General features: G+C 67.4%; 53 protein-coding genes and 1 riboswitch (2 of these 54 cut by a window edge). Of the genes, 13 read left to right on the top strand and 40 right to left on the bottom strand.

Features of this window, described 5'->3' with window-relative positions:
* The 5 genes from ACS5PK_RS13195 to ACS5PK_RS13175 all read right to left on the bottom strand — a co-directional run.
* Positions 1 to 1087 carry the 5' portion of an Ada metal-binding domain-containing protein gene (locus ACS5PK_RS13195; protein ID WP_439440711.1) on the bottom strand. The gene continues 452 nt to the left of window position 1, outside the view, so 1087 of the gene's 1539 nt are visible here — the first part of the coding sequence; it begins with the start codon at positions 1085 to 1087; its stop codon lies off the left edge, out of view.
* Positions 1088 to 1206: 119 nt separating this feature from the next.
* The gene (locus tag ACS5PK_RS13190; protein WP_439440710.1) at positions 1207 to 1983 is read right to left on the bottom strand and encodes a LytR/AlgR family response regulator transcription factor; all 777 of its coding nucleotides are present in this window, start codon (positions 1981 to 1983) and stop codon (positions 1207 to 1209) included.
* Positions 1980 to 3113, bottom strand: a complete 1134-nt coding sequence (locus ACS5PK_RS13185) for a sensor histidine kinase (RefSeq protein WP_439440709.1) — start codon at positions 3111 to 3113, stop codon at positions 1980 to 1982. The genes ACS5PK_RS13190 and ACS5PK_RS13185 overlap by 4 nt, the downstream gene beginning before the upstream one ends.
* A 108-nt stretch (positions 3114 to 3221) precedes the next feature.
* Positions 3222 to 4022 carry a LytR/AlgR family response regulator transcription factor gene (locus tag ACS5PK_RS13180; RefSeq protein WP_439440708.1) on the bottom strand — a complete coding sequence of 267 codons (801 nt, stop codon included), beginning with the start codon at positions 4020 to 4022 and terminating at the stop codon, positions 3222 to 3224.
* Positions 4015 to 5175: a sensor histidine kinase gene (locus ACS5PK_RS13175; RefSeq protein ID WP_439440707.1), complete on the bottom strand. Its 1161-nt coding sequence runs from the start codon at positions 5173 to 5175 to the stop codon at positions 4015 to 4017. The genes ACS5PK_RS13180 and ACS5PK_RS13175 overlap by 8 nt, the downstream gene beginning before the upstream one ends.
* Positions 5176 to 5394: 219 nt before the next feature.
* Between ACS5PK_RS13175 and ACS5PK_RS13170 the strand changes: the two genes are divergently transcribed.
* Positions 5395 to 6783: a phosphomannomutase/phosphoglucomutase gene (locus tag ACS5PK_RS13170; protein ID WP_439440706.1), complete on the top strand. Its 1389-nt coding sequence runs from the start codon at positions 5395 to 5397 to the stop codon at positions 6781 to 6783.
* Between the two features lie 4 nt (positions 6784 to 6787).
* Positions 6788 to 8128 carry a 3-deoxy-D-manno-octulosonic acid transferase gene (locus tag ACS5PK_RS13165; RefSeq protein WP_439440705.1) on the top strand — a complete coding sequence of 447 codons (1341 nt, stop codon included), beginning with the start codon at positions 6788 to 6790 and terminating at the stop codon, positions 8126 to 8128.
* Between the two features lie 84 nt (positions 8129 to 8212).
* Here ACS5PK_RS13165 and ACS5PK_RS13160 read toward each other — a convergent pair whose 3' ends face one another.
* The 12 genes from ACS5PK_RS13160 to ACS5PK_RS13105 all read right to left on the bottom strand — a co-directional run bounded on the left by ACS5PK_RS13160 (position 8213) and on the right by ACS5PK_RS13105 (position 20773).
* Positions 8213 to 9439 carry a GAF domain-containing protein gene (locus ACS5PK_RS13160; RefSeq protein WP_439440704.1) on the bottom strand — a complete coding sequence of 409 codons (1227 nt, stop codon included), beginning with the start codon at positions 9437 to 9439 and terminating at the stop codon, positions 8213 to 8215.
* 180 nt (positions 9440 to 9619) lie between these two features.
* Complete coding sequence (locus tag ACS5PK_RS13155) at positions 9620 to 11431, bottom strand: secretin N-terminal domain-containing protein (RefSeq protein ID WP_439440703.1); 1812 nt, start codon at positions 11429 to 11431, stop codon at positions 9620 to 9622.
* Positions 11428 to 11868: a hypothetical protein gene (locus ACS5PK_RS13150; RefSeq protein WP_439440702.1), complete on the bottom strand. Its 441-nt coding sequence runs from the start codon at positions 11866 to 11868 to the stop codon at positions 11428 to 11430. Before ACS5PK_RS13150 ends, ACS5PK_RS13155 begins: the two co-directional genes overlap by 4 nt.
* Positions 11865 to 12533 carry a type II secretion system protein GspM gene (gspM, locus tag ACS5PK_RS13145; RefSeq protein ID WP_439440701.1) on the bottom strand — a complete coding sequence of 223 codons (669 nt, stop codon included), beginning with the start codon at positions 12531 to 12533 and terminating at the stop codon, positions 11865 to 11867. The genes ACS5PK_RS13150 and gspM overlap by 4 nt, the downstream gene beginning before the upstream one ends.
* A complete protein-coding gene (locus ACS5PK_RS13140; RefSeq protein ID WP_439440700.1) occupies positions 12530 to 13234 on the bottom strand; it encodes a PilN domain-containing protein in 705 nt (234 codons plus the stop codon). The genes gspM and ACS5PK_RS13140 overlap by 4 nt, the downstream gene beginning before the upstream one ends.
* 6 nt (positions 13235 to 13240) lie before the next feature.
* Positions 13241 to 14272 (bottom strand): hypothetical protein, encoded by a 1032-nt coding sequence (locus ACS5PK_RS13135; protein WP_439440699.1) that lies wholly within the window; start codon positions 14270 to 14272, stop codon positions 13241 to 13243.
* A 39-nt stretch (positions 14273 to 14311) separates the two neighbouring features.
* Complete coding sequence (locus ACS5PK_RS13130) at positions 14312 to 18007, bottom strand: DUF6701 domain-containing protein (RefSeq protein ID WP_439440698.1); 3696 nt, start codon at positions 18005 to 18007, stop codon at positions 14312 to 14314.
* Positions 18004 to 18474 carry an agglutinin biogenesis protein MshP gene (locus tag ACS5PK_RS13125; protein ID WP_439440697.1) on the bottom strand — a complete coding sequence of 157 codons (471 nt, stop codon included), beginning with the start codon at positions 18472 to 18474 and terminating at the stop codon, positions 18004 to 18006. The genes ACS5PK_RS13130 and ACS5PK_RS13125 overlap by 4 nt, the downstream gene beginning before the upstream one ends.
* Positions 18471 to 19313 (bottom strand): type II secretion system protein, encoded by an 843-nt coding sequence (locus tag ACS5PK_RS13120; RefSeq protein WP_439440696.1) that lies wholly within the window; start codon positions 19311 to 19313, stop codon positions 18471 to 18473. The genes ACS5PK_RS13125 and ACS5PK_RS13120 overlap by 4 nt, the downstream gene beginning before the upstream one ends.
* Positions 19303 to 19890, bottom strand: a complete 588-nt coding sequence (locus tag ACS5PK_RS13115) for a type IV pilus modification PilV family protein (protein ID WP_439440695.1) — start codon at positions 19888 to 19890, stop codon at positions 19303 to 19305. Before ACS5PK_RS13115 ends, ACS5PK_RS13120 begins: the two co-directional genes overlap by 11 nt.
* 38 nt (positions 19891 to 19928) lie before the next feature.
* Complete coding sequence (locus tag ACS5PK_RS13110) at positions 19929 to 20390, bottom strand: pilus assembly FimT family protein (RefSeq protein WP_439440694.1); 462 nt, start codon at positions 20388 to 20390, stop codon at positions 19929 to 19931.
* A complete protein-coding gene (locus ACS5PK_RS13105) occupies positions 20390 to 20773 on the bottom strand; it encodes a type II secretion system protein (protein ID WP_439440693.1) in 384 nt (127 codons plus the stop codon). The genes ACS5PK_RS13110 and ACS5PK_RS13105 overlap by 1 nt, the downstream gene beginning before the upstream one ends.
* Positions 20774 to 21243: 470 nt before the next feature.
* On the opposite strand from ACS5PK_RS13105, the gene ACS5PK_RS13100 reads away from it, so the two are divergent.
* Complete coding sequence (locus tag ACS5PK_RS13100; protein ID WP_439440692.1) at positions 21244 to 21774, top strand: hypothetical protein; 531 nt, start codon at positions 21244 to 21246, stop codon at positions 21772 to 21774.
* Positions 21775 to 21901: 127 nt separating this feature from the next.
* Here the strand turns inward: ACS5PK_RS13100 and ACS5PK_RS13095 are convergent, their stop codons facing one another.
* The 5 genes from ACS5PK_RS13095 to ACS5PK_RS13075 form a co-directional block, all read right to left on the bottom strand.
* On the bottom strand, positions 21902 to 23137 hold the full coding sequence (locus tag ACS5PK_RS13095; RefSeq protein WP_439440691.1) for a type II secretion system F family protein: 1236 nt from the start codon (positions 23135 to 23137) through the stop codon (positions 21902 to 21904).
* A 2-nt stretch (positions 23138 to 23139) separates the two neighbouring features.
* Positions 23140 to 24894, bottom strand: a complete 1755-nt coding sequence (locus tag ACS5PK_RS13090; protein ID WP_439440690.1) for a GspE/PulE family protein — start codon at positions 24892 to 24894, stop codon at positions 23140 to 23142.
* The gene (locus tag ACS5PK_RS13085) at positions 24891 to 27410 is read right to left on the bottom strand and encodes an ATPase, T2SS/T4P/T4SS family (protein ID WP_439440689.1); all 2520 of its coding nucleotides are present in this window, start codon (positions 27408 to 27410) and stop codon (positions 24891 to 24893) included. The genes ACS5PK_RS13090 and ACS5PK_RS13085 overlap by 4 nt, the downstream gene beginning before the upstream one ends.
* Positions 27411 to 27677: 267 nt before the next feature.
* The gene (locus ACS5PK_RS13080) at positions 27678 to 27905 is read right to left on the bottom strand and encodes a zf-HC2 domain-containing protein (protein ID WP_439440688.1); all 228 of its coding nucleotides are present in this window, start codon (positions 27903 to 27905) and stop codon (positions 27678 to 27680) included.
* A complete protein-coding gene (locus ACS5PK_RS13075) occupies positions 27902 to 28471 on the bottom strand; it encodes a sigma-70 family RNA polymerase sigma factor (protein ID WP_439440687.1) in 570 nt (189 codons plus the stop codon). Before ACS5PK_RS13075 ends, ACS5PK_RS13080 begins: the two co-directional genes overlap by 4 nt.
* A gap of 178 nt (positions 28472 to 28649) precedes the next feature.
* Between ACS5PK_RS13075 and ACS5PK_RS13070 the strand changes: the two genes are divergently transcribed.
* From ACS5PK_RS13070 to ACS5PK_RS13055, 4 genes are read left to right on the top strand one after another with little or no spacing between them, the layout of a single operon-like run.
* A complete protein-coding gene (locus ACS5PK_RS13070; RefSeq protein WP_439440686.1) occupies positions 28650 to 28928 on the top strand; it encodes a BufA1 family periplasmic bufferin-type metallophore in 279 nt (92 codons plus the stop codon).
* Positions 28929 to 28931: 3 nt separating this feature from the next.
* Positions 28932 to 29855 carry a DUF692 domain-containing protein gene (locus ACS5PK_RS13065; RefSeq protein ID WP_439440685.1) on the top strand — a complete coding sequence of 308 codons (924 nt, stop codon included), beginning with the start codon at positions 28932 to 28934 and terminating at the stop codon, positions 29853 to 29855.
* Positions 29839 to 30678 carry an HvfC/BufC family peptide modification chaperone gene (locus ACS5PK_RS13060; protein WP_439440684.1) on the top strand — a complete coding sequence of 280 codons (840 nt, stop codon included), beginning with the start codon at positions 29839 to 29841 and terminating at the stop codon, positions 30676 to 30678. The genes ACS5PK_RS13065 and ACS5PK_RS13060 overlap by 17 nt, the downstream gene beginning before the upstream one ends.
* Positions 30635 to 31126, top strand: a complete 492-nt coding sequence (locus tag ACS5PK_RS13055; protein ID WP_439440683.1) for a DoxX family protein — start codon at positions 30635 to 30637, stop codon at positions 31124 to 31126. Before ACS5PK_RS13060 ends, ACS5PK_RS13055 begins: the two co-directional genes overlap by 44 nt.
* Positions 31127 to 31163: 37 nt before the next feature.
* Here the strand turns inward: ACS5PK_RS13055 and tolA are convergent, their stop codons facing one another.
* The 17 genes from tolA to ACS5PK_RS12970 form a co-directional block, all read right to left on the bottom strand.
* Positions 31164 to 32042: a cell envelope integrity protein TolA gene (gene tolA / locus ACS5PK_RS13050; RefSeq protein ID WP_439440682.1), complete on the bottom strand. Its 879-nt coding sequence runs from the start codon at positions 32040 to 32042 to the stop codon at positions 31164 to 31166.
* Between the two features lie 73 nt (positions 32043 to 32115).
* A complete protein-coding gene (gene tolR, locus ACS5PK_RS13045) occupies positions 32116 to 32559 on the bottom strand; it encodes a protein TolR (protein WP_439440681.1) in 444 nt (147 codons plus the stop codon).
* 6 nt (positions 32560 to 32565) lie between these two features.
* Positions 32566 to 33261, bottom strand: coding sequence for a protein TolQ (gene tolQ / locus ACS5PK_RS13040; RefSeq protein ID WP_439440680.1), 696 nt, complete (start codon positions 33259 to 33261; stop codon positions 32566 to 32568).
* Positions 33262 to 33323: 62 nt separating this feature from the next.
* Entirely contained in the window at positions 33324 to 33770 is a 447-nt protein-coding gene (gene ybgC, locus ACS5PK_RS13035; protein WP_439440679.1) for a tol-pal system-associated acyl-CoA thioesterase, read from the bottom strand.
* On the bottom strand, positions 33767 to 34963 hold the full coding sequence (locus ACS5PK_RS13030) for a pyridoxal phosphate-dependent aminotransferase (protein WP_439440678.1): 1197 nt from the start codon (positions 34961 to 34963) through the stop codon (positions 33767 to 33769). Before ACS5PK_RS13030 ends, ybgC begins: the two co-directional genes overlap by 4 nt.
* Before the next feature lie 34 nt (positions 34964 to 34997).
* Positions 34998 to 35519, bottom strand: a complete 522-nt coding sequence (gene nusB, locus ACS5PK_RS13025; RefSeq protein ID WP_439440677.1) for a transcription antitermination factor NusB — start codon at positions 35517 to 35519, stop codon at positions 34998 to 35000.
* A 2-nt stretch (positions 35520 to 35521) separates the two neighbouring features.
* On the bottom strand, positions 35522 to 35986 hold the full coding sequence (gene ribH / locus ACS5PK_RS13020) for a 6,7-dimethyl-8-ribityllumazine synthase (RefSeq protein ID WP_439440676.1): 465 nt from the start codon (positions 35984 to 35986) through the stop codon (positions 35522 to 35524).
* A gap of 7 nt (positions 35987 to 35993) precedes the next feature.
* Positions 35994 to 37103, bottom strand: coding sequence for a bifunctional 3,4-dihydroxy-2-butanone-4-phosphate synthase/GTP cyclohydrolase II (ribBA, locus tag ACS5PK_RS13015; protein ID WP_439440675.1), 1110 nt, complete (start codon positions 37101 to 37103; stop codon positions 35994 to 35996).
* A gap of 121 nt (positions 37104 to 37224) precedes the next feature.
* A complete protein-coding gene (gene ribD, locus ACS5PK_RS13010; RefSeq protein WP_439440674.1) occupies positions 37225 to 38313 on the bottom strand; it encodes a bifunctional diaminohydroxyphosphoribosylaminopyrimidine deaminase/5-amino-6-(5-phosphoribosylamino)uracil reductase RibD in 1089 nt (362 codons plus the stop codon).
* Between the two features lie 378 nt (positions 38314 to 38691).
* Positions 38692 to 40188 carry a hypothetical protein gene (locus ACS5PK_RS13005; protein ID WP_439440673.1) on the bottom strand — a complete coding sequence of 499 codons (1497 nt, stop codon included), beginning with the start codon at positions 40186 to 40188 and terminating at the stop codon, positions 38692 to 38694.
* A 137-nt stretch (positions 40189 to 40325) separates the two neighbouring features.
* Positions 40326 to 41669, bottom strand: coding sequence for a hypothetical protein (locus ACS5PK_RS13000; RefSeq protein WP_439440672.1), 1344 nt, complete (start codon positions 41667 to 41669; stop codon positions 40326 to 40328).
* Positions 41663 to 42394: a PilW family protein gene (locus ACS5PK_RS12995; protein WP_439440671.1), complete on the bottom strand. Its 732-nt coding sequence runs from the start codon at positions 42392 to 42394 to the stop codon at positions 41663 to 41665. The genes ACS5PK_RS13000 and ACS5PK_RS12995 overlap by 7 nt, the downstream gene beginning before the upstream one ends.
* Before the next feature lie 11 nt (positions 42395 to 42405).
* A complete protein-coding gene (locus ACS5PK_RS12990) occupies positions 42406 to 43038 on the bottom strand; it encodes a type IV pilin protein (protein WP_439440760.1) in 633 nt (210 codons plus the stop codon).
* A gap of 30 nt (positions 43039 to 43068) precedes the next feature.
* Complete coding sequence (locus tag ACS5PK_RS12985; RefSeq protein WP_439440670.1) at positions 43069 to 43695, bottom strand: GspH/FimT family pseudopilin; 627 nt, start codon at positions 43693 to 43695, stop codon at positions 43069 to 43071.
* A 265-nt stretch (positions 43696 to 43960) separates the two neighbouring features.
* On the bottom strand, positions 43961 to 44404 hold the full coding sequence (gene nrdR, locus ACS5PK_RS12980) for a transcriptional regulator NrdR (protein ID WP_439440669.1): 444 nt from the start codon (positions 44402 to 44404) through the stop codon (positions 43961 to 43963).
* 15 nt (positions 44405 to 44419) lie between these two features.
* On the bottom strand, positions 44420 to 45670 hold the full coding sequence (gene glyA, locus ACS5PK_RS12975) for a serine hydroxymethyltransferase (protein WP_439440668.1): 1251 nt from the start codon (positions 45668 to 45670) through the stop codon (positions 44420 to 44422).
* A 67-nt stretch (positions 45671 to 45737) separates the two neighbouring features.
* A riboswitch (ZMP/ZTP riboswitch) is annotated at positions 45738 to 45865 on the bottom strand.
* Between the two features lie 168 nt (positions 45866 to 46033).
* On the bottom strand, positions 46034 to 46870 hold the full coding sequence (locus tag ACS5PK_RS12970) for a transglycosylase SLT domain-containing protein (RefSeq protein WP_439440667.1): 837 nt from the start codon (positions 46868 to 46870) through the stop codon (positions 46034 to 46036).
* Between the two features lie 253 nt (positions 46871 to 47123).
* Between ACS5PK_RS12970 and ACS5PK_RS12965 the strand changes: the two genes are divergently transcribed.
* Positions 47124 to 48701, top strand: coding sequence for a UbiD family decarboxylase (locus ACS5PK_RS12965; protein WP_439440666.1), 1578 nt, complete (start codon positions 47124 to 47126; stop codon positions 48699 to 48701).
* Between the two features lie 281 nt (positions 48702 to 48982).
* Here ACS5PK_RS12965 and ACS5PK_RS12960 read toward each other — a convergent pair whose 3' ends face one another.
* Positions 48983 to 49768 carry a YdcF family protein gene (locus tag ACS5PK_RS12960; RefSeq protein ID WP_439440665.1) on the bottom strand — a complete coding sequence of 262 codons (786 nt, stop codon included), beginning with the start codon at positions 49766 to 49768 and terminating at the stop codon, positions 48983 to 48985.
* Positions 49769 to 49909: 141 nt separating this feature from the next.
* On the opposite strand from ACS5PK_RS12960, the gene msrA reads away from it, so the two are divergent.
* From msrA to ACS5PK_RS12935, 5 genes are all read left to right on the top strand, one after another.
* Positions 49910 to 50464, top strand: a complete 555-nt coding sequence (msrA, locus tag ACS5PK_RS12955; RefSeq protein ID WP_439440664.1) for a peptide-methionine (S)-S-oxide reductase MsrA — start codon at positions 49910 to 49912, stop codon at positions 50462 to 50464.
* 75 nt (positions 50465 to 50539) lie between these two features.
* Entirely contained in the window at positions 50540 to 51271 is a 732-nt protein-coding gene (locus ACS5PK_RS12950; protein WP_439440663.1) for an ABC transporter ATP-binding protein, read from the top strand.
* Complete coding sequence (locus ACS5PK_RS12945) at positions 51268 to 52560, top strand: ABC transporter permease (protein WP_439440662.1); 1293 nt, start codon at positions 51268 to 51270, stop codon at positions 52558 to 52560. Before ACS5PK_RS12950 ends, ACS5PK_RS12945 begins: the two co-directional genes overlap by 4 nt.
* Before the next feature lie 208 nt (positions 52561 to 52768).
* Entirely contained in the window at positions 52769 to 53119 is a 351-nt protein-coding gene (locus tag ACS5PK_RS12940) for a hypothetical protein (protein ID WP_439440661.1), read from the top strand.
* A 202-nt stretch (positions 53120 to 53321) separates the two neighbouring features.
* Positions 53322 to 54293, top strand: the beginning of a protein-coding gene (locus ACS5PK_RS12935) for a TonB-dependent receptor (RefSeq protein ID WP_439440660.1). 1074 nt of this gene lie beyond the right edge of the window; the window shows 972 of its 2046 coding nt (coding positions 1-972); its start codon is at positions 53322 to 53324; its stop codon lies beyond the right edge, outside the window.

The following is a 54293-nucleotide window of genomic DNA, read 5'->3' as shown; positions in this document are numbered from 1 at the left end:
AGCGTTCGACGAAGCGCGAGGCCAGGGTGCGCGCAGCCGCCACCGTGACCTGCTGGCCCAGCACGGCGCGCGCGGCCAGCTCGTAGCGGTCCAGGCAGCCGGGCAGGCGAAGGCCCGGCTCCAGCGCGGGCAGGCAGGCCAACTGCTTCTGGATGGCCTCGGGTGCGGCATCCAGGTCCAGCCAGCGCCGCACCAGGGGAATCAGGCTGCCAGCAGCCATCCACAGCGTCGAGCAGGGCGAGAGCAGCACGGTGTTGCGCTCAGGCTGGAAACGCACCACCAGGCGGCCCGCGGCCCAGGCGCCCTGGTGCCACAGGCGCAGGCTGCGGCTGATCATGCGCTGTGCTCGGTCCACCTGTTCCACGCCGGGCACGGCGCGGGCTTCCAGAAAGGCCAGCAGGGCATCCACGGCCAGGGGAGGGCGGTAGCCCAGGCGCAGGCCGGGCTCGCCGCAGGCGGTGACGGAAGGAGGCGGTTCGCCCGACTTGCGCAGGCTGCCGGGCTGCAGGCGGTAGTGCTGCAGGAACAGAGCGTTGAAGCGCCGCAGGCTGCCAAAGCCCGCGGCCTCGGCTACCTGGGCCATGGCCATGGGGCTGTCCATCAGCAGTTGCTTGGCCAGCAGCAGTCGCCGCGTGTGCAGGAAGGCCAGGGGCGAAACCCCGTGTTCGGCCTCGAAGATGCGCTGCAGGTGGCGGCTGCTGATGCCCAGTCGATCAGCCAGCGCGCTGACGTTCTGGCGCGGATCGGCCTCGATCAGCTGCGCCGCCTGGCGGGCCAGGGTGCGGCTGGCGTCGGTCACGCTCCAGCGCAGGTCCTGGGCGGGGGCGGTCTCGGGGCGGCAACGCAGGCAGGGACGGTAGCCGGCGGCCTCGGCCTGCGCGGCATTGGCGAAGAAGCTGCAATTCTCGCGCCGCGGCGTCTTCACCCGGCATACCGGCCGGCAGTAGATGCCGGTGGAGCTCACGCCGACGAACCAGAGGCCATCGAAGCGAGCATCGCGCGCCAGCAGGGCGGGATAGCAGTGCTCGGCGCTGAGGTCGGCGCTGAGGTGGGCACTGGGGTGGGCGCTGGTGAGGGGGCGGGACATGGACCCATCTTAGGTGGGCGACTGCCAGCGGGCTGGACGAAATCGGACCCCTGAATCCGATCCCCGAGCCTGGCCGCCGTTCCCCATCCCCCGTATCCGACCGCCGCGCGATCTCCGGCTCACATGGCCTTGAAGAGATGGACGTAGGCGCGGCTCACCGGCAGTTCCTGGCTCAGGCCCCGGAAGCGCAGGAAGAGGCGGCTCAGCTCGTCGCGCCGGGTGCCGGCCAGGTGGGCCAGGTTGACCAGTGTGGCGCGGTGCACGCGGCAGAACTCCTGCGGGTCCAGCTGCTGGGCCAGCTCGGCGATGGGGGTGCGGATCAGGTACTCGCCCTGGGCGGTTTGCACGCAGGTGTACTTGTCGTCCGCATGGAAGTAGATGACCTCGTCGATGGGGATCTGGTGCATCAGCTCGCCCTGGCTGGCGCGCACATAGCGAAGGCTCGGCGCGGCGGCGGCTACCGGACCCTGCAGCTGCTGGAGGGCCTGGGCCAGGGCGCCGCCATCGCCCTGCACAGGGCTGGACGGCGTCGACGCGAGTAGGCTGGCCTGGAGGCGCTGCACGGTCTTGCGCAGGCGCTCGGTCTTGACCGGCTTGAGCACATAGTCCAGCGCGGCCTGCTCGAAGGCCTGGCAGGCAAACTCGTCGAAGGCCGTCACGAAGACCACGCGCGTGGGGCCCTCGATGCCTTCGGCCACCTCCAGCCCGGTGAGGCCCGGCATCTGGATGTCGAGGAAGGCCAGCTCGGGCTCCATGGCCGCGATTTGTGCCGCGGCTTCGCGGCCGCTGCGGGCCAGGGCCACGATTTCCAGCTCGGGCCACAGTTGCGCGAGTTCGGATCTCAGGTGCTCGGCCAGGTGGATTTCGTCGTCGGCGATCAGGGCGCGTAGGCTCATGGCTTGGGTTCGAGGAGGTCCAGGGGCAGACGCAGCAGGGCCTGGCAGCCCTGCTCGTCCAGGGTCAGCTGCAAGTCGGCGCGCTCACCGTAGCGGGCGGCGATGCGTTCACGGATGTTCTTCAGGGCCAGGCCGTGGCCCGGCCGGGCGCGGCGCGGGCGGGCCTGAGCGCCCAGGCCGTCGTCGCGCACCGCCAGCAGGAGATAGCGGTCCTGCACGAAGGCCTGCACGCGGACCTCGCCGCCTTCGTCCTTGCCCTCCAGGCCATGGACCACGGCATTCTCGACCAGGGGCTGCAGCAGCAGCGGGGGCAGGCGCAGCGCCTCGGCCTGGGGCGTGGCCTCGATGTGGAAGCGCAGGCGCTCGCCCATGCGGATCTGCATCAGGCCCAGGTAGCTGCGGGCCAGCTGCAGCTCGGCGGCCAAGGGGCAGCTGTCTTCGCGCAGGGCGCTCAGGCTGGCGCGCAGGTAGTCGGTGAAGTGCTCCAGCATGTCCAGCGCGCGGTCCGGGGCCGGCTTGATCAGGCTCTGCACGGCGGCGAGGCTGTTGAAGAGAAAATGCGGCTCGATCTGGGCCTGCAGGCGCAGCAGCTGGGCCTCGGTGGCCAGCAGCTGCAGGGCCTGGCGGCGGCGGTGCTGATGGTCCAGGTACCAGCCCAGCAGCGCGAACACGAGGGACAGCAGAAGGAAGCGGCTCAGGCCCTGAGGGCTGTCAAAGGGCGTCTCCACATGCGCCTGCATCCACCAGCCCAGCAACTGGCCGAAGAGCAGCAGGCCTGAGGCGATGCAGAGGATGGGCACCAGGCTGAAGAAAAGTCCGGCCCGCCAGCCGCCGGCATTGAGGCGCTCCAGCACGGACAGGGGCAGCAGCAGCTCGCTGAGGCGGTAGGCGCCGTGGATCAGGAAGGCGATGAGGAAACCGCAGGCATAGGTGGCGAGCGCGCTGGTGAGGTCCAGCGGCCGTGCGCCAAACACCAGGGTGAAGGCCATGATGACCGTGGGAAAGGCCAGGGCGAAGCCGCTGGTGATCAGCAGGCGTGCCAGCAGGGATTCGCTGCGCAGCTTGCTCAGACGGAAGTAGCGTCTGAAGGCCAGCTGGAGATCGTCGGCAAAGCGGTGCGGGGTGCTCATGACGGGGCGGGACGAGGGACACGGACGCAGCGTAGGCGGCGAGTGTCCCTCAAGAGGCGGCCCTGCGACGAATGGCGAGCCCGGGCGCCGGACGGCAAGCGGCCGGGCTCACATGGCCTTGAAGAGGTGGACGTAGGCCCGGCTCACCGGCAGCTCCTTCTCCAGGCCGCGCAGGCGCAGGAAGAGCTTGCCATTGGCGTCCCGCCGGGTGCACTGCAGCTGGTCCACATTGACCAGGGTGGCGCGGTGGACCTGCCAGAAGCGCAGCGGGTCCAGCTGGTGCAGCAGCTCGCTGATGGGCATGCGGATCAGGAACTCGGTGGCGGCGGTGCGCACGACGGTGTATTTGTCGTCCGCCTGGCAGTAGAGGACGTCCTCCACGGGAATCTGATGGGTCAGCTGCCCCTGGTTGGCGCGCAGGTGTCGCAGCCAAGGGGGGCCGCTGCGCCCGGGCGCGGCACCGGGCAGCAACTGCTGCAGGAGCCGGTGCAGTTGCTCGTCAGACCCCGCAGGCGGCTCGGGGGCCGCCAGGGCAAGGGCGCGCTGCAGGCGTTCCACCGTCTTGTGCAGGCGTTCAGCGCGCACGGGCTTGAGCACGTAGTCCACCGCCTCCTGCTCGAAGGCCTCCAGCGCATGCTGGTCATAGGCGGTGACGAAGACGACGCGCGTCGGCCCTTCGATGCCCTGGGCCACCTCCAGGCCGCTGAGGCCGGGCATCTGGATGTCCAGGAAGGCGATGTCGGGCTGGAACCTGGCGATCTGCTCAGCAGCCTCTGGTCCATTGGAGGCCACGGCCACGATGCGCAGCGCTGGCCAGAGTTCGCGCAGGCGGTCCTTCAGCACGCGGTTGAGGTGGGGTTCGTCGTCGGCCAGCAGCGCTGTGGGCGAGGGGGCGGTGGGCTCAGTCATGGTCTTGCGAAGGGAAGGGGTGCTGGCGAGGCAGCTTCAGTCGGGCGAGGGTACCGCCGCTGCCGGGGAGTTCGGTCAGCTCCAGCGAGGCGTCGGGGCCGTAGACCGCCAGCAGGCGCTCGCGGATGTTCTGTAGGGCCATGCCATGCCCGCGGCGGGGGCGCTCCCGGCTGCGGGCCAGGCCGACGCCGCTGTCCTGGATGTCGATCTGCAGGCCGCTGTCCAGCGGGCGGGCGCTCAGCTGCAGCAGGCCGCCCTCCAGCCGTGGTTCAAGCCCGTGGTGGATGGCGTTCTCGATCAAGGGCTGCAGCAGCAGGGGCGGCAGGCGCGCGGTCAGCAGCGTGTCGGGCACGTCCAGCCGGGTCTGCAGGCGATCGCCCATGCGGCAATGCATCACGGCCAGGTAGCTTTGCACCAGGGCCAGCTCTTGCGCCAGGCTCACGTCCTGAGCGCGCATCTGCAGCAGGCTGGCCCGGAGGTAGTCGGTGAAGGCGTCCAGCATGTGCTTGGCCTGGACTGGGTCGTAGTCGATCAGGCCCTGCACATTGGCCAGGGTGTTGAACAGGAAATGCGGCTCGATCTGCGCCTGCAGCAGGCGCAGCTGGGCCTCGCTGAGCTGGCTGCGGGCCTTCTGGGCGCGCAGTTGCGTGCGTGCACGCCACAGGCTCAGGCAGGCGAAGCCGGCGCCGCAGAACAGAAAGGTGATCAGGGCGCCCTTGTGCGGCAGCTTGAGCAACTGCAGCACGCCCTGCAGGCGCCAGCGCTGCAGAACCTCGACCAGCCACAGGCCCAGGCCACTGCAAAGGGTGGGGATGCCGATGAAGACCAGCAGGCTCTGCAGGTCCTGGCCTTCGTTCAGCCGCGCCAGACGCTCCGCGGGCAGCAGGCGCTCCAGCAGGCGCAGGCTCCAGCAGCTCAGCAGCGCGATGACGGCGCCCAGCTGCATGGACATCGCAAGGCCGCGCGTCCACCACTGGAAATTCAGGAGATTGGCCGAGAGCAGCGCCGCCAGCAGCACGAAGGCGGCGCCCACGGCCATGCCGGTGATCACGCAGGCCAACTGGCCCATCCACCAGGGATGCTCATGCGTCTTCCTGAGGCGCCAGCTGTCGGTGAAGGCGGCGCGCCATTGTTGGCCGGGGGTCGAAGTCATGGACGCAGTGTAGGCAGGGCGGTGGCGGCCTCTGAAGCCCTCTGCGACGGGGCGGCAGGCCGCCGCGCGAATCGACGGACGGCAGCGCCGAACTGCAGCGCCGGACTGACCTGCAGCGGGGTTACATCAAGGTCACGGAACCCGGTTTCGGCCGTGCCTACAATCGCGCTGAAACAAACCTACAAGGACCCTGCGGCCCAGGCTGCCGAGGCAATACGCATGCAAGTTCACGCTTCCATCTTCAAGGCTTATGACATCCGCGGCGTCGTGGGCCAGACCCTGGACGAAACCCTGGCCGAGCACCTGGGCCGGGCCTTTGGCACCGAAGCCCTGAAGCTGGGCGAGAAGGCCGTGGCCGTGGGGCGCGACGGTCGCCTCTCGGGCCCCGGCCTTGTGGCGGCGCTGGTGCGCGGCCTGCAGTCCACCGGCATTGACGTGGTGGACATCGGCGCCGTGACCACGCCCATGCTCTACTACGTGGCCGCCACGCGCGGCAAGCATGGCTGCAACTCCGGCATCCAGGTCACCGGCAGCCACAATCCCAAGGACTACAACGGCTTCAAGATGGTGCTCAAGGGCGCCGCCGTGTACGGTGAGCAGATCCAGGACATCCGCCGCCGCATCGAGGCCGAGGACTACGCCACCGGCCAGGGCCGCGTCGGCACCATGGACATCGGCGCCGAGTACAGCCACCGCATCGTCAGCGACTGCAAGCTGGCCCGGCCGATGAAGGTGGTGGTGGACAGCGGCAACGGCATCCCCGGTGCCAGCGCTCCGGCCATCCTGCGCGCCCTGGGCTGCGAGGTGATCGACATCTACTCCAAGGTCGACGGCGACTTCCCCAACCACCACCCGGATCCCTCGCGCCCCGAGAACCTCGAGGATCTGAAGCGCATCGTCCATGCCTGCGACGCCGAGCTGGGCCTGGCCTTCGACGGCGACGGCGACCGCCTGGGCATCGTCACCAAGGACGGTCAGATGATCATGCCGGACCGCCAGATCATGCTGCTGGCCGCCGACATCCTGAAGCGCAATCCCGGCGCCGAGATCATCTTCGACGTCAAGTGCACGCAACGCCTGGCCCCCTGGATCCGCGAGCACGGCGGCAAGCCGCTGATGTGGATGACCGGCCACTCCCTGGCCAAGGCCAAGCTGAAGGAGACCGGCGCACCCATGGCCGGTGAGCTCTCTGGCCACATCTTCTTCAACGAGCGCTGGTATGGCTTCGACGATGCCATGTACACGGCCGGCCGCATGCTGGAGATCCTGTCACGCAGCGCCGACCCCAGCGCTGTGCTGAACGCATTGCCCACCAGCTATGCCACGCCCGAGCTGAACGTGCCCTGTGCCGAGGGCGAGCACCACAGCGTGGTCGCCACGCTCAAGGAGGTGGCCCAGTTCCCTGATGCCAAGGAGATCGTCACCATCGATGGCCTGCGCATCGAGTACGAGGACGGCTTCGGCCTGATCCGCGCCTCCAACACCACGCCGGTGCTGGTGCTGCGCTTCGAAGGGCACACGCCCGAGGCCCTGGCCCGCATCGAGCATGCGGTGCTGGCGCAGCTCAAGCGCGTCAAGCCCGACGCCACTGTCGCTGCCGGCCATTGAAGGCTTGGGCACGCCGTCCGATCTTTCCCGGCTGCCTGCCGCCTGGGCCGAGCGCCTGGCCCGCTGGGCCTATGCGACGGCGCTGCGTCTGGCCACGCCGCTGTACTTCCTGAAACTCTGGAGGCGGGGCGGGGCCGAGCCCCTGTATCGCGCGCACTGGGTCGAACGCCTGGGCGGCGGTGAGCGATCGGCGCCGGGCGCGTTGTGGCTGCATGCGGTGTCCATGGGCGAGACGCGCGCTGCGGCGCCCCTGATCGCGGCCCTGCGCGCGCAGCATCCGGCCCTGCGCCTGCTGCTGACCCATTCCACCGCCACCGGCCGTGAGACGGGACGCGAACTCTTGCGCGAGGGTGATGTCCAGCGCTGGCTGCCTCTGGACACGCCAGGCGCCGTGCGACGTTTCCTGGACCGCCACCAGCCGGTGGCCGGCGTGCTGATGGAAACCGAGATCTGGCCCTGCCTGATGGCCGAGGCCTCGCGTCGGCATCTGCCTGTGGTACTGGCCAATGCACGGCTCTCAGCCAAGAGCGCCCGGCAGGGGCGGCGCCTGCGGGCCTTGCTGCATCCTGCCGCTGCCCGTCTGGCCCTGGCCCTGGCCCAGACCGCCGATGACGCCCAGCGCCTGCGGGAAGCGGGGGTGGGCGCGGTGCAGGTCTGCGGCAACCTGAAGTACGACCTGCAGCCTGATGCGCAGGTGCTGGCACTCGGCAGGGCCTGGGCTGCTGCTCAGCCCGAGCCCCGCCGGCCGGTTCTGCTGATGGCGGTCAGCCGCGAGGGCGAGGAGGCAGCGCTGCTGCAGGCGTGGCGCCGCTGGCCTGGCTCCGGTGGCGGGCCCCGGCCCTTGTTGCTGATCGTGCCCCGGCATCCGCAGCGCTTTGACGAGGTGGCAGCGCTGGTGCAGGAGGCCGGCTTCAGCCTGGCCCGCCGCAGCAGCTGGACTGGGCAAGACCTGCCCCCGCGAGAAGCCTGGACGGCTGATGTCTGGCTGGGAGACTCCCTGCGCGAAATGCCGCTGTACTACGCCCTGGCTGATCTGGCCCTGCTGGGCGGCAGTTTCGAGCCCTTGGGCGGACAGAACCTGATCGAGGCCGCAGCCTGCGGCTGCCCTCTGCTGATGGGCCCTCACACCTTCAACTTCAGCGAGGCTGCGGCATTGGCCGAGCAGGCGGGCGCGGCCTTGCGCGTGGGCGGCCTGACGCAGGCCTTGTCACAGGCCGCGGTCTTGCTGTCTGATGCCCATGAGCTGGCCAGCCAGGCTGGGCGGGCCCAGGCCTTCGCGGCACAGCATCGTGGTGCCGCCGAACGCATGGCCCAGGCGCTGCAGGCCGTGCTGCCTGCACGCTGAGCGCTCGCTCGACACCGGCGAGCAGCCTCCCACGGGGGCAGGTCTTGCGCGGAAGGCCCGCCTCACGCGGGAAGACGCCGCTGTTCAGCCCTTGGGTACCAGCAGGCCATCCTGCCGGAGCTTGCGGTACAGGGTGCTGCGCCCGATGCCCAGTTGGCGAGCCGCCAGGGACAGATTGCCGCCCGCAGCCCGGATGGCGTCGCGGATGGCCAGGGCTTCGGTCTCGCGCAGCGGGGGGGGCTGCAGGCCCATGGGGCTTGTGCGCGAGGGGGAGGGGGTGAGCAGCGGGCTGCCCATGGCTGGCGCAGGGGTAGCCAGGTAGGTGCCCGGCAGCGGGCTGCCTGCGCCCAGGCCCTCCGGTGCCAGGCCGGCGCCGGGATGAGCCCAGCTCAGCAGGCGCTGGGCAGGCAATCGCAGCTTCAGGAACAGGGTGTGCAGGGCCTGCTCGGTGCGCGTGGGAACCTGCACTGGCAGGGCCTGGTCGTGCTGTGCTGCTGCCATGAGCTGGTCCATGCTCAGGCCGAAGAGGCTCTGGACGGACTCCCGGTGCAGGGTGGCCGTACCACTGCCTAGCAGGTCCAGGCCGCGGCGGTTGATGCCCAGCACGTGACCGTCTTCGGCAAGCGCCAGCACGCCTTCCTGCAGCGTGCCCAGGCATTCGGCCTGGCCATGCATCTGCAGCTGTGGGGACTGACGGAAACGGTCGGCAAACCACTGGGACTCGATCAGTCGCGCCGCCAGGCTGGCCAGGGCGAGGGTATGCGGGTGGTAGGAGCGGCGGTCGCCCGAGACATCCAGCACCCCCAGCAGCGCTCCCTTGTGGTCGAAGATGGGCGCCGCGGAGCAGGTCAGGAAGTGCATGGAGCGGAGGTAATGCTCAGCGCCGTGCACCAGCGTGGGGGCCTCGGTCATCAGGGCGGTGCCGATGGCATTGGTGCCCTTGTCCGCCTCGGCCCAGCGGGCTCCGGGACTGAGGGCCACGCGCTGGGCGCGGGCCAGGAAGCTGGGGTCGCCCAGCGCATGCAGCACGGTGCCGCTGGCATCGCTGAGCACGACCATGCTCTGGGCGTGTGCCAACTGCTCGTAGAGCATCTCCATGACCGGCAAGGCCTGGGTGCACAGGCGCGCATTGCGATGCTGCACCTCCTGCAGCGCCGAATCGCTCAGCCGGTGCAGGTCCGGGGCTTGCGTGGGCTGAAGCCCGAAGGCCTGGCTGCGCTCATGCGAGTGCTGGATGGCCTGCTGATGCAATTGCTGCGCGGCCAGCATGGAGGCGCTGGGTACTCCGGCACCCGCCGGGGTCTGGGACACAAATGCTGTCGACAATGTCGTTCCCCCTGACTTTCATCACGGGCCGACTATCACGGAAGCCCCGGTGGCTGACAAGCGGGAAACTCTGGTAGGCGGGCCTGGCCTTGGCCCACCAAGCAGGGACAGCTCGGACGTACGCCTGTGCGCTGGGCGATCGTGTGGAGACTGGCCCGGCGTCGCTCAGGGCTGGCCGACGCGGATGACCTTGCGACCCTTGGCGTCCGCGTCTTCCAGGCGTTGGGCACTGCGTGAGGTTTCCTGCTCCCAGTCCTGGGCGCTGCGGATGATGGTTGACTTGATCAGCACCACCAGCTCGCGCTTGCGGCCGCTATTGGCGCGGTTGCCCAGCAGGGTGGCGGTGAGCGGCGTCTGATCCGCGCCGGGCAGGCCGGAGCCGCGCCGGCTGGTCTCCTGCTGCATCAGACCGCCGATGGCAACGATGGCGCCATCGGGCACCCGCACCACGGTGTCGGTCTCGTTCACGCTGCTTGAGGCCAGGGGCAGTCGGTAGTTGCCTGCCGCACCGAGGTCCACCTGCTTGGTGCGCTCTGTCACGTTGGTGACGGAGGGGTGCACATGCAAGGTGATCATGTCGCCCTCGTCGATCTGGGGTGTGACGTCCAGTGCGATGCCCGAGAAGAAGGGCGTGAGGATGAGGGTGGGCATGACCACGCCAGTGGTGTTGTTGGTCGTGGTGTTGGTGTTGGTGCTGCCGCTGTTGATGCCGGTGACGAAGTAGTCGTCCGAGCCCACCTTGAGCACCGCCTTCTGGTTGTTCAGGGTCGCTACGCGCGGGCTGGACAGGATCTGGGTGTCCCCATGGCTCTCCAGGAAGCTGATCAGGCCCTGGAAGCTGCCGCGTGTGAGCGCCAGCCCGAAGGCGCCACCGCCTGCCGAGGGCAGGGGGATGAGGTCGGGCCAGGCGGGCGCCTGGTTGCCCGTGGACAGGATGGGGAGGCCCGCATTGTTCGCGACCAGCGGGTTGATGATGGCGCCTGGCGTTGTCGGCGTGGCCGGGTTGACACTGGTCTGGCCTGCCATGGTGCGGGAGCGCAGGATGGACCAGTCCACGCCACTCTGGTAGCCCTCGCGCAGCTCCACCTCGACGATCTTGGCTTCCAGCATCACCTGGCGCTCGACCGCCATGCGCGTGGCCTTGAGAAAGCCCTCCACCGCTCGCAGTTCCTCAGGCATGGCGCGCACGGCAATGGTGCTGGCCTGTGGGCTGGCGATCACGCTGCGGCCTTCGCCACCGCCCACCAGCGCCTGCAGGGACTCCTGCAGCTCGGCCCAGAAGTCTGCTTTGGTGGAGGTGCTGACGCGGCTGCTCTCTGACTGCTGCGCCGTGCCGGAGCCAGCGTTGTCCTGAGTCGTGCCGGTGCTCGTGCCGGTGGTGGTGTTGCCGCTCTGGCTGCTGCTCATGCGCGCGCCCGTGCTGACGCGCAACTCACTGCGGCCCAGACGCTGGCCGGGCAGATAGTTGATGCTGAAGATCCGGGTCTGCATGGCGGCGGGGTAGACCGTGACCCGGCGGCCGTCGATACGGAAGTCGTAGCCGTACACATCGCGCAGCGACTCCAGGGCCTCCCGCAGGGTGATGCCCTTGAGCGTCAGCGACAGCTGTCCGCTGACGCCGGGGTGGACGATCATGCTGTAACGGGTATCGGCCACCAGGGAGAGATAGACATCACGAGCTTGCGCGCCATTGACGATGAGGTCGAAACGCGGCTCAGCCGCTGCGGCCGCCAGCGCAGGCGGGGTAGAGGCTGGCGCGCTGGCGGCGGCGGCCGCGGCTTGCGCCTCGGCCTGAGTGGCGCGTGCACGGGCGGCGTCCAGTTCGGCGCGCAGGGCGGCCACAGGTTGTGCCAGTTGCAGGGGCTTCTCGGCGCAGGCGCTCAGCAGGCCCAGGCCCAGCAGCAGTGTGGTGTTGCCTAGGCGCTGCGGGCCCCGGCGCGAAGCGGGCCGGGGGGCGGACTGGGCGGGGCGTTTCATGGGCGATCCCTTTTCTCTTGAGACTTGTCGGGCGAACCGGATTCGGGGCTGGGCTTCTTGCTCACGCCGCTGACCATGGGCAGGGCATGCAGCCCGTTGCGGCTGCGCAGCCAGACGCCATGCTCAGTGACGCGTTCCACGGTCAGGGCCTCGGCGCCGCTGCCAATGCGGCTGCCTTGCGCGTAGCGGCGGCTGCCAATCAGGGCATAGGCCTTGCCATCGGCGATCAGCACCTGCGCGCTCTGCGGCAGCGCAGCGGCAGGGGAACTGCCCCCCGCTGCGGCGGCCGGGCGCAGGGCAGCGGGCATCTGCATGGGATCGCGCAGTGTTGGCTGGGCACTGGCCATGCCCGCATGAAGCAACAGCAGGCTCAGCAGGGTGCTCAGCTGGCTTGCCTGCTGCGGCCTTGGCTGGCAAGAGGGGATGCTTGGCGTCATGGCTGTGGCCTCAGTACATACATCTGCACACTCATGCGGTGGCCGCGGTCCTGGGCCTCGCCCTGGATCTGCAGCGGGCCCCAGCGCAGTTCAGGCAGGGCCTGTTCCAGCGTGGCCAGATAGCGCATCAGCTCGAGGTAGTCGCCCCGCATCTCCAGGTCCACGGCCTGCCAGCGCAGGCCTTGTGGCGCGACCAGGCGTCCGCTCATCTCGGCGGCGGGGCGTGCGCTGCTGTCCAGTCGCGTGAGCTGCAGGCGCTCATGCTTCTGGAGCAGGCTGCCCAGGAGCTGAGGCAGCTGGGGCAGGGCGCCGCCTCCCTGGCGCAGACGGTCCAACTCCTGGGTCTGGGCCTGCAGGCCCTCCGTCAGCTCGGACAGCTCGCGGCGCTTGCGGGCGAGTTCGGAGTCGCCTTGGCTCAGGGCATTGAGCTGGGTGATCTGTTCGCGCAGGCGTTTCAGGTCCTGCTCCTGGCGTTGCACCTGGCCCTGCTGTTCGCGCTGCTCGCGCATCATGGGGTCCAGCAAGAGGGTGTCGATACCCAGCACCAGGACCATGGCCAGGCAAAGGAAGAGGAAGACCCGCTCGCGCAGGCTCAGCGCATCGATGCGGTCGGCCGTGCGGCTCCAGCGCTTGTGCCAGGTCTGCAGCATGTCTTGTGCGCTCACGGCTGGCCCCCTGCGGCTGCGGCAGTCTGCTGGGCCGGGTTGGTGCCGCGGACCTGGAAGGCCCAGACCGCTTGGGTGAACCCACCAGGCCCCGATGGCAGCTGCAGGCGAGAGGCCAGCGTGCCGGCGTCCGGGGCTGCAGCATTCGATGGGTTCGAAGCAACCATTTCCAGCTTCAGCTCGGCCATGGCGACCTTGTGGAGCAGGGCTTGCGTCTGCAGCTGGGCCAGCCAGTTGCGCAGGGCCGCAGGGTCCAGCGTACCGCCGCTGAGTTCCAACTGGCCGGACTGCCAGCGCAGGCCCTGCAGCCAGACGCTGGCCGGCACGGTGCTGGCGACCAGGGCCAGGAAGTCGCTATGCCGTTCGCCCGCCACCTGATGGCCGCTCTTGAGCGACTGCAGCAGCTCGCCCTGCGCCTGCCGCTGCTGCCTCAGCACGGCGATCTGCGATTCGATGGCCTTCAGGTCGGTGGCTGCCGGCAGATTGGCCAGGCTGCGGCTGAGCGCCTGCTGCTCGGACTGGAGCGCCTGCAGACGCTGCTGGAACTCGGCGCGCCGCTGGTCGGCCCGGCCATGGATCCAGCCGGCCAGCAGCAGGCTGCCCACCAGGATGAGCCCCAGCGACTGCACCACGGCCATCGCCGTGAAATGCCGCCTGGGCTTCAGCAGGATGGGGGTGAGGAGGTTGATCTGTTGTGCCATGGCGGTCTAGGGGCGGGCCGTTTCGTCGCGCAGTGCGGCACCCAGCAGGGGCAGGCAGGCCGCAGGCAGGCCCTGGGCCAGGGCCTCGCCCTTGAACAGCTGCTCCGGCAGCAGCGCCAGGGTGCGCAGGCCCAGCTCCTTCTGCAGCAATCGGGCCACCGCCTCGGCATGGTCGGCACTGAGCACGTAGAGTCGGCTCAGGGGCAGACCGGGCCAGGAACGCTCCCAGACGTCGATGGACCGCTGCAGCTCGATGATGAGGCTGGATTCCTCGGACTCCGTGCCGCCAAAGCTGAGTTCGTCGCCCGGCATGTACTCGAAACCCAGGGGCACCTCTTCGCGCACGGCCTCCCTGGCGGTGCTGGTGGCTCGCTCGAAGAGGCGGTCGTCGGCGTCCAGCCGCCGGGTGTAGAACAGCTCACCGCCTGATGAAATGGTCAGCAGGCATTGGCCGGGCAGGAGCTGTAGGGCGGCGGTGGCTTTGTCGGCCAGGCCGTCCATGGCGGCGTGGGCCGACTGGAGATTGCGCTGCGCGGTTTCCCAGACGTCCACCACCTGCGTCTGGCCGGCGCTGGCCGTGCCGGCCTGGCAGACGCGCTGGATGGCCGCATTGCGCGCGGCGAAGACCAGCATTTCCTTGTGGCTGCGGGTGTCGTCGCCAGCCTGCAGCACGTCAATGGTGAGCTGGTCCAGCTTGCCCTCGACCAACTCCTTGAGCTGCCAGCGGGCGGCCGCCTTCAGCTCGTCGGACGGCACATTGGGGGCGGGAAGCTTGTAGACAGCGTAGTCATCCAGCTCCAGCAGCGCGATCACCTGGCTGCCGCTCAGGCCCAGCCCGACAAGCTTTTGCAGCCATTGCGACTCGTCCTCGTTGTCGCGTCTCAACTCGCCCAGGCCGAGCACCTCGCGGGGCCAGGTCTTGCCTGGCGCAAGCTCGACCCAGTTGAATCGGTCAGCCGAGGCACGCAGGGCCAGCACTCCGCCCTGGCCCAGGGCCTTGCGCCAGGGGCTGCCCAGCTTCTGGAGCAGGGCCTTCATGGGCTGCCTCCGGGCAGGAGGCGCTGTGTGCGGATCAACTCAGTTCTCCCGCTGGTAGATGATGGAGTCGGTGCCCGTGTAGAGCCCGAAGCTCGCCCGGGCGCTGGGGTCCTTGTCCGCCGCCGTGCCGCACCAGGGCCAGCGCAGGTGGCTCAGGTTGGCGCCGCTGCTGGCGGCAGGCGAAGGGGTCCAGGAGAGGCAACTGGCGTCCGTCGCGGAGCTGCCCAGGGCCAAGGCCAGGTCGTAGCTGCCGCTGCGGTTGGTGCCCGGCTTGGCCAGCGTGATCAAGGCCCGGCCCTGGCTGAGGGTGATGGGGCTGTTGAGCACGCTGGCGTCAGTGCTGGTCATGGTCTTGCGATAGTTCCCGAAGCTGATCTGGCTGCTGGTGATCCGGGTGCAGCTGTCCAGGGTATTGAGCTGGTACACGCTGCCGTCCCAGAACTGGGCCTGCAAGGGCAGGCTCAGCGTGCGATGCTGGGAGCCTATTGCATTTTGCAGGCGCAGGCGACCATAGCGCAGGGCGACTGTCGCGACCAAGCCGCGGTCCTTGCCGTTCGCGGGGAAGTCGGTGTCCAGATCGGGCAGATTCACGCCGCTCACCTCGCCGTCAGAGGGCAGGATGCCGAAGCTCGCGGTGAAGGGGCCGTCGGGGCTGCTGGCGCCGCCAGCGCCGGTGGCGCGCGCGGCGTTCAGGACCAGGGTGACGGCCTCGGCCTTGCCGCTGGCCCAGGTCCCGCTGCTGCTGACCGCAGTCAGCCGGTCGCCCGTCCTGAAAAGGGTGCTGCCCGCAATGCCGGCCGGCCCGAGGTTCGCGGGCGCCGCCAGGTTCAGCTTGGCGTAGTCGCCTGTGTAGTTGAGGGTCTTGCCCCCGAGCGCGTTGCGGGCCTCGAGGTCGAACGTCAGCTGAAAGTTCTCGCCGAGGTAGCTGAAGCTGGACGTTGGCGAGCAGGCCGCCGTGCTGCGGTGGTCCACCTTGCCGTTGGAGACGGCAAAGCTGGCAGGGATGAAGCGGCCCACCGTGGTGTTCTGCCCACCTGCGGCATTGAAGAAATAGCCGCCCATGCTCACCGTGCCGAGGTAGTTGCTGAGCACATTGTTCTTCTCGAACTGGAAGCCGCCTACCTCGGTGTACTGAAGGTTGTTGACCGTCTTGGTCCCTCCGGTGACGGCAATCGAGCCGTTGTTGAGACTGCCCAGCGCAGGGCTGCCGCTGGCAGCCTGCAGGGTCACCGTGGCGGCGAAGCCCGGGGCGATGCCTCCGGCCGTGATGGCCGCAAAGCTGGCAGTGGCATCTGGCACGCCATCGTTGAGTGTCGCGCCTGTGGCATCGCCCGGCTCGAGCGTGTCCGCTGTGCTGCTCCAGCGATAGGCCGCTACCGTGGCACTGAAATCGGCACCGGCCGCACCGAAGACGGCTTCGGTGGCGGCGCTGCCGTTGGGGTTGTTCGTGCTGCCCATCTTGATCCCGCTGATCACGATGGCGAAGGGCCGCACCGTCAGCGGGCTGGCGGTTCCGCTGATGGCATTGCTGGCATAGGTACCGGTTTCGTCGGCCACGCTGAGGGCGTACTGGCCGACATCGGTGGTGCCGAGGTTGAAGCTGCTGACGCCAGCGCTGAAGCTCAGCGTGATGTTGCTGCTGCCGGGCTTGGCGGCGGGGATGCTCAGCGCCGGGCTGGCCACGGAAGGTGCCGTCCAGGGGCCGCCGCTGTCCGTGCGCCAGAGCTTGAGGTTTCGGTTGCCGGTGTAGTCGTTGGCAACGCTGCAGGTGCCCGTCGTCGGGTCCTTCTTCCACAGCGTCAGCTTCATGTCATGGCTGCGACCCGCGACGGCCAGCCAGCTTCCGCTGACTTTGTTGAAGAGATCTTCGGACCAGACAAAGGCGTTGTCGCGAAACTGGATGGTGGCTGAGCTGGTATTGGCCAGGTTGCCGGTGTCGGTCACGAGTACGGTCAAGTCCCGGGCTGCGCTGTGGCTCAGCGTGAACTTGGCAACGCCAGCGTCACCGCTGACGAAGGTGTAGCTGGCCTGGCCGTTGTTGGCCCCGGCTGTGAGGTTGCCACCGGGCGTGGGGCTGCTGCCCTTGGCCCAGGTTCCCATGCCGCTGGAGCTGCGCAGGGTGATGGTGCCGGTGTAGCCGGTGATGGTGTTGCCGCTGGCGTCCTTCACCGTGATGGTGAGCTGCTGGGGCGTGCAGGTGGAGGCGGACCCCGTCCCGCTGATCACGAAGCTGGCCGCGGCGGGCACGCAGCTGTTGAGGTTGCGTGCGGTGCCGTCCCAGTTCTTGCCGGCGCGCTGATAGGTATAGAGGGTGCTGATGTCGCTGGCGCTCAGGGCGGTGTTGAACACCATGAACTCATCCAGCGGCGCGCGGAAAGCCTGCTGGGCGAGGCTGTCGCAGGAGCTGCCGATGTAGCGCAGGCCATAGCTGCTGCTGGCGCTGTTGATGCGCTGCCCCAGGGTTTCGCGATAGCTGCCATCCAGGTAGAGCAGGGTGTTGCTGCCGCTGCCCACCAGGGCGATGTGATGCCAGCCGCTGGCGAGGTTGAGTACCTGCGAGCCTATGCTGGGTCCGCTGGCGTTGGTGTAGACCCGCCAGCGGTAGGCGTCGTTGTCGCGGGTGTACAGGAAGTCGCCGATGCAGTTGCCACTGACTGGCTCCAGTGCGGCCAGCGAATGGATGTTGTTGGTGTTGTCGATCGCGAAGGGCGTGAGGTACCAGGTCGAGATGGTGTAGGCCCCGGACAGCGGGACCTTGCTGCCTGTTGTGAGGTAGGTGTTGAGCGCGTTGGTGTTGAGATAGCGGCCCACCACACCGCCCGCGGCGGTGCTGGGCCTGGCGCCCGAGGAGGTGGCGTGGTAGCTGCCGCGGCTGTCGCGGGCTTCGCCGGCGCTGCCGTTGTAGCTGCATTCGTCGAAGTGGTAGTCGGCCACCAGGCCCAGGCTGGTGGGGTCGCAGGTACTGAGGTCTCCGATGGCCGTCTGGTCGGCTGCGCTCAGGGTGATGCTGGAGCCCCCCGCGAAGCTCAAGGAACCCTTGATGGCGATCAGGCCGGTCAGCGTGGCGTTATTGCCCATGATGATGCTGTTGCCGCTGGTGCCGTAAATCACGCCGCGGAAGGTGTTGTAGTTGCCAAAACCGGCATCGGCATTGCTGCCAAGCTCGATCAGTCCGTTGGCCGTGGGGCCGGCGGCGTTGAAGAGGAAGCTGTTGCCGACCGACAGGTAGTTCCCCATGTAGATCTTGACGGCACCGGAGAGGACCACGCTGACGTTGTTGCCTATGGTCCAGTTGTAGACGTAGTAGGTGCCCGCACCCAGGGTGATGGTGCTACCAGAGGCGACGTTGAAATTGACGATGTAGTAGGTGCCGCCTGTGGTCGAGAAGCTGCCACTGGCGTTCACCGTGCTGTAGGTGCCAGCCGCCAGCGGGCTGCTGCTGCTGGTGGTGCTGCTGCTGAAGCTGGGAAAGCTGGACGGCACCAGGGGCGGGAAGGTCGTGGCGTTGTTGTTACGCACGCCCGTCGTGGGCAGATTGGGCCCGCTGCCGCTGGGGCTCAGGCCGTTCACGAGGAAGTCGCCGGGCAAGCTCAGCGAACCGCCACTGCCCGCGGTCAGGGCGTTGTCGGTCGGGATGGGGCCGCACTGCGCTTGCACCGGCTGGGCGAGAAACATGGCCAGGACCAGCACCAGTGTCAGAAGAAAGGCCGGCGACAGCAGCCTGCTTGGATTCATCGTGCCACCCGCTTGCTGAGACTGCGTTCCACATAAGTTGCTGGCGGCGCCGCTCCGGCTGGGCAGGCACCCGCCACCGGCTGGTTGCAGGCCGTGGCGGTCAGGTCATAGAAGACCAGGGCGGTGGCGCCATCGCTGACGCTGCCGCTGTTCGGCGTGCGGATGCAGGACACGGTGACGGTGAAGTCCGAGAGCGCGCTGTCCGTGGCCAGCGGGAAGGTGATGTTGCTGGCGCTGAAGCAGTCAGGCGCCGCGGCCGGGGGCAGGGGATTGCGCAAGACCTGGAAGCTGCCCCATTCCAGCCCGGCAATGGCAGCCTGGTAGGCACGGGCGGCCGCCAGCTCTGCGGCCGAACTCATGTGCTGCCGCTGGGTGAACAGGGCCATGGCAGCGCCAAGTGCGCCCAGAACGACCAGGATGAAGAGCAGTGAGGCCATGGTGAAGCCGGCGTGCCGCACTTGCTTCATGGCAGATTCTCCACGTGCACGGCACGGAAGAGCTGAACGGTCTCGGAGCCCAGCATGGTGTCTGCCCTGAGCGTCAGGCGCAGGTTGACCGTACCGGCACGGTAGGCCACGGCAGCGCCTTCGTAGACGAAGCTGCATGCCGTGACGCCCTTGGCCAGCAGGGCACTGCTGCCAGCGTTGGGCGGGTCGGGCTGGGCAGGCTGGAAGCCGTAGCCGCTGTAGCGAGTCAGGGTGCCGGCGGAGAGGTCGCAGCGGTAGGTGACGGGCGGGCTGACCGCGTAGACACGGAAGGGGGGCGCCATCAGGCTCACCGGAAGACCTGGGTTGCTGGCCAGGGTGATGGCCGTGGCGGTACCGGCGGCATTGCTGGCGATGCGGCGGTTGCTGCTGCTGCTGACCGCGGCGTAGGCATCGGCATCCGGCACGTTGGGGCCGAGGTTGTACCAGACCAGGTTCTGGTTGGCCGTCATGGACAGTCCCGGACCCACGAGCTGGAAGCTGTTGGCGGGTGCGCCGAACACCAGGGCGCCAACGCCTTCGGTCTGGTAGCGGGCTGCGCCTGTGGTGGGCACCAGTTCCAGCGTCGCGCTGCTGGCCGTCGTGCTGATGCGCACGCTGTTGGGCAGGGACTCAGCCAGGTCGCGGGCCATGCGCCGCAGCGCGAGGTCGGTGCGGGCGGCCAGGTCGGCCCGGGCCGCGCTGTCCAGATAGCCCTGGACGGCCGGCACCATGAAGATGGACACGCCAGCGATGATGCCGCCCATCACCACGATCACCATGATGGCCTCGATCAGCGTGAAGCCTCGCTGGCGGGCATGGTGGGCAGGTTCAGCTCGCATTGGGCGCATGGCGGGTGCGATAGCCCTGCAGGGTGACGGCAGTCCCGTTGGGACCATTGACTTGCACGGTGATGCGCAGGGCATCACCCGCCGCCACCGTGCCGAGGGCAGCCGGCGCCACTGTCACGCTGGCGCTGTAACTGTCCAGGCCTGAGACTGCCGTGCCGGTGATGTCAACGATGCCCGTCATGCTGAAGCCGTGGTAGTCATTGACGTTGTCGAATTGCGGGGCGACGGTGCGGGCTTCGCCGGCTTCGGGCCCCATCGCACTCTCGCTGGCGGTGGTGCAGTTCGTGCTGCCGGCGCCAACAGTGGCGCTGGTGGCCGTGGAGATGTTGGCGTCGTCGGGGTCGCAGAAGGTGAAGGGCTGCAGCTGCACTTCCTGCAACAGCGACTCGGCGATGGCCAGTGCCTGGCGCTGGGCCTGCGGGTCGGCGCTGGACTTGGTGGCCAGGGCAAACACCTGCAGCACGCCCGCCAGGGCCAGCCCGATCACCATGATGAACATCAGCAGTTCGATCAGCGTCAGGCCCGTTTGGTTTCGGGGCGGGGACGTGAAGGCGGCGTGGTCTTGCATGGCCGGCATGCTAGTGCAGACGGGACGGTCGTGGCGCCTCAAGGAAGCGCGTGAAAGAGGCCCGTTTCGTTTTCAATGCGGTAGCTTTTGCTGTAGCCGCCCCGGCTCACGGTGAGGTCCAGGGCGCCGCCGCTGGACGTGCTGGTGAGCCCGGTGCTGGTGGCGTAGAAGTTGGCCGTCACAGGGGACGCCAGGCTGAGGCAGGGGCTGTTGCCTGCGGGGCAGTTCAGGGAGCCGAGGCTGCTGCCGTCACCATAGGCAAAGCTGGCGCCGGTGGCGCTGAAAGTGACGACGATGCTGCGGCGCTGGTTGACGGCCATGCGCTGCATGGCCTGGCAGCGCGACTGCAGATCATCGCCGTAGGCCCGCAAGCGCCAGCTGTCGATGTCCGAGAACTTCGGTGCGGCGTAGACCGCCAGCGCACCGACCAGCACCAGCGTGATGATCAGTTCGACCAGGGTGAAGCCCGCATGCTTGAGCAGGCGGGCTCCAGTGGCCATCAGAGGATGCCGGTCACGGTGAAGTTGGCGGAAGCCGCGCCGCTCGGGCCGGTGACCACGCAGTCCGTCTTGGTGGCGTCGGCGGCAACGGCGGCACTGGTGATGGTGTAGCCCGAGGGCAGGTCACCGGCCTGCAGCTGCGTCTTGATGTGCTGGCAGTCCGACACGGCGGTGCCAAAGCTGGTGCCCTTGGCCTTGCGCTGTGCGTAATTGATGGCGGAGGCCGAGCTCAGCGCGCCGGCCACGCCCTGCACGGCAGCGCTCTTGGCGTCAGAGCCGAAGTCCACGAACTTGGGCAGGGCAACTGCGGCGAGCGCCCCCAGGATCACGATCACCATCACCAGTTCGATCAGGGTGAAACCAGCTTGATTGTTCTTGCTCATGCGCACACTCCGTAGTTCAGGCACTGCCTGGCATCCGGCGTGACGGCCCACGCCTCCACTCCTAGACCGGATGTGGGACAACGGTATCGGGATTTGGCCTTCAGGGTGAAGGACTTCCTTCACGAACTGTCTCAAGCTGTTGCCCTATCAATGAAAAGTTTCGATCTGGCTCAAACTTGCTCGACGCACAAAGCCGGATTGACGCCTTTTCACCTCGATGCCCGCAGCTCTGCTGGCGAGGCGTCCGGCTGCATAGGGGCACGCCTGCCAGCCCGATATGCAGAAATCTGCAGGCCGCGGATTTGAAATATTCAGCCTGGCAAGCCGTCCGGAAGAACAGTGGGGATTCGTATAAGCCCCATTCATGCCGCGGAATAATGCTTCGCATCCTGAGTGGGCTTCCCCGCATGTCGGACTGTTGCAGTCGTTCATGAAGCTTACGCCCATGGAGCTATTGAAGGCGGTGACTCATGCGCAAACTGTCGCGATTTCTTTTTCTCCTTGAGATTGTGCCCCTGCTGGTATTCGTCGCCATCCGGGCACTGGACCTGGACATGACGCAGCGAATCCTGGTGGCAGGTGGCTGTGCCTTGACCGCATTGCTCCTGCTGCGGGTCTTGCGCGTCTCCTATTCGCCGCTCTTCTTTGCGACGAATGTGTTTTTCGTCTTCGCAGCCTCGCTGCTGCTATCCCCATTTGACCGGCTCAGCGCCTTTTTCCTCTATCTGGGAGAGGTCGGGATGTTTGTGACCATCCTGCTGATCGGCTTCATCTGGCTGCTCAGCCAGGATGGTGGGCTCTTCAGTCCGACCGAGGCCGCCGGACTCCCGCACAAGCGCTACTCCTGGTGGCTGCTGCTGGTGTATGCGGCCTGCCTGCCGATCGCCTGGAAATTCAAGGGCAATGAAAACCTGGCTGGGGCCCTGCCATTCATGTTGATCACTGTTGCCGAGAAGTTGTTCTACAAACTCCAGCTGCGGGACATGAAACGCGGCGCCTGACCACTCGATGGGCGCATGCGGCCAGGGCCAGGCCTTTTATCCGCGGGCCTCGTCGGCTGGGCGTCCTCGGTGCAGCGTTGTCGACAGGGCTCCGGCCCCTAGGCAGGCGAGCCGGCTCGGCAGGTCCTCAGCTGCGTCCCATGGCCGCCTGGCCCAGGCTCCACAGGGGCATGAAGACGCCCAATGCCAGCACGAAGACCATCACGCCAATGACCAGCAACAGCAGCGGTTCGATGGCGGAGGACAGGCCTTTGATCGCGTAGTCGGTCTCCCGCTCGTACATCTCGGCGATCTCCAGCAGCAGCTGGTCCAGCTCGCCGGTTTCCTCGCCCACGGCGATCATCTGCAGCACGATGGGGGTGAACACGCCGGCGGCGGTGGCGCAGCGGGAGATGCTCTCGCCGCGCTCCACACCATTGCGCATTTGTTCCACACGGCTGGCGATGAAGGCGTTGTCCACGGTCTGGGCAACCACGCCCATGGCCTGGCTGATGGGCACGCCGCTCTTGGTGGCGAGCGCAAAGCTGCGGGCAAAGCGGGCCAGTGTGGCCTTGAGCACGATAGGGCCTGCAATGGGCAGTCGCAGCTTGATGCGGTCCCAGCGGTAGCGGCCCTCCTCGGTCGCCAGCCAAGCCCGGACCAGTAGCATGAGACCCACCGCGCCGGCCAGGAGCAGCGGCCACCAGCGCACCATCCAGGCCGAGAACCCCAGCAGCACACGGGTCATCAGAGGGAGTTCGGCCTTGAAGCCGGCGAAGACCGTGGCAAAGGTGGGCAGCACGAAGATGTTGAGCACCACGATGGCGATGGTGATGGCCGCCAGCACCATGACCGGATAGCGCAGGGCCTGCTTGATGCGTGCCCGTGTGTCCAGCTCGAACTCCAGGTGCTGGGCCAGGCGCAGCAGGACGTCCGGCATGCGGCCGGTCATCTCGCCGATTTGCATCATCGCGACGTAGAAGGAGTTGAAGATGCCGGGGTGGCGGGCCATGGCCGTGGAAAGCTCTCGCCCCTGGTCCAGGCTGGCACGCAGGTCCTGCAGCAGCGTGATCAGGCTGGCCTGGGCGGTGGAGGCCTGCAGGCCGGCCAGGGAGCGCAGAATGGGCACGCCAGCCTTCTGCAGGGTATAGAGCTGGCGGGTGAGGATCAGGCAGTCTTCCATGCTGACCGGCGCGCGCCGCAACTGCTCCCACCACGAGGGGCTGTTGTCCGACATGCTCTTTTGTGCGCTGGCCTCAATGAGCACGGGGACCACGCCGCCAGCCATGAGCTGGGCGGCTACGGCGTCGCTGCTGTCGGCGTCGGTCTGGCCCTGGACCAGCTCGCCGCGGCCGTTGCGCCCCCGCCAGGCAAAGCTCTTCATGATCAGTCGCCCTGGTCAAAGCCGATGCGCATGGCCTCGGCCAAGGTGGTCTTGCCTGCCTTGACCAGGGCCAGGCTGCGATCCGCCAGCGTCTTGCCCCGCAGCGCCTCGCGGGCCGCGGCCATGAAAGCGCCGGCGTCGCCACGCTGCACGGCAAGCGCCATCTCAGCGTTCATCTCCAGCATCTCGTAGATGCCCTTTCGACCCAGGTAGCCCGTGCCGTTGCAATGCGAGCAGCCATGGCCCCGAACGCTGCGCACCGCGTCGGCCTGGCTGCCGGCCACGGCCTCCAGCCAGGCGCGCTCCTGGGCATTGGGCACATGCGGCTCGGCGCATTGTGTGCAAACCGCGCGCAGCAGGCGCTGGGCGAAGACGGCCTGCAGTGAGCTGGCCACCATGAAGGGCGGGGCGCCCATGTCCAGCAGTCGGAAGGGCGTGCTCAGGCTGTCTCGGGTATGCAGGGTGGACAGCACCATGTGCCCGGTGATGGCGGCTCGCAGGCCGATCTCCACGGTCTCGGCATCCCGCATTTCGCCGACCAGGATCACGTCCGGGTCCTGGCGCAGGCAGGCACGCAGCACGCGGGCGAAATCCAGCTCGATCTTGTCGTTCACCTGAACCTGGGTGAGCCCGGGGAGCCGGTACTCGACCGGGTCTTCCACGGTGATGATCTTGCTCTTCTCGGCGTCCAGCTCGGCCAGGGCGGCGTAGAGCGTGGTCGTCTTGCCTGAGCCCGTGGGGCCGGTGACCAGCACCATGCCGGCCTGCTGCGAGAGGATCTCGCGGAAGCGGGTCAGCATGTCCTCAGGCATGTCCAGCTGGTGCAGGCGGCGAACGGCATTGCCCTGTCCCAGCAGGCGCATCACCACCGATTCGCCATACTGGCCGGGCAGGGTGGAGAGGCGCACGTCGATGGTCTTGTCCCGCAGGCGCAAGGTGAAGCGGCCGTCCTGGGGAAGGCGCTTCTCGGAGATGTCCAGGGCGGCCATCAGCTTCAGGCGCTGGGCCAGGGCAGGCGCGATGCGCTTGTCGGCCTGGGTCTGGATCTGCAACTGGCCGTCGATGCGGGTGCGGATCAGCAGCTCGGTCTCCTGGGGCTCGATGTGTACGTCGGAGGCACCGGCCTGGCTGGCATCCTCGAAAACGGACTGCAGCAGGCGCACCACTGGCGCGCCCTCCTGGCCCACGCTGGCCTGCAGGGCGCCAAAGTCCACGGCGTCGCCGATGTCCTTTTCCAGCGCCTTGGCCAGGCCGGAGATCTCTTCGCTGCGCCGGTAGTGCCGGTCGAAGGCGGCAGGCAGCTGGCTCTCCGCCACGACGGCCATGGCAATGCGGCGCTTCAGCAGGCGCGAAAGCTCGTCGTAGGCGAAGAGGTCCAGGGGGTCGGCCAGGGCCACCAGCAGGGTGTCGTTGCGCTCTTCCAGTACCAGGGCCCGGAAACGGCGCGCCGGGGTCTCGGGCAGCAGGCGCACCAGCTCGGTCCTGAGCGGGAAGGTCTTGAGGTTGACGAAGGGGATGCGCAACTGCCGTGCCAGCACATGGGCCAAGGCTTCTTCGGTGATCAGGCCGGCGTCGATCAGCAGGCGCCCCAGCTTCTTGCCGGAACTGCGCTGCATCTCCAGCGCCTGCTGCAACTGCTCCTGGGTGATGAGTTCCTGCTGGACCAACACGTCACCCAGGCGCAGCTTCTGAGGGCGGCCGCTGTTGCGTTCGGTATCGGGGGCGGAGGCGGTGCTGGGGCTGTCCATCGGATTCATGCGTTGCTGGTGGCGCGGACCTCAGCCAGTGTGGTGACGCCCTGCAGCACCTTGACGATGCCGTCCTGGCGCAGGGTGCGCATTCCTTCCTTCATGGCCTGGGTCTGGATGTCCTCGGCGCGGCTGCCGGTCTGGATCAGGCGGCGGATCTCGCGCGAGACGCTCAGCAGCTCGTGCAGTCCGGCCCGACCCTTGAACCCGGTGTTCTCGCACTGGGGGCAGCCCGCGCTGTGATGGTGCATCAGCTGGCCCTGGGTGCCATGAAGCTGACGCCACTGGGTGAGGATCTCGTCACGGCCGGGGCGAATGTCTGGTGCGAAGCCGTGCAGGTAGTCCTCCAGAAGCTCCTCCAGATCGGCCGCGGGCAGGGCGGAACTCTTGAGGCAGTGCGGACACAGGCGCCGCACCAGGCGCTGCGCCAGCACGGCCAGCAGTGAATCGGCGAAATTGAAGGGGTCCATGCCCATGTCCAGCAGTCGCGTGATGGTCTCGGGCGCGCTGTTGGTATGCAGTGTGGAGAGCACGAGATGGCCGGTCAGCGAGGCTTCGACGGCGATCTGGGCCGTTTCCTCGTCGCGGATCTCGCCCACCATGATCACGTCCGGGTCGGCCCGCAGGAAGGCGCGCAAGGCCTTGGCGAAGGTCCAGTCGATCTTGGGGTTCACCTGCACCTGCCGCAGTCCGGACTGGGTGATCTCGACCGGGTCCTCTGCGGTCCAGATCTTGCGCTGCGGCGTGTTGATGCGCGAGAGCACCGAATGCAGCGTGGTGGTCTTGCCCGAGCCCGTGGGGCCGACGCACAGCACCATGCCGTAGGGCCGCTCGATGGCTGTCGTCAGCCGGCTCATGTTCTCGGGCGAGAGCCCCAGCTTTTCCATGGGGATGGGCCGGGCCGAGGACAGCAGGCGCATCACCACGTCCTCCAGGCCGTTGTTGGTCGGGATGGTGGCCACGCGCAACTCGATGCGGTGCTGGGGCGAGAAACGGGCGAAGTTGATCTTGCCGTCCTGGGGTTTGCGCCGCTCGGAAATGTCCAGGTCGCACATGATCTTGATGCGGGCGATCAGGGCGTTGCGATAGGTGTGGGGCAGCTCCAGGTAGGGCTGCAGCAGGCCGTCGCGGCGAAAGCGGATCTTGAGCTTCTCGCGGCCGGGATGGGTTTCGATGTGGATGTCGGAGACACCCTGCTGGCTGGCCTCGATGATCATGGTGTTGATCAGGCGCACCAGGGAGTTGTCCGACTGCTCGATCTGCGGCTCGTCCTCCCGGTTGCCGCGTTCCTGGACCTCGCGCTCCAGGCTTTCGATCAGCTTGTCGGTGTTGTCGAACTCGAAATCAGGCTGCAGGCCGGGCAGGGGGATCTCTCGGGGCGCGATGCTCTCGCTGCCGAAGCGGTCGTAGGTGCTGGGCAGGGCAAACTGCAGGCTCCCAACCTTGGTCAGCGCGGGCGCCACCTTGAGCTGGGTGACGAACTCGATCTCGTCCAGGGCGTCACGCCGGGTAGGGTCCTCCATGGCGACGATCAAGCGCCCGTCGCGCAATACCAGGGGCAGGACCTCCAGGCGGCGAGCCACCGAGAAGGGCAGCTTGCGCACAGCGTCGGGCTCGACCGGGAAGCGCTCCAGATCCACCAGCGGGTAGCCCATCTTGCGGGCCAGTGCCGACTGCAGCTGCTGGCGGGTCACGATGCCCTTGCGCACCAGCAGCTCGCCCAGGGGGATGGAGCGGTCGCTGCGCTGCTGGGCCAGGGCATCTTCCAGCTGGTCGTAGCTGATCAGCTCCATGGCCAGCAGGGCCTCGCCAATGCGCACCATGGGCATCTTGGCCTGCTGCTCGATGGCCTGCAGCAACTGCTCGGGCGTGACGATCTGGCGGGCCAGGAGGATGTCGCCCACGCGCTGGCTGCGCAGCTTTTGCTGCTCCTGGGCCGCGGCCTCGATGTCCTCGACGCGAGCGAGCTGGTCCTTCACCAGCACGTCGCCAAGGCGCTCGCCGATATCGTGGCCGGCCACGCTCTCGCGAGGCAGAAAGACGCAGCGGACCGCGTCATCGAACTCGCTGACCGGCACGAAGAGGAACAGCCCCATGGCGTTCTCGTGGTGGCCTATGGTCATGCCCTTGAGTTCGCCACCGCCAGTGAAGCGCACCTTGAACTCCACTCGTGGGCGCTGGTCCAGGCTCAGGGCCTCGGGCGGCTGCTCAGGCTGGCGGGGCGACGCCGGAATCGCCTGCTGGAGCTTCAGCGCACGGAACTGGCTGAACTTGAGCCCGACGGGGCTGCGTGCCGGCGGCACCAGGAGCTGGGCCACGCGCTCGCGGGCCTGCATTTGCAGCAGTTGGCCTTGGGTGCGGCTGTTGTTCAGGCCCAGGATCTCGCAGGGTTGCGGGGCCTCGCTGGGAGGGACAGGCGCGTACGCGGCATAGGGCGGTGTGGGCCAGGCAAACACGGGATCAGGCCCAGCGTCCGATCCGGACCCGGGCTCGGGCCAGTCAATCGTCGCGGACAGGTCGTTCATCTCGAAACTCCAGGGGCAAGATCGGCGGCCCACACCGGCGGCACGGCCAAACCGTGCCATCCAAGGACGCATGCTAATCGCAAGGGCAGGGGGCGGATAGCCGGAACTGGCGGGGCCGGGGCGTGCTGTTGCATCGCCGCTGCCCGTGCATGAGACGAACAATCGGCAGCAGACAGGCCAGGGGGCAAGGACTGACCCCGCCTGTGCCCGATCGTGAGGCCTCGGCCGCTGTCCCTGATGTCGCCTTCGCGGGCTTCTTGGCCAGGCTCAGCCCAGCCCCTCGTCCTCGCTGTAGCGGCGCCAGCGCTGACTGGCCTTTTGCATCAGCTGCACCTGCTGCAGGAACCGCGGGCAGGCCGCGCACATGGGCATGTGCAGGGCTACCAGCAGGCGCTCGCGCAAGCCAGGCGGACGCTCCTGGGCGAGCAGCAGCAGCTCGGTGACCTGGCGGCAACTGGGCAATACAAGGCGGAGCAGAGGTCGTAGCAGTTTCATGCGGCGGCTCCCGGGCCGGCGCCCGCAAACCAGTTCAGTTCAAGACATTCGCGCAAGCGCAGTCGCGCCCGGTGAAGCATCACCCAGAGATTGGTCGGGCTGATGGCCAGGACCTTACAGATCTCCTCGGTGTCCAGCTCCAGCCATTCACGCATCATGAACAGGCGGCCCTGCTGACCCGGCAGCTTGTCCACGCAGGCTTCCAGCACGCGCATGAAGTCCAGCTGGCGCAGCGCCTGCTCTGGGTCGCTGCCCCAATCGCCCGGGGCCTCCCGCCAGTGGCCGGTGCTGTCGAAGAGCTGCTCGTCCAGGTCTTCCTCGTCCTCACGGCTGCTGGACAGTTCCCGGCAGTTGCGCCGGATCTGGTCGACCAGCTTGTGCTTGAGCACGCCGACCAGCCAGGTCTTGAGTTGAGAGCGACCCGCAAAGCCGTCTGGCCGCTCCAGCGCGGCCAGCAGGGTCTCGGACACGGCGTCCTCGGCCCAGGCTTCATTCCTGAGCTGCAGGCGGGCGTACTTGAGCAACTGCGGACGCAGGCTCTCCAGCTCGGCAGGGGCGATGCTCATGGTGCAGTGAGGGGCTTGTGGGTGGGCAGGTGCCGGATGATTGCCGCGCAGTGTAAGGACTGTCAGGCCTCTTGCGACACAAGCCATGTGGTCCGATGATGGCCGCCTCGCGACGAGCCACCATGACCCGCCGTCATCCCGACGATTGCCAACCCACCTTAGCCAACGAGGAATCATCATGTCCAGCAACAAGACTCTCAGCACCGCCCTGGCCGCCGCTCTCGCATTGGGCCTGGTCCAACAGGCTCAGGCAGAGGACAAGGGCGCCAAGGAAAAGTGCTACGGCATTGCCAAGGCCGGCCAGAACGATTGCGCCAATCTCAACGGCAGCCATAGCTGCGCCGGCCAGGCCAGCACCAACAATGCGCCGGAAGAGTGGCGCTATGTGCCCAAGGGCAGCTGCAAGAGCCAGGGCGGCATGAGCACCGAGGAAGCCCGCGCCAAGCTGAAGAAGTGAGCCATGCAGGCAGCGGAGGACACCGTTGCGGCGCTGTGCGGCATCGGCTGGCGCCACGGCCATGAGGCCGAGCTGCTGGAGCGACGGCCGCCGCTGCCTTTCATCGAGGTCCACTCGGAGAACTACTTCCAGCCTGGCGGCGCCGCGCTGCAGACCCTCAGCCTGGCGCGCGAGCACTACCCGGTGAGCCTGCATGGCGTGGGTTTGTCCCTGGGCTCGGCCAGCGGGCTCGACCCCTGGCACCTGGCGCAGTTGGCCCGCCTGGCTGAGCGGATACAGCCCTTGCGCATCTCCGACCACGCCAGCTTTGCCCGCGTGCCATTGAAGGGACAGATGGTGCATGGGGCTGACCTCCTGCCGGTGTCCTTCACCCGGGCGTCCCTGAACCTGATGGTCAGCCATGTGCAACAGGTGCAGGACCGCCTGGGGCAGCCCTTGCTGATCGAGAACCTGAGCGCCTATCTGGACTGGTCTCCCGAGGCCGGCGAGGGCCCGATGGCGGAGGTCGACTTCCTCGACGAGCTGTGCCGCCGCAGCGGCTGCGGCCTGTTGCTGGATCTCAACAACCTGATGGTCAATGCGCTGAACCGCCGTGGCGGCGCAGAAGCACTGGCATTGCAGGATGTCGCGGCCTGGGTGGCATCCTTGCGCACCCTGCCGGGTGAAATCCATCTGGCGGGGCATAGCCGTCAGCAGGGGCTGGTCGTCGACGACCACGGCGACCATGTCAGCGAGCCGCTGTGGCGGCTCTATCAGCACACCCTGCAGCGTTTTGGCCGGCGCATCCCTACACTGATCGAATGGGACACGCGGCTGCCGACGCTGGACCTGCTGCTGGCCGAGGCCCGGCGGGCCGATGCCGTGGCGGCACAGGCCTTCGAGGGTGAAGGCCGGATGCTGAACGAGTGCCATGGCAACCGAAGCTGAACGACAGGCGGCGCTGCTGACGGCCATCCTCCACAGCGATGGGGCGGGTGATGTCCAGGCGCTGCACCGGCTGGGCCTGCGCGGCGTGCTGCCAGCCGAGGCTGAGGCTGCCCTCCCTCAGGGTCTGCAAGCCTACCGAGGCAATGCCATCGCACTCGCTGAACGCGCCCTCTCAGCGGCCTTTCCGCAACTGGCGTCGCTGTTGGGCCGCCAGTTCGCCAGCCTGGCCTGGTCCTTCTGGAAGCAGTGTCCACCAGCCCGCGGCGACCTCGGCGAATGGGGCGCCTCGCTGCCGGACTACCTGCGGCACAGCGCCGATGACGCGCTTGCAGACATGGCCGCGCTGGAATGGGCCCTGCACCAGGCGGAGCGCGCGCCGGACGCGGCCCTGGATGGCGCCTCCCTGAGGCTGCTGCATGGCGATCCGCAATGCCTGCGCCTGACCTTTCGTCCGGGCCTGCGTCTGCTGGCCCTGTCGGACGAAGCCCTGTCGCTGCTGTCCTCCCATCGTTGCTGGCTGGCGCCCGTGCGCATCGGCCGAGCGACCGTGCTGGTGTGGCGTAAGGATTGGCGCGGCCGGGCGACTCAGCTGCAGGCGGCCGAGGCCGCCTTCATGCGCAGCGTGCTGGCCGGTGATAGCCTGGAGGTCGCCTTCGCGGCCTCACAGGGAGCCGATGACGAAGGGCTGGACTTCACGGTCTTCCTCCAACAGGCGCTGCGGGAGCAATGGCTGAAGGCCGTCCTGCCCTTGGAGGCTGTGGGTGGCCACGAGGAATCCAATGATGCTTACCCTGACGAATCTGCTGCGCCGCCTGAGCGCTAGCGCCTGCCATGTCGGCCCCGATGCAGAGCAGCCCTGGCCGGCACCCCTGTTTCGCTGGAGCCAGACCCTGGCTCTTCTGGCGGCCCGGGTCTATGTGGCCCGGGTCTTCCTGCTGTCCGGCCTGACCAAGCTGCGGGACTGGGACACCACGCTGGCGCTGTTCCAGGACGAGTACCAGGTGCCCCTGCTGCCCCCAGTGCTGGCGGCCTACGCAGGCACGGCTGGCGAGGTACTGCTGCCTATTCTGCTGCTGCTGGGCCTGGCCACGCGATTTGCCGCGGCGGGCCTGTCCGTGGTGAACGTGATGGCCGTGCTGAGCCTGGCCGAAATCGCTCCGGCGGCACTGGCCGGCCACCAGTGGTGGGGCAGCCTGTTGCTGGTCCTGCTGCTGTGGGGCGGGGGCAGGGTTTCGGTGGACCAGGCGCTGCAGTCCCGGCTCAAGTCCTGAGTCGGGACTTGGGGCAAGGCCTGACCCCGGATCCGGCTTAATCGTTTGGCTTGAAGCTGATCACCAGTGCGGGCGGCACGCGGCCATCGGTGTTCCGGGGCAGGCGGTCCGTGCGTTCGATGGCGCGCAGCACGGCGCGGTCCCAGTCGCCATCGCCACTGGGCTTGCTGAGGCGGCTGCTGATGATCTTGCCATCCGGGGCGCAGCGTACCTCGACCTCGGCCTGAGGATTGCTGCCGCTGCTGGCCGTGTAGATGATGTTGGGCCGGATCGCTGCCTTGATGCGACCGGCGTAAGTGGCCGAGGGGCCGGAGCTCTGCAGGGCCGTGCCGGCGCTGCCTGGCGAGCCGTTGGCACCTGCCAGGCCCATCATGCGCTCGAGGTTCTGCTTGCGCAGGGCGTCCAGCTTGGCCTGTGCATCCTTGGCGGCCTTCTCCTGCTTCTGCTTCTCGAGCTTCTCCTGCTTGGCCAGGTCTTCTTTCTTCTGGCGCTCCTGCTCCTTGAGCTTCTCGCGCTCCTTCTCCTTTTCGAGCGCCTTCTGCTTTTCAAGCTCCTTCTTGCGCTGGAGTTCGAGCTCGGCCTGGCGGCGCTCCTCTTCCTTGCGCTTCTTCTCCTTGGCAATCGCGATCTCGGCGTCGCGCTGATCGGGCTGGGCTTCAGGCACAGGGGGAGGCGTCTTGGCCTTGGGCTGCTCGGCTTCGGCTTGAGGCTCGGGCTCCTGCAGACGCGGCGCCGCAGCCTGGGGTAGCAGGGACCACAGCTCGGCCTCGAAGGCGGGCTCAGTCTGGGTGTGCCACTGCACGCCCAGGCTCAGGCCCAGCACCAGCAGGGCATGCGCCAGCAGGGCCAGGCCAAAGCCACGGCCCATGGCGGGTGCCTGGGGTGGGCGCAGCGGATCAGCGGACAGGGTGCTCACGGCATGAGCCTCCCTGTGAGGTACCTTGCAGATGGGTTCATGCGGGCAGCCGGCGTGCTCATGCTCATGGGGGTCAGCGGCTTGTGTCGGCTGCTGCGCCGCTCTTCACGGCCAGGCCCACGCGTTGGATCCCAGCACTCTGCAGGCTGTCCATGACCTTGACCACAGCCTCGTACTTCACGTTCTTGTCGGCCGAGATGACCACCGGCGTACTGGCATTGCCGGCCTGGGCCTGCTTGACCTGCAGAGGCAGGTCCTTGAGCGTGGTGGGCTCGGGCTCAGCCTTGTCCAGCTTGAGTTTGATCTTCTCGTCGGAGCCCACGACCACGTGGATCACGTGGTCCGGCTGCTGGCGGCTCTTGCCCACGCTGGGCAGGTCGACCAGGCCCGTGGTGATCAGTGGCGCACTGACCATGAAGATGATCAGCAGCACCAACATCACGTCGATGAAGGGCACCATGTTGATCTCGTTGATGGTGCGGCGGCGTCCTCGGCCGCGAGAAGCAAGGGCAGCCATGGCGGATCAGCGGGCGGTGGGCGCGGCAGCGGGCGAGCCGGCATTGCGCTGCAGGATGTTGGAGAACTCCTCGATGAAGGTCTCCAGGGTGATGGCACTGCGGTCGATCTGGCGCGCGAAGCGGTTGTAGGCCAGCACCGCCGGGATGGCGGCGAACAGACCGATGGCCGTGGCCACCAGGGCTTCGGCGATCCCGGGGGCCACGGTGGCCAGGGTTACCTGCTGCAGATTGGACAGGCCCACGAAGGCATGCATGATGCCCCAGATGGTGCCGAACAGACCCACATAGGGCGAAACCGAGCCGACCGAGGCCAGGAAGGACAGATGCGATTCCATGGCATCCAGCTCACGCTGGAAGCTGGCCCGCATGGCGCGGCGGGCGCCATCCAGCAGGGCGCTGGGCTCGGCCACACGGCGCTCGCGCAGCTTCAGGAACTCGCGCATGCCGGAGGCGAAGATGCGTTCCAGCGGGGCGCCGTCGCTCTTGCTGGAGACGCTGTTGTAGAGATCATTGAGGTTCTTGCCGGACCAGAATTCCTGTTCGAAGGACTCGTTGCTGGACTTCACCCGGCCCAGGGCGATGAACTTCGAGAAGATCACGCTCCAACTGGCCAGGGAGACCGTCAGCAGGGCGCCGATGACCAGCTTGACCACGAAGCTGGCGTTGGCGATCAGGGTAAAGATGGAAAGGTCTTGGTTCATCTCGGGTCGCTTAGGCGCGGTGAGGACGCGGTGAAGATGCGGGGAGTCAGCGGGTGGCGGCTTCAGACCGCCGGAAAGGATAGGGTGGACAGGCGCTCCAGCAGCTCGTCCGGCATGCGGGCAGGGCGGAAGCTCGCGGCATCCACGCAGCCTATGCGGATTTCGCCTTCGGCCAGTAACTGTCCGTCACGCCAGGCCTGCTGGAACAAGGTCATGCTGGCGCGGCCCTGCTCGCGCAGCTCCACGGTGACGGCGATCCAGTCGTCCAGGCGGGCTGGTGCAAGGTAGTTCACCGCCGTGCGGCTCACCACGAACATGCGGCCCTGCGCCCGGCGCATGGCTTCCTGGCTGAAGCCCAGCTCGCGCAGCCATTCGGTGCGGGCGCGCTCGAAGAACTTCAGATAGTTGGCATAGAACACCACGCCACCAGCGTCCGTATCCTCCCAGTAGACCCTCAGGCCATGGCGGTAATCAGCCTGCGGCGCCTCGGGGGCGTGGAACTTGCTCATGCGCGGCGCAGGCTGGGCAGCAGCTCGGCAAGGCGCCCGACGGCTTCGTCCAGGTCCTGGTCGCTGCTGGCAAAGGACAGGCGCAGGAAGCGCGAGGCCAGGGCAGGGCCGAAGTCCCTGCCCGGCGTCAGGGCGATCTGGGCGCGGCGCATCAGCTCAAAGCTGAAGTCCCAGGCGTTGTCAGTGAAGGCGGAGACGTCCATCCAGACATAGAAGGCGCCATCGGGCATCACCGGCACCGCCAGGCCCAGGGCTTGCAGCGCAGGCACGATGCGGTCGCGCCGGGCCTTGAGCACGGCACGGCGGCGTTCGTATTCGGCCAGCGAGGCCTCCTCGAAGCAGGCCAGGGCGGCATGCTGCGCAATGCTGGAGGGGCAGATGAAGAGGTTCTGCGCCAGCTTCTCGACCGGCCCCACGAGGGCGGGTGGCAGCACCAGCCAGCCCAGGCGCCAGCCCGTCATGCCGAAGTACTTGGAGAAGCTGTTGATCGAGATGACATCCTCGCCCAGTGCCAGGGCGCTGTGGCCGAAGGCATCCTCGTAGGACAGGCCCAGGTAGATTTCGTCGATCAGGGTCAGGCCGCCACGCTGGCGCACGGCCGCTACGATGCGCGCCAGCTCTGCGGGCTCGACGGAGGTGCCTGTCGGGTTGCTGGGCGAGGCCAGCAGCACGGCGCGGGTGCGCTCGGTCCAGGCGGCCTCGACCTGGGCGCAACTGGGCTGAAAGCGCTGCTCGGGGCCGGCCGGCAGCAGCACCGCCTGGGCATCCGCCGCCGCCACGAAATGGCGGTTGCAGGGATAGCTGGGGTCCGGCATCAGGACCTGGTCCCCGCGCTCGAAGAGGGCCAGACTCACCAACTGCAGGGCTGCTGAAGCACCGGCCGTGACCACGATGCGCGAGGCCGGTACGTCCAGCCCGAAATGCTGCTGGTACCAGCGGCTGATGGCATCGCGCAGCGCCGGCAGGCCGGCGGCGGCGGTGTACTGGGTGCGGCCTTCAGCGATGCATCGGGCTGCCGCCTCGGCCACGCCGGGGCTGGCGCCGAAATCGGGTTCACCGATGTTCAGGTAAATCATGCGGCGACCGCCCTGGGCAGGGTCGCACAGCGCCGTGCGGGCCAGTTCATCGGCCGCCTTGGCGCATTCCATGACGTAGAAGGGATCGATGCGATCCAGTCGCTGGGCCAGCTTCATCCGGGACTGCGTGGGTGACGGTGCGGGCTCGTGCTCAGCGGGCGGGCCGGCGCTGGGCCTGCACTTCCACGGCGCGCAGGTCCTCGGCTGCGCGGTCCAGTACGCCGTTGACGTACTTGTGGCCGTCGGTGCCGCCGAAGGACTTGGCCAGCTCCACAGCTTCGTTGATCGCAACCTTGTAGGGGATGTCGATGCAGTGCTTGAGCTCGTAGGCGCCGATCATCAGGATGCCGTGCTCGATGGGTGAGAGCTCGGTGGTCTTGCGATCCACGTGGCGGCCCAGCACGCCGTCCAGGTCGGCAGCTTCATGAACGCTGCCGTTGAACAGGGCGTCGAAGTGGGCTTTGTCGCACTTGTCGAAGCCCTGCTGCTCGCGCATATGGGCCTCGATGGCGCCAGGCTCATCGCCAGTGACCAGCCACTGGTACAGCGCCTGGAGCGCGAACTCGCGCGAGCGGCGGCGGGCCGACTTGGCGCCGGCCCGCTTGACACCGGGCTTGCCGGCCGACTTGGCTGCGGGCTTGGCTGCAGTGGGGGTGGGGGTCTTGTCGTTCATGCTCACTGCAGGGCTTTCAGAAGATGGGCCATTTCGACGGCAACGCGCGCGGCGTCCGCGCCCTTTTCCGCCGCACGGGCCCAGGCCTGGGCTTCGTTCTCGACGGTGAGGATGGCGTTGGCGATGGGCAGGTTGGCGTCCAACGAGACACGGGTCACGCCCGCGCCACTTTCATTGGCCACCAGCTCGAAGTGGTAGGTCTCGCCACGGATGATGCAGCCCAGAGCAATCAGCGCGTCGAAGCGCTCGCTGTCCGCCATGGTCTGCAGGGCGACGGGCACTTCCAGGGCGCCCGGTACGGTGACGTGGCGGATCTGGTGGCTGGGCACGCCCATGGCTGCCAGCGCTTCCAGGCAGTGTTGCGCCAAAGTGTTGGTGAGGGTCTCGTTGAAGCGTGCCTGCACGATGCCGATGCGCAGGTCCCGGCCGTCCAGGGTGGCCTGTTGTCCCTTTTCTGCTCCTTGCATGGGCTGTTCACTCCTTTTGAGTGCTCTGCTGAGCACTCAAGAAACCGGTAACTTCCAGGCCATAGCCGGCCATGCTGGGCATGCGACGCGGGCTGCCCAGCAACTTCATCTTGTGCACGCCCAGTTCGCGCAGGATCTGGGCACCGACGCCGTAGGTGCGCAGGTCCATGGCCGTGGCGCGGGGGGCGGTGCTGCCTGTCCCTTCGAATCGGCCCAGCAGCGCCTCGGCGGTTTCACCGCAATTCAGCAGCACGGCCACGCCGGCGGGGGCTTGCTTCAGAGCCGCCAGTGCCTGCGGCAGTGGCCAGGAGTGGCCACAGGGGCCGGCGTCCAGCAGGTCCAGGGCGGAGAAGGGCTCGTGCACTCGCACCAGTACTTCATCGGCCGGCTGCCAAAGGCCATGGCTCAAGGCCAGATGCACGGCGCCGGTGCGGTCCTTGAAGACGCTGCAGTCGAAGCTGCCCTGGTGCGTCTGCATCGCGCGGCGGCTGACCAACTGGACGAGGGACTCGTTGCGACTGCGGTACTCGATCAGGTCGGCGATGGTGCCGATCTTGATGCCATGCTCCCTGGCGAAGATCTCCAGGTCTGGCAGACGGGCCATGGTGCCGTCGTCCTTCATGATCTCGCAGATCACGGCAGCGGGCGTCAGACCCGCCATGCGGGAGAGGTCGCAGCCGGCTTCCGTATGGCCGGCGCGCATCAGCACGCCGCCGTCCTGCGCCTGCAGGGGGAAGATGTGGCCGGGCTGGACCAGGTCACGCGCCTCGGCGTTCCTGGCCACTGCGGCCTGCACGGTGCGGGCACGGTCTGCGGCGGAGATGCCGGTCGTGACACCCGTGGCCGCCTCGATGGACACGGTGAAGGCCGTGCCATGCTGCGTGCCGTTGCGCGTGGCCATGGGCGGCAGTTGCAGGCGCTCGCAACGGTCGCGCGTCAGCGTCAGGCAGATCAGGCCGCGGCCGTACTTGGCCATGAAGTTGATGGCTTCGGGCGTGACGTGGTCCGCAGCCAGGACGAGGTCACCCTCGTTCTCGCGGTCTTCTTCGTCAACCAGGATGACCATGCGGCCAGCGGCCAGTTCGGCGACCAGCTCGGGGACAGGAGAGATAGGCATAGGGGCGGATTGTAGAGGGGCGGGGCGACCATCCGGTGTTTCCCGGGGGCGGAGATGCGCAGTTCCCTTGGGCGTGGCGCCTAGTTTCCGGCAGCTCACGCGGGGGCAGGGGCCAGTAGGGTCAATACCCCAGCTCTGGCCGACGCAGTCGAAGCCGCAGGTCCCCGCCGACCGGGAGGGCTTCCAGCCAGTCGAAGCGTGGCGCGGCGTCCAGGCCGGGCAGCAGGCCCAGGGCTGCCATGCCACGGCCCTCGCCCAGCAGGGCGGGCGCCAGATAGACCAGCAACTCATCTACGAGACCGGCCCGCAGCAGGGCACCATTCAAGGTCGCGCCGGCTTCCACGTGGAGTTCATTGATGCCGCGCCGTCCGAGCTCGATCAGCAAGGCGGGCAGGTCGACCTGTCCACCCGTCGGCAGGGCCAGGGTCTCGACGCCTGCCGGCCAGGTACTGGAGGACGCCGCGCCGGCATGAACCAGCAGCACGCGACCTGGCGCTTGCAGGATGCGAGCGGACAGCGGCGTCTGCAGCCTCGAATCAGCGATGACGCGCAGCGGCTGCAGGAGGGCGGTCTCTGTGCCGGGCAGGCGCAAGTCCAGGCGGGGATCATCATCCCGAACCGTGCCCAGACCGGTCAGGATGGCGCCGGCCCGCTGCCGCCACCGCTGACCGTCCTGACGTGCAGCAGGGCCTGTGATCCATTGGCTGCGTCCGTCGGGGAGGGCGGTTCGGCCGTCCAGGCTGGCGGCCACCTTCATCCGGACATAGGGCCTGCCGAGCACCATGCGGCTCAGGAAGCCGATGTTGATCTCCCTCGCTTCAGCCGCTCCCAGGCCAAGTTCGCAGGCGATGCCCGCTGCTTCGAGATGCGCCCGGCCCTTGCCTGCAACCAGGGGATTGGGGTCGAGCAGGGCGATGTGCACCTGTGCGACGCCAGCCGCGGCCAGCGCTTCGCAGCAAGGAGGTGTTCGCCCGTGGTGAGCGCAGGGTTCAAGAGTGACATAGACCTGGGCGCCTGCTAGGGCACTTTCGCCGTGGCCTCGCGCCCGAGCATCTCGCAAAGCCATCACTTCGGCATGGGGCCCGCCAGCCTGCTGGGTATGCCCTGCGCCCAGCACATGCCCTTGTTCATCCGTGATGACGCAGCCGACTCGCGGATTGGGGTCGCTCAGGCCGATGGCACGCTGGGACAGGGTCAGCGCCAGTTCCATGGCTTGCTGGGGCGACAGTGGGTGGTCCGCAGGGACGGCGGGGAGGGGCGCCGGCATTGCGGCCGGGCTTGGTGCCGGATTTGGGGAGTTCACGATGGCGTGTCAGTCAGATGGCAAGGCGCTGGCATGTGCGGCGGTCGTCCGAGGGGCAGGATGTGCTTGGCAGGTGATGTGTGCCTGAGGATTTGGCTTGGAGGAACAGGTTGGAAGAACGGGTTGGAAGAATGGGTTGGAAGAATAGCGCGCTCCGCCGTGCCCTGGCGATCGGGCCGTCGGCAAGGGCGCGGGCTTGCGGTGGTGGCGGATGCTGGTGAGGGTTGAACGGCTGACGGATCGCTTGGGTGTGGCTACAGATGAGATGAGGCGCGCGCATGGGAATCATGCGGGCGGCTGGTGTGCTTGTGTGCCCATATCCAGCAGCCTGCCTGCGGCTGGGTCCGCGGGGAGGTCCGTGGGGCAGGGGAGGCCGGTACGGATCACCAGGAAGTTCTGCTGGGTCAGCGGTCCGTCCACATCGGTGTAGAAAGGCGGATGCTCAGGGTTGGCAATGCGGCCGTCGCGGTCGTGGTCTGCACTGTAGCGGCAGATGCGATAGCGCGTCAGGTCGGCCGCCTCGCCGGTCAGCTCGCTGCGCCCGCTCCATCGTTGGTCAGAGCCCCGTGGATAGACCAGACAGTGGTAGCTGACCACCGCCAGCCCTCTTGCAAGTGCGCTGCTCGCGTTGCTGACACAGCGGGGCGGCGCTGGTGAGGCCGCGGCACTGCTCAGGCGCAGCACCACGCCGAGGGGTATGGCTCTGGAGCGGGGCAGGGAGGGTGAGGGGCGGTCACTCAAGTCGAAGTGAATCTCGCCGCTCAGCAGCAGCGCTCCCCCACCGATCATCCGGGAGCGGCAGTCTGCAATGTCGGCGGCCCGAAGCCCATCGAGGCTCCTCCCCCCCAGCTCACAAAGGCCCATCACCCAGCCGGTCCGAGCATCCAGCAACCAGGCCTCGGCAAGGCTGGCCTCTGCCTGAAATGCCAGCCATCCCGGGCTCACGGTGCGCGCGGCGTCAGAAATGGAGGGATGCCGCCCCCGTATCAGGGCCACATTGCCGACAGTCTGTGGATGGAGTGCCAGGAGCGCCACGGTTGGATCGCCCAATCCCAGGCGGGCGGGCCATCGCAGTGACTGCCAGATGCCAGACCGGTCCTGCCAGCGCAGCTGCAGGTCAACGTCCTGCAGAAGGGGACTGTCCGCGGCACTGACTCTCTGAAGGAACTCATACCGGCTGCCGTCCAGCACCTCATGCCAAGTCTCATCAGAGACTGGAGGGTGGTCCGTTTCGAGCCTGGGGGGCCGTGCGGCGCTGGGCGCTGCACGGCCATCGGCACCGACAGGTGCACGGGCATGGACGGAGCTTGTGCTGCCCCTAAGCATGCCCTCCGGCCTGCCACTGCCCTCTCTGCCACTGCTCTCTCTGTCACTGCCCTCGCTGTCAAGCGGATCCTCGCTGTGGACTGATGACCATCCGCCGTAGGTATGCAGGAGCGCGTCAGGGCCACTTGGTTCGACGCTGGCAAGCCCGGCCCGCAGTCGCTCCAGTCGTGCTTCGGCAAGCACGGCTGCGGCGGCGCGCTCGCGCGCCTGGTCGCCGAAGTCGCGCATGAAGGCCTGTCCCTTGAGCAACAAAACCATGCCTATGCTCAGCAGCAAGCTGGCCAGCAGGGCCTCCACCAGGCTCAAGCCAGCCATTGGGCGGTGTACATGCCTCTGCAAGCTGATCGAAGGCCTTTTCTGTTGCTGCTTTTGCGGCCGTTGTCGCCACTGTTGTCGCCACTGTTGTTGCCGCCCTTGCTTTCGCTGTTTTCGTCGCCATTCGCTAGGCATCTGCAAGCGACTGTTCCGTCGATGGCGTCTGTGGATTGTTCTGTGCATGCGCGAGCACTGGGGGCAGCCGAGGCCGGCAGAAAGTCTCATGGCCGTGGTGCGTCGCCTCATGCCGCTGGCTACTCGAGGTGGCGTGACATGTCTCATGCAGCCCATCCTCCTGGTAAGCGAACCCAACTGCCGCGCAGCTCGGTCAGGCGACGGATGATCGGTGCACTGTGCACCAGCTGGACACGCCCGGTCAGCACGACGGCGCCTGCGCTGAGCACGGCGCCATCTATGCGCAGGGCAGCGCCGGGCGCGCTCAGGCGGGTGGTGCCGTGGCTATAGATCAGACCCGTGAGCCGCAGGCTAGTCTCTACGTCGAGGGTGCTGTCGCACAGGATCAGCACTGGGCTGTCTGGGCTGCCCAGGTGGAGGGGGCTTCGCAGACGAGCCGGCCCCTGAATCCAAAGCCAAGACTGCCCGGCCCTGATGCGGGCTTCCAGGGCCGCGCTGCAATCAGCAGCGGCCCGGCAGTCCAGCACGGACAGTCCGGCTCGATTGCGGTAGGGCAGTGGCAGCATGCCAAAGAAGCGCTTGAAGAAAGCCTCCGGGGACAGGGCCAGTTCGGCGTCCAGGCGGCGGACGAGTGTGTCCGATGTGCTGCCCGGAGGGCCTTGCACATGGGCATCAGCGCCAAGCACCTCGCCTCCCGCCTGCAGAACCCAGGCACTGTCAGGATCGGGCGCCAGGGCCAGGCCGGCTTCCCTGTCTTCCAAGCCCCGCAGATTCACCTCAGCACCGCTGATCAGGGCGCTACCGGGGGCCTTCGCCAGGGCCGAGGAGAGCACCACCAGCTGCGACTGCGCCTTGGCAGGCAGGGGGCCGGATTCCGGGATGGCCGCAAACTCGCAAGGAGCTTGACCTTCGGCGCAAGACTGGACCAGCAGGCGCAGGGTCCTCCGATGCCAGTGCGCGGCCTCTGCCCACTCCTGCCCCTGGAACTCCAGGCTGAGACGAGGCCGCTGGTCGGTGTACAGGCGAGGGCGTACGGGGTCGGTGCCTGGCGAAGGGCCAGGCGTCCTCATGTCGGGGCAATGGCAGTGCCAGACGCCGTCGTCGACACTGCATTGGAAGGGGTGGCCTCGCCAAGCCTCGCGTACCTGACGATGCCCACGCTCGTCGACGATGCTCAGGCTGTCGCCAAATGCAGGCCCTGGACTGGCACCGGGGCGGCAGTCTGCATCGAGCGCCGGACTGTTCAGGAGGTGCAGGCCCCAGTCCAGGCCGCTTTCCTGCAGGCTCTGGCGCTGGTGGCCCTGCACCATGGCTTCGCTGACCATCTGCTCCCCTTGGATGACCCGGGCGCTGAGCAGCGCGACCATGCCCATCAACAGGAGCATGACCGTCAAGGTGGCGAAGGTGGCCATGCCTGCTTGGGCGTGGCGTGCGCTGGGCAGATTGGCGGGTGAGCGCCAGAGCGTAGAGGGAGGGGAGATCAGCATGGTTCCTCAGGCCGTTCCAGGCGCTTGTTGCGGACGTGAATGCTGCTGCTTAGGCTGCGCACGGTGCGGCTGTCCAACCGGGACTGGCCGATCAACCGGACATGGAGCACCTGGGTTTGCAGCCGGGCATCGCAGGGGGCAAGGGCCATCGCGCATGCGCAGACCACGGGCAGCGTGCTGCTGGCTTTGCCCAGACGCAGCTCCAGTCCTATGAACCGCACGGTGTTGCTGTCAGTCCAGGGCTGCCAGCTTCGCTCCAGCAGGTATTGCAGCTGCGTTCCCTGCAGACGCAGGCCCCGCTCGAGGCGGCGGTCGGCCTTGTCTGGGTCCTCGCGCCGATAGCCCAGGCTCAGTCCGTTCCCAGTGCGCTCGTCTGCGATGGGCGAGCCCTCCAGAAGCAGTTGCAGCTGCGGGGATTCGGTCGGCGTGACCGCTGCGCCGCCACGCTCTGGGATTCGTGCGTGCGCGGCAGGATCGGCGCCGCTGCGGTGGACTTCGTGACGCATCAAGGCCATGGCATTGCGAAGCTCCTGTTGCAGCAGGGTCTCGGCCAGCAAATGCTTGTGTTCGCGCCACTGGCTGAGCATGAGTGCGCCTGCGAGGGCGCACAGGAACAGCCCCAAGCCCATGCCCACCAGCAGATCCACCAGGGTCCACCCGGCTTGCCTTGTGCGCGAGGCCCGCTCGCTGTGGGGTGAGGGCCAGGCCGGGTCGGCATGCCTCATCGCAGGGTTCTTCATTGGGGCCAGCACTGGGGGTTAGGGCTGCCGCCGCTGTCGGAGGCACTGTGGGTGAGCTGCCGCCCCTGCAGGGTAAGGCGCAACTCTGCACAGGCCTGGTCTCTTGCTTGCGTGCTGGTGCGCAGGGGGACGGCGAGGGCCACGAAACCCTTGCTGAAGGGCTCGGCATCGGCATCGTCGTCGCCGTCGGTGGACTTGGGTAGATCGAGCAGGCGCAACTGGTAATGCATAAGCGGGCTGGCAGCTAGCCCCAGCTCCGCCAGGCTGCCGGCGTAGCGCCTGTGGGTGCTGCGGTAGCGGGACTGGGCAGTGAGGACCTCGGCCAGGGCCGTCTGCGCCTCGCTGCGGCGTGCCTTGTGAAGGAACGTCTCGAAACGCGGCCAAGTGAGGGTGGCCAGGGTGGCGGTGATGAGCAGGGCGATCATGAGTTCCAGGAGGCTCAAGCCAGCGTGGGGTGACAGCGCTGGTGGCCTGCTGGCGCAGTTTGGTCCTGCGTAGATTGATCCCGTGCAATTGGGTTTTGCGTAGCTGGAGCTTGCGCTGCGCGGGTCGGGGCTGTGCAGATCACGGAGAAGCAGCGCTGCGCGGTGGGTGCTTACGCAAGGCAGGTCCTGCTGTGGCACTTGCATCATGGGTCCTCCAGGGGGTGGCGGCCTGGTTCAGGCCGGGGTGGGGGTGCAGCGCGGTAGGGCGCTGGGTTCCCAGTCCTTGGCGCAGCGCCGGACGCGTCCGACGGGGCTGAGCACGTACCAGATGCCTCGGCCGCTGTCCGTCTGTTCGACGCGAAAGGTGCCCGCGCTGGTGACAAAGCCTTCGCCGGGATGCAGGGTGACGCCGGGCACATTGGCTGCGATGCGGATGCGGCTGCTGGCAGCGACCCATCGGTGCTTGAGTGGTGCCGCCGCTTCCTCGCAGCGGGCTGTGATCGCGGTGCAATGGCAGCGGTCATGCGCGGCTTGGTGCAGCACATAGCAGCTGCCCGCGGGGGCCAGCGTCACGCTCAGGCGCAGGGCTTGTTCTCCACTGAGGGCCAGGCTTCTTGCAAGCTGGAGGTCGTGGGCGAAGTCAGCGGCCAGTGTCTCCAGGCGCCGCCGGCTGACGGCCTCCTGCAGCGCGGGCCAGGCAATCTGGCTGAGGAGGGCCAGGACAGCGACGGATATGAGGGCGCTGAGAAGTGCAAACCCTTCTTGAGGCGCTGACCGCTGTGGTGGACGGGGAGTGCGGTGCTGCGTCGATCCATGTGCTGATCGATGCGATGTTGGGTGCGCTGGCCGAGGAGGTTTCATCCAACAGGCCTGCGGTGGTGCCGGCAGTTGGAAGCGCAGTTGCGAGCGCCGTTGGATGCGCTGTGGGATGCAAAGCAGAACGCTCAGCAAAGCCCGCAAATGGAGATGGCGATGGGCGGAAATCGGACGCATGGCAAGCCTTCGTCAGGGAAGGCTTGCAGCGTAGGCTCTCGGAGGGTGGCGCGCATCCCAAGGGCGTGTGAAAGGCGGGGCGCACATCCGCAGGGCTGCGGATTCTTGCTGCTGGCTGTGCCTGCCAGGGCTGTCAGATGTCGCGAATCAGCTGCCGGAATTCATCCACGTCCTCGAAGCTGCGGTAGACCGAAGCGAAGCGGACATAGGCCACCTTGTCGATGCGCTTGAGTTCGCGCATGACCAGCTCGCCAAGCTTGGTGGAAGGGATCTCGCGGGCGCCACTGGTCAGCAGCTTGTCCTGGATACGATCCAGGGCGGCGTCGATCTGTTCGATGCTGACTGGCCGCTTGCGCAGGGCCAGTTGCATGGAAGCGCGCAGCTTGGAGGGGTCGAAGTCGGCTCTGGTCCCGTCCTTCTTCACCACCGCCGGCAGGGCGATCTCAGCGCGTTCGTAGGTGGTGAAGCGCTTGTCGCAGCTCAGGCAGCGCCGCCGACGGCGCACCACATCGCCCTCATCCGATTCGCGGGTCTCGGCGACCTGGGTTTCATGATGGGAACAGAAGGGGCAGCGCATCGGCAGCGGACCGGCTTAGCGGTAGACGGGGAACTGGCGGGTCAGCGCGGCGACCTTCTCGCGCACCGTGGCCAGGTTGGCTTCGTCGTGCGGCTTGTCCAGCACATCGGCGATCAGGTGGGCGGTGGCGCGCACCTGCTCTTCCTTGAAACCGCGCGTGGTCATGGCCGGCGTGCCAAGGCGGATGCCGCTGGTGACCATGGGCTTCTGCGGGTCATTGGGGATGCCGTTCTTGTTGCAGGTCATGTGGGCGGCGCCCAGGATGGCCTCGGCTTCCTTGCCGGTCAGGCCCTTGGGACGCAGGTCGACCAGCATGACGTGGCTCTCGGTACCGCCGGACACGATGCGCAGGCCACGCTCGATCAGCGTTTCAGCCAGCACCTTGGCGTTCTTGACCACCTGCTCCTGGTAGGCCTTGAACTCCGGGCTCAGCGCTTCCTTGAAGGCCACGGCCTTGCCGGCGATGACGTGCATCAGCGGGCCGCCCTGGATGCCGGGGAAGATGGCCGAGTTGATCTTCTTGGCGATCTCTTCGCTGTTGGTCAGGATGATGCCGCCACGCGGGCCGCGCAGGCTCTTGTGCGTGGTGGAGGTCACCACGTCGGCATGCGGCAGCGGGTTGGGGTAGACGCCTGCGGCGATCAGGCCGGCATAGTGGGCCATGTCAACCATGAAGTAGGCGCCGATCTCCTTGGCGATTTTGCCGAAGCGTTCGAAGTCGATGCGCAGCGAGTAGGCGGAGGCGCCGGCAATGATCAACTTGGGTTTGTGCTCGCGGGCGATGCGCTCCATGGCGTCATAGTCGATGGCTTCGTTGGCGTCGAGGCCGTAGGACACGACCTTGAACCACTTGCCCGACATGTTCAGGGGCATTCCGTGGGTCAAGTGGCCGCCTTCGGCGAGGCTCATGCCCATGATGGTGTCGCCGGGCTGCAGCAAGCCGAAGAACACGCCCTGGTTGGCTTGTGATCCGGAGTTGGGCTGCACATTGGCGAACTGGGCGCCGAAGAGCTGCTTCAGACGGTCGATGGCCAGTTGCTCGACGACGTCAACGTACTCGCAGCCGCCGTAGTAACGCTTGCCGGGATAGCCCTCGGCGTACTTGTTGGTCAGCTGGCTGCCCTGGGCCTGCATGACGGCCGGCGAGGTGTAGTTCTCGGAGGCGATCAGCTCGATGTGCTCTTCCTGGCGGCGGTTCTCGTTCTGGATGGCAGTCCAGAGGTCGGGGTCGATGGCGGCCAGGGTGGATTGGGTGCGGTCGAACATGGTGTCAGTGGGAATCTAGGGTTGTAGCCGGGCCCGGACCACAAGAAAGCATCCCTGACGCTCCTTGCTCGGCTGCCCAGGCGAACGGCTGATCTGCCGGGCACCGCGGGTGCGCAGGCAGCCGCGCTCCCCGGTGGTCACCCACCTTGGCCCCTCAGTGCAGCAGGGGCATCATCGCCAGTTGCGCGGCCCGTGGAGTGTAGCGGCTCCGGCCGGCTGCCAGGATGTCCATTCCACACTCGGCGGGTCGGTCTCCTTTGCCTGGCGCGGGGCTAGCGCGCATTAAAAAAGCCCCTTCGGCTCGCCGATGGGGCTTCATGAATTCAGGCGGGTAAGTGTGCCGCGCCAGAGCAGGGTGGGATCTCAGTGAAGCAGGGCCACCTGCTGCGGAGCCGAGGAGGCCATGGGGGCCTGGGGCTCGGCACTGGGGCGTGGTGTGGGCGGGCGGCCTGCGGCAACGGCTTTCAGCTGCTCGTGCTCGCTGAGCACGCGACCTGCATAGCCTGCGTCGTCGCTGAGATTGGCGGCGCCCACGTAATACTTGAGGCCGTCTTCCAGGCTGCCGCCACGCTGGATGCACTCCTTCAGCACCTGCACCCCAACGCGCAGATTGGTAACCGGGTCGAAGGCAGCGTGCGTGCCGCCAAAAGCCTCGTACTTGTCATCATGGACGCGTGTCATCACCTGCATGAGGCCTTGGGCGCCTACGGTGCTCTGCGCAAAAGGATTGAAGCCTGATTCCACGGCCATGATGGCCAGGATCAGGGTGGGCTCCACCTTGGCTTTCTGGCCCACGACCCATGCTTCCTGCACAAGGCGTGCCACGGGCTCGGGTGCCACCTTGTACCGCCGCGCCAGCCACTGAGCCACCGCAGCCTGCGGGCGGCTCAGCTCCTTGGGATTGGTGGCGGTCGCACGCTGGATGGCGGTCGGGTCGCTCAGGGTGTTGAGGACGTCTCCGCTGGCTTCGGCGCGGGCTTCCTGACGAGCACTGAGCCAGCCCAGGGTCTGACTCTCGAGCTGATGACGCAGGTCCGCCTGGCTGGCGAACGTGGCCAGCAGGGCGACGACGGTAAGACCCAGCAGGGCCAATGTGTTGTGGCTGACGACCAGCAATCCCTGGCCAATGTCTTTGAGGAAGACCTCGGTCGCGATGCGGGCATGGCGTCCGAGGCTCAACAGGTTAGCTTGCGCTGTCATGTGACTCCTTTCTTCTCCGCCCGATCTCCAACCCACGCAGAGCGAGGGGCGAAGACCGACGGTGATAATGGGCCGCCTAAGTTGCTGGCGGGGCTTGGGGCCCCCTGGCAGGCGGCGTCCATTGGCAGCGGTCGTGCGCTTGAACCCTGGAACGGCGCACGGGTTAACCCTTGCTGGTGCAAGGCTGGCGCGATTCTAAGGACGAAAAATAACCGGTCAAGCCTAAAATGGCTCGCTTAAATAGCTATAAGTTATGAAATACAGAGATCTGCGGGCCTTCATGGCAGGCCTGGAGGCCCAAGGCGAACTGCTTCGGGTGAGCGATCCCGTCAGTACGCACTTGGAGATGACGTCCCTGTGTGACCGGGTCTTGCGCGCTGAAGGGCCTGCACTTCTATTCGAGAATCCCGTGACCCCCCAAGGCTTGGGGGGGCGGCAAATGCCAGTCCTGGGAAATCTCTTCGGGACGCCCCGGCGCGTAGCCCTGGGCATGGGGGCCGACAATCTGGCCGAGTTGAGGGAGGTTGGGCAGTTGCTGGCCAACCTGAAGGAACCGGAGCCGCCCAAGGGCCTCAAGGACGCCGGCAAGCTGCTGCAGATGGGCAAGGCGCTCTGGGACATGAAGCCCAGCATGGTCTCCCGACCTGCCTGCCAGGCCAACATTCTGGAGGGCGCTGAGCTCGATTTGGCGCGGCTCCCTATTCAATATTGCTGGCCCGGTGATGCTGCCCCGCTGGTGACCTGGGGCTTGGTCATCACGCGAGGGCCGCAGTCGACGCCCAAGCCCAGGCTGCGCCAGAACCTGGGCATCTATCGCCAGCAGTTGATTGGGCCGCGCCAGCTCATCATGCGCTGGCTGGCTCACCGTGGCGGCGCGCTGGATTTCCGTGACTTCGCGCTGGCCAATCCGGGCCAGCCTTTCCCCATCGCCGTGGCGCTGGGGGCCGACCCGGCCACGACCCTGGGCGCGGTCACCCCAGTGCCGGATAGCCTGTCGGAGTACCAGTTCGCCGGCCTGCTGCGGGGCTCGCGTACCGAACTGGCAGAGACTGCGGTCGGGGAGGGCGGCCGCATGTTGCAGGTGCCGGCCACCGCCGAGATCATTCTGGAGGGGCATGTCCCACCAGCAGCGCCGGGCTTCGAGGGACGCAGCGAGCACGGTGTGCCGCTGAAGGAGATCAAGGGCTACCTCCATGCTCTGGAAGGGCCGTATGGCGACCATACCGGCTACTACAACGAGCAGGACTGGTTCCCCGTCTTCGAGGTCCTGCGCCTGACGCATCGTGACGACCCGATCTATCACAGTACCTACACCGGCAAGCCGCCCGACGAGCCGGCGGTGCTTGGTGTTGCCCTCAATGAGGTCTTCGTGCCTATCCTGCAGAAGCAGTTTCCGGAGATCGTTGACTTCTATCTGCCACCCGAGGGGTGCAGCTACCGCATGGCGGTGATCTCCATTCGCAAGAGCTATCCGGGCCATGCCAAGCGCCTGATGTTCGGGCTGTGGAGTTTCCTGCGCCAGTTCATGTACACCAAGTTCATCGTCATCGTGGACGAGGACGTGAACGTGCGCGACTGGAAGGAAGTGGTCTGGGCCATCACCACCCGCATGGACCCGGTGCGCGACACCACCCTGGTCGAGAACACGCCCATCGACTACCTGGACTTTGCGTCGCCTGTCAGCGGTCTGGGCGGCAAGATGGGGCTGGATGCCACCAACAAATGGCCCGGCGAAACCAGCCGCGAGTGGGGGCGGACCATCACCATGCCGGACGCCGTGCTGCAATCCAGCCAGATGCTGTTCGACAAGCTCTTTGGCAGCAGGCCATAGGCGCGCGTCGGCGGGAAGTCCAGGCGAGGTCGCTCGGGGTTAATCAGGATCAATGCTTCGTCAGCGCCGCTTGAAGTCCCAAGTCCCGACGTCTAACTTTGGGGAGCCTAACGATAGGCATTCCAACTGGCGCAGTCTCTGCGCGCCAGGAGCCCTCCGGTCGTTCACCGTTGAGCTCCACCGGTGGCGCCAGCCACCCACCCCTCCGCGCGAAAGCCCGGGGGGGTTCCTCTTTTCTGCGCCCCGATTTCTGCGCCCCGATGGTCTGATCGATGTCCTGTTCAGTGCCCGGCCAACTGCGCCAGGTACTCGTAGAACACGTAGCGCATGCGGCGGTACCCCGCTTCCGATGGGGCCCAGTCGTAAGGGGACAGGTCCTCGAGGGGCCGGCCGGCGACGGGGGCGGGCACCAGGGTCAGCGGGTGATTGGCAGCGTGTGCCGCCGCCTCGAAGGCCTTGAGGCTGCGTGGCATGTGCTCGGCGTGAGTGACAAGCACCAGGCGCTGGATGCCCCGATCGCGCAGCAAAGGCAGGCTCAAACTGGCATTTTCGCGTGTGTCGCTGGACGCGCCTTCGATGAGCGATAAGGGCAGGCCGAATTCTTCGCGTGCCACACGTTCGGCGACCTGGCTCTCCGGCACATCATCAGGCTTGGGATGCGTGGGCAGCCCTCCCGTAAAGCCCAGCGGCCACTGGCACTGACGTGCCAGGAATACCCCATGACGCAGGCGCTCCAGCGTGCCCAGCTTCAGGTCCGGTCCCGCACGCTCTGCCGTCCACTGATGGATGCCGCCGCCCAGAACCAGCACCAAGGTCGGGCCCGACGCTTGGCAGGACTGGGCCTGCAACTGCAGGGCCGGCGGCGGGCGCAGCAGGCCCTTCTGAAGCAGCAGGGCTGGGGCTTCGCACAAGGACAGCCACATCAGCGCGAAAACCAGCGGCAGGCACCATCGCCATCGACCCGCACGCCGCCAAAGCCAGGCCCCGGCGAGAAGGGGCGGCAGCAGGAGTCCGGGCGGCGCCAGCAGGGTCAGGCACAGGGTCTTGAAGGGACTGTAGAGATCCATGGGATGAGGATGCGGACATGCGCCAAAGCTGCCGAGAGTGCGACCCGACCCTCAGACTCGCCGCGATTTGAGCATGTAGCGCGGCGCCCGCTGCACAATGGAGGCTGTCGACGCGGGAACGCGTCTTTGGAGAATCACACGATGAGCCATGCCGGCACGGGCCGCATCACGCTGGGGGGCGGCTGTTTCTGGTGCACCGAGGCGGTGTTTTCGCGAGTCCGCGGCGTGAAGTCCGTGGAACCCGGCTACTGCAATGGGCAGCAGCCCGAACCGAGCTATGAGCAGGTCTGTACCGGCCAGACCGGCCATGCCGAGGTGGTGCGCATCGAATACGACCCTGGTCAGGTGAGCCTGCGCCAGCTGCTGGAGGTGTTCTTCTGCATCCACGACCCGACCAGCCTCAACCGCCAGGGCGCTGACGTGGGCACGCAGTACCGCTCGGGCATCTACTACGAGCATGTAGACGACGAAGCCGTGGCGCGCGACTTTCTCGCGGAGGCTGGCAAGGCATTGGGCGGTCGAGTCGTGACAGAGCTTCAAGCGCTGCGGCTCTACAGCACCGCAGAGCCCTATCACCACCAGTATTTCGCCCGCAACCCAGACCAGGGCTATTGCGTGTTCGTGGTCGCGGGCAAGGTCGACAAGTTCATGAAGACCTTCAGGCACCTGCTGCGCGACGATGCCGGGACGTACTGAACGCACTGAACGCACTGAGGCCACACGCTGCGGGAGATCGCGCATGGGGGGGCTGGCAGAGCGTGGAGGGAACGCATGACGGTGCTCAGCGAACCCATGATTGCCTGGCACAGCCTGCGCCATGCCTACCCTGGCGGTGCACTGCTGTACTTTGATGATTTCGTGCTGGCGCCGCGCCACCACTTGCTTGTGCACGGGCCCTCGGGCGTAGGCAAGTCCACGCTGCTGAACCTCATGGCGGGCCTGCTGCGGCCCTCCGATGGCCAACTGCGACTGGCCGGCGTAGAGCTGGGGCAGTTGCAGGGCTCTGCAGTGGATCGTTGGCGGGGTAGTCAGCTGGGGCTGGTGTCCCAGCGCCTGCATCTGAGCCCCTCGCTCAACGTGCTGGAGAACCTGCGCCTGCCCTTTCTCGCGGCTGGCCTCCCGGCGGACAAGGAGCGCATCGGCCTGGTCATGACCAGCCTGGGGCTGGAAGGCTTGGCCAAGCGCCGGGCGGGCCAGCTCAATCAGGGGCAGCTCCAGCGGGTAATCCTGGCGCGTGCGCTGCTGCGTGGCCCCCGCATCCTGCTTGCCGATGAACCCACCGCCAATCTGGACGAAGAAGCGAGTGAGCGCATGATCGGCCTGCTGTGCCAAGCGGCCGCTGAGCATCATGTCACCCTGGTCGTGACCACGCATGATGCACGCGTGGTCCAGCGCTTCCAGGCCTTGCTGCCCCTTCAACTGCACCGTTTGCGCAATCTGGGCTGGCTGGCTTCTGGCCTGACGGCGGGCCTCAGTACCGTGCTGGGAGGGCAGCCAGGATGAGGCGGGCAGGACTGGCGATCGGGCCGACGCTGCCCTGGCTGGCCTGGCGTCATCTGTGGTCCAGGCCCCAGTACGCGGCCATGAGCCTGCTGCTGTTGAGTCTGGCCCTGACGGCGGCCAGCCTGCTGATGCAACTGACCCGGCAGATGCCACAGCGTCTGGAACGGGCGATGCAGGGCATGGAATTGCTCGTCGGTCCCAAGGGCGACCCCTGGCGCCAGACGCTCTCCGCCATCCAGTTGCTGAACGAGCCAGGTGGCACGCTGCCCTATGAGACCGTGCCCCTGCTGCGCGGGCTGCCGCAAGTTTCCCAGGCCGTGCCGGTGCTGCTGGGGGGCCGGCACCGTGCCTTTGCCGTGGTCGGCACCGAGGCACCCTTCCTGGCCTTGCGTCAGGCGCAACTGGCTCAGGGGCGCTGCTTTGAGCATGTGATGGAGGTGGTGCTAGGTGCGGATGCTGCCGAAGGCCTCGGGCTGTCGGTGGGCTCCGAGTTCAGCGGGCTGGATGCACCGGGCCGTGGTTCGGCAGGGGGCGTTGGCAGGGCGAGCGCAATACAGAAGCCTTTTCTCGTGGTTGGCATCCTGGCTCGCCAGGGCTCGGCACTGGACGGCCTGATCCTGACGGACCTGAGCTCGCTGTGGGCCCAGCGCCAGCCTGCCACTCCGGTGGCGCCTTCGCTGTCTGCGGGACTCAACGGCGTCGAAGGGCAACCTGGCTCGGAGGCCGGAGAGGAAAGCCTGGGCGACATCAGCCACGTGCTGGTCAGCCCGGCCGGCGAAGAGGCTCTGGGCCTGCTGCTGCCTTGGCTGAATGCGCAGCCCCATCTGCAGGCGGCCGTGCCCCGTGAGGAAATCGGCCGCATGGCAGCGGCACTGGGCTGGCTGCCGATGCTGCTGAAGACCTTGCTGGTCCTGCTTCTGCTGTGTGCCTGGCTGGCTGCCTTTGCGCTGATGCTCCAGGCTCAGGAGCAGCGCAGGCAGGATCTGGTCCTGCTGCGGGTGCTGGGCGCCCCGGCAGGGCGGGTGGCGCTGTTGCCCCTTTTGGAATGGCTGTGGCTGGCTGCGCTGGCGCTGCTGCTGGCCTGGGGGCTCAGCGAGCTGGCCTGGATGAGCCTGCGGCATCTGGCGGCCCCGGAGCAGTTGCACTGGCTGGGTACGCAAGGACATGGCATGCAGCATGGACTGCTTCTTGGCCTGCTGGCGACCTTGCTGGCCACGGCGGGCGCGGCGTGGCCGGCCTGGTGCGGCTGGCGGCTGCAGGTGTCTCGCATGCTGCAGCCCGGAGAATGATCATCCCCTCGGCCCACGGGGGCTAGGGGCCATGCCTGATGGCATGCTGGCGGCGGATGTGCACAATGCCGCTGTCCTGACTTGGCTCGATTCGCATCTTGTTCTGCTCCTGCCTCCAATGCCCTGCATCGCCGCCGGCTCGCCTGAGCCTGGCGCGCGTGCATGCGTGTGGCACGCAGATGGATGGCCGTATGGAGGACCTGCGGTGATGAGCGCTTTTGGTCGCAGTCGCCTCTGGCCGGCAATGGCTTTGCACGCCTGGCTGGCGCTGTGCCTGCTGCTGGCGCAGGGCCTGGGGCAGGGGCACCGAGTGGCCCACCTGGGCTTCAAGCTGGCTGTCGCCATCGAGCAGGGGCCCGCTGACGCCTGGGGTCATGCGCTGGGGTCCACCGACTGCCAGCTGTTCGACCAACTTGCCCATGGCGATCAGGTCAACGGTGAAGAGCCTGCCCAGGTCCTTCTGACGCTGGTCACCGCGCTGGCCAGCATCCAGGTGCCGGCTTCCGCCGAGGCATTGCCGGCCAGTCCGCGAGCCCGCGGTCCTCCCATTCTTGTCTGATTTCACGCCCTGTCGCAGGGCATGAAGCTCGCCCGTCAGCCCATGCGCTGCGGGCGGCCGGGCGCATTGCCGTGCGCCCATCCTCAGACCCGGCGAGGCCTGCGTTGCCCGCCATGCCAGGGGGCCGCACCCTGTCGGCCCAGCATCCATGCAAGAAAAGTCTCCATACAAGGCCCGGCGCCACGTGCTCCGGACCAATCTCATGCCGTCCCCTCTGCCATTGCGCCAGCCGCGCACCTTGCTGCTGTTGAGCCTGCTCGCTGCTCCATGGGCGCATGCTGAAGGTGACACCGCCGACCGGCAGACCCTCGAAGCCGTGCAGGTCACCGGCAATCCCCTGGGCAACAAGGAGCTTGCCCAGCCCGGCCAGGCCTTGTCCGGCGATGCCTTGCTGCTGCGCCGAGGCGGCAGCGTGGGCGAGACGGTCGAGGGCCTGCCAGGCGTCGCAGCGACCTCCTTTGGTCCCAACGCCAGCCGGCCGACCATTCGTGGGCTGGATGGCGAGCGGGTGCGCATGCTCAACAACGCCGGAGGCTCGCTGGACGTATCCAGCCTGAGCTACGACCATGCCGTGCCTGTCGATCCGCTGGTCGTGGATCGCATCGAGGTACTGCGCGGGGCGGCAGCCTTGCTCTACGGTGGCAATGCGATTGGCGGCGTGGTCAACACCATAGACAACCGCATTCCACGCAGCCCCAGCCAAGGCTTGTCAGGCGCCACCGAGTTCCGTCTGGGTGGTGCCTCGAACGAGCGTGCCCTGGCCGCAGTGCTGGATGGTGGGCAGGGGCCTTGGGCCTGGCATGCCGATGTGGCGCGCCGGTTGGCCGACGATCAGAAGACGCCCTGGTTTACCGCGCCCGATGGCCAGCGAATGTCCCATGTGCGCAATTCAGCCAGCGCCTCGCGCAGCGCAGCGATGGGGGGCTCCTGGGTCGTTCGTGACGGCTATGCGGGCCTGAGCCTGGACGACTACCGCAACGACTACGGCGTGACCGTCGAGCCTGACGTGAAGATCGCCATGCAGCGCCAGCGCCTGGCTGGCGCGGGGGAATGGCGGTGGAGCGAAGGCCTGTTGCGCAAGCTGCAGTGGCAATTCAGCCGTGCCCGCTACCAGCATGACGAGATCGAGGGCGATGGTGCCCTGGGCACCCGCTTCGCGCAGCGCGGCTCGGAG

Source organism: Roseateles sp. DB2 (genome assembly GCF_051857535.1).
GTDB lineage: Bacteria > Pseudomonadota > Gammaproteobacteria > Burkholderiales > Burkholderiaceae_C > Roseateles_B.
The sequence above is the reverse complement of the archived record's forward strand: the minus strand, read 5'-3'. Positions and strand labels throughout refer to the sequence as shown.

What these genes read in the sequence shown, in the direction of transcription:
- ACS5PK_RS13190 (WP_439440710.1), bottom strand. Translation starts at nt 1,983, where the DNA reads ATGAGCCTACGCGCCCTGATCGCCGACGACGAAATCCACCTGGCCGAG.
- ACS5PK_RS13115 (WP_439440695.1), bottom strand. Translation starts at nt 19,890, where the DNA reads ATGCAAGACCACGCCGCCTTCACGTCCCCGCCCCGAAACCAAACGGGC.
- ACS5PK_RS13060 (WP_439440684.1), top strand. Translation starts at nt 29,839, where the DNA reads ATGGCAACCGAAGCTGAACGACAGGCGGCGCTGCTGACGGCCATCCTC.
- ACS5PK_RS13185 (WP_439440709.1), bottom strand. Translation starts at nt 3,113, where the DNA reads ATGAGCACCCCGCACCGCTTTGCCGACGATCTCCAGCTGGCCTTCAGA.
- ACS5PK_RS13125 (WP_439440697.1), bottom strand. Translation starts at nt 18,474, where the DNA reads ATGAAGCAAGTGCGGCACGCCGGCTTCACCATGGCCTCACTGCTCTTC.
- ACS5PK_RS13130 (WP_439440698.1), bottom strand. Translation starts at nt 18,007, where the DNA reads ATGAATCCAAGCAGGCTGCTGTCGCCGGCCTTTCTTCTGACACTGGTG.
- ACS5PK_RS13105 (WP_439440693.1), bottom strand. Translation starts at nt 20,773, where the DNA reads ATGAGCAAGAACAATCAAGCTGGTTTCACCCTGATCGAACTGGTGATG.
- ACS5PK_RS13120 (WP_439440696.1), bottom strand. Translation starts at nt 19,313, where the DNA reads ATGCGAGCTGAACCTGCCCACCATGCCCGCCAGCGAGGCTTCACGCTG.
- ACS5PK_RS13140 (WP_439440700.1), bottom strand. Translation starts at nt 13,234, where the DNA reads ATGGCACAACAGATCAACCTCCTCACCCCCATCCTGCTGAAGCCCAGG.
- ACS5PK_RS12995 (WP_439440671.1), bottom strand. Translation starts at nt 42,394, where the DNA reads ATGAGGCATGCCGACCCGGCCTGGCCCTCACCCCACAGCGAGCGGGCC.
- ACS5PK_RS12990 (WP_439440760.1), bottom strand. Translation starts at nt 43,038, where the DNA reads ATGCAAGTGCCACAGCAGGACCTGCCTTGCGTAAGCACCCACCGCGCA.
- ACS5PK_RS13080 (WP_439440688.1), bottom strand. Translation starts at nt 27,905, where the DNA reads ATGAAACTGCTACGACCTCTGCTCCGCCTTGTATTGCCCAGTTGCCGC.
- ribD (WP_439440674.1), bottom strand. Translation starts at nt 38,313, where the DNA reads ATGGAACTGGCGCTGACCCTGTCCCAGCGTGCCATCGGCCTGAGCGAC.
- ACS5PK_RS13085 (WP_439440689.1), bottom strand. Translation starts at nt 27,410, where the DNA reads ATGAACGACCTGTCCGCGACGATTGACTGGCCCGAGCCCGGGTCCGGA.
- ACS5PK_RS12985 (WP_439440670.1), bottom strand. Translation starts at nt 43,695, where the DNA reads ATGAAACCTCCTCGGCCAGCGCACCCAACATCGCATCGATCAGCACAT.
- ACS5PK_RS13095 (WP_439440691.1), bottom strand. Translation starts at nt 23,137, where the DNA reads ATGAAGAGCTTTGCCTGGCGGGGGCGCAACGGCCGCGGCGAGCTGGTC.
- ACS5PK_RS13000 (WP_439440672.1), bottom strand. Translation starts at nt 41,669, where the DNA reads ATGCTGATCTCCCCTCCCTCTACGCTCTGGCGCTCACCCGCCAATCTG.
- ybgC (WP_439440679.1), bottom strand. Translation starts at nt 33,770, where the DNA reads ATGAGCAAGTTCCACGCCCCCGAGGCGCCGCAGGCTGATTACCGCCAT.
- ACS5PK_RS13180 (WP_439440708.1), bottom strand. Translation starts at nt 4,022, where the DNA reads ATGACTGAGCCCACCGCCCCCTCGCCCACAGCGCTGCTGGCCGACGAC.
- tolR (WP_439440681.1), bottom strand. Translation starts at nt 32,559, where the DNA reads ATGGCTGCCCTTGCTTCTCGCGGCCGAGGACGCCGCCGCACCATCAAC.
- ACS5PK_RS12950 (WP_439440663.1), top strand. Translation starts at nt 50,540, where the DNA reads ATGACGGTGCTCAGCGAACCCATGATTGCCTGGCACAGCCTGCGCCAT.
- ribH (WP_439440676.1), bottom strand. Translation starts at nt 35,986, where the DNA reads ATGCAAGGAGCAGAAAAGGGACAACAGGCCACCCTGGACGGCCGGGAC.
- ACS5PK_RS12960 (WP_439440665.1), bottom strand. Translation starts at nt 49,768, where the DNA reads ATGGATCTCTACAGTCCCTTCAAGACCCTGTGCCTGACCCTGCTGGCG.
- nusB (WP_439440677.1), bottom strand. Translation starts at nt 35,519, where the DNA reads ATGAACGACAAGACCCCCACCCCCACTGCAGCCAAGCCCGCAGCCAAG.
- tolQ (WP_439440680.1), bottom strand. Translation starts at nt 33,261, where the DNA reads ATGAACCAAGACCTTTCCATCTTTACCCTGATCGCCAACGCCAGCTTC.
- ACS5PK_RS12970 (WP_439440667.1), bottom strand. Translation starts at nt 46,870, where the DNA reads ATGACAGCGCAAGCTAACCTGTTGAGCCTCGGACGCCATGCCCGCATC.
- msrA (WP_439440664.1), top strand. Translation starts at nt 49,910, where the DNA reads ATGAGCCATGCCGGCACGGGCCGCATCACGCTGGGGGGCGGCTGTTTC.
- ACS5PK_RS13175 (WP_439440707.1), bottom strand. Translation starts at nt 5,175, where the DNA reads ATGACTTCGACCCCCGGCCAACAATGGCGCGCCGCCTTCACCGACAGC.
- ACS5PK_RS13100 (WP_439440692.1), top strand. Translation starts at nt 21,244, where the DNA reads ATGCGCAAACTGTCGCGATTTCTTTTTCTCCTTGAGATTGTGCCCCTG.
- ACS5PK_RS12965 (WP_439440666.1), top strand. Translation starts at nt 47,124, where the DNA reads ATGAAATACAGAGATCTGCGGGCCTTCATGGCAGGCCTGGAGGCCCAA.
- ACS5PK_RS13075 (WP_439440687.1), bottom strand. Translation starts at nt 28,471, where the DNA reads ATGAGCATCGCCCCTGCCGAGCTGGAGAGCCTGCGTCCGCAGTTGCTC.
- ACS5PK_RS13150 (WP_439440702.1), bottom strand. Translation starts at nt 11,868, where the DNA reads ATGACGCCAAGCATCCCCTCTTGCCAGCCAAGGCCGCAGCAGGCAAGC.
- ACS5PK_RS13055 (WP_439440683.1), top strand. Translation starts at nt 30,635, where the DNA reads ATGATGCTTACCCTGACGAATCTGCTGCGCCGCCTGAGCGCTAGCGCC.
- ACS5PK_RS13155 (WP_439440703.1), bottom strand. Translation starts at nt 11,431, where the DNA reads ATGAAACGCCCCGCCCAGTCCGCCCCCCGGCCCGCTTCGCGCCGGGGC.
- ACS5PK_RS13110 (WP_439440694.1), bottom strand. Translation starts at nt 20,390, where the DNA reads ATGGCCACTGGAGCCCGCCTGCTCAAGCATGCGGGCTTCACCCTGGTC.
- nrdR (WP_439440669.1), bottom strand. Translation starts at nt 44,404, where the DNA reads ATGCGCTGCCCCTTCTGTTCCCATCATGAAACCCAGGTCGCCGAGACC.
- glyA (WP_439440668.1), bottom strand. Translation starts at nt 45,670, where the DNA reads ATGTTCGACCGCACCCAATCCACCCTGGCCGCCATCGACCCCGACCTC.
- ACS5PK_RS13170 (WP_439440706.1), top strand. Translation starts at nt 5,395, where the DNA reads ATGCAAGTTCACGCTTCCATCTTCAAGGCTTATGACATCCGCGGCGTC.
- ACS5PK_RS12945 (WP_439440662.1), top strand. Translation starts at nt 51,268, where the DNA reads ATGAGGCGGGCAGGACTGGCGATCGGGCCGACGCTGCCCTGGCTGGCC.
- ACS5PK_RS13090 (WP_439440690.1), bottom strand. Translation starts at nt 24,894, where the DNA reads ATGAATCCGATGGACAGCCCCAGCACCGCCTCCGCCCCCGATACCGAA.
- ACS5PK_RS12940 (WP_439440661.1), top strand. Translation starts at nt 52,769, where the DNA reads ATGAGCGCTTTTGGTCGCAGTCGCCTCTGGCCGGCAATGGCTTTGCAC.
- ACS5PK_RS13065 (WP_439440685.1), top strand. Translation starts at nt 28,932, where the DNA reads ATGCAGGCAGCGGAGGACACCGTTGCGGCGCTGTGCGGCATCGGCTGG.
- ACS5PK_RS13135 (WP_439440699.1), bottom strand. Translation starts at nt 14,272, where the DNA reads ATGAAGGCCCTGCTCCAGAAGCTGGGCAGCCCCTGGCGCAAGGCCCTG.
- ACS5PK_RS13030 (WP_439440678.1), bottom strand. Translation starts at nt 34,963, where the DNA reads ATGAAGCTGGCCCAGCGACTGGATCGCATCGATCCCTTCTACGTCATG.
- ACS5PK_RS13070 (WP_439440686.1), top strand. Translation starts at nt 28,650, where the DNA reads ATGTCCAGCAACAAGACTCTCAGCACCGCCCTGGCCGCCGCTCTCGCA.
- ribBA (WP_439440675.1), bottom strand. Translation starts at nt 37,103, where the DNA reads ATGCCTATCTCTCCTGTCCCCGAGCTGGTCGCCGAACTGGCCGCTGGC.